General features: G+C 64.0%; 57 protein-coding genes and 1 tRNA gene (2 of these 58 only partly in view). 34 read left to right on the top strand and 24 right to left on the bottom strand.

Annotated elements, in window-relative coordinates; all coding sequences use genetic code 11:
• A protein-coding gene (trmB, locus tag NO877_RS12750; protein ID WP_256396733.1) for an HTH-type sugar sensing transcriptional regulator TrmB crosses the window boundary here: on the top strand, positions 1 to 994 show its 3' portion. 56 nt of this gene lie to the left of the window's left edge; the window shows 994 of its 1,050 coding nt (coding positions 57–1,050); its start codon lies beyond the left edge, outside the window; its stop codon occupies positions 992 to 994.
• Positions 995 to 1,097: 103 nt separating this feature from the next.
• On the top strand, positions 1,098 to 2,351 hold the full coding sequence (locus tag NO877_RS12745; protein ID WP_256396732.1) for a PAS domain-containing response regulator: 1,254 nt from the start codon (positions 1,098 to 1,100) through the stop codon (positions 2,349 to 2,351).
• Positions 2,352 to 2,397: 46 nt separating this feature from the next.
• Here the strand turns inward: NO877_RS12745 and pyrF are convergent, their stop codons facing one another.
• Positions 2,398 to 3,213 (bottom strand): orotidine-5'-phosphate decarboxylase, encoded by an 816-nt coding sequence (gene pyrF, locus NO877_RS12740; protein WP_256396731.1) that lies wholly within the window; start codon positions 3,211 to 3,213, stop codon positions 2,398 to 2,400.
• A 160-nt stretch (positions 3,214 to 3,373) separates the two neighbouring features.
• Between pyrF and NO877_RS12735 the strand changes: the two genes are divergently transcribed.
• Positions 3,374 to 3,718, top strand: a complete 345-nt coding sequence (locus NO877_RS12735; protein ID WP_256396730.1) for a DUF5658 family protein — start codon at positions 3,374 to 3,376, stop codon at positions 3,716 to 3,718.
• Here NO877_RS12735 and NO877_RS12730 read toward each other — a convergent pair whose 3' ends face one another.
• The gene (locus NO877_RS12730; RefSeq protein WP_256396729.1) at positions 3,719 to 4,120 is read right to left on the bottom strand and encodes a universal stress protein; all 402 of its coding nucleotides are present in this window, start codon (positions 4,118 to 4,120) and stop codon (positions 3,719 to 3,721) included.
• A 101-nt stretch (positions 4,121 to 4,221) separates the two neighbouring features.
• Here NO877_RS12730 and NO877_RS12725 point away from each other — a divergent pair, with 101 nt between their 5' ends.
• Both NO877_RS12725 and NO877_RS12720 read left to right on the top strand, forming a co-directional pair.
• Complete coding sequence (locus NO877_RS12725) at positions 4,222 to 4,581, top strand: CHY zinc finger protein (RefSeq protein WP_256396728.1); 360 nt, start codon at positions 4,222 to 4,224, stop codon at positions 4,579 to 4,581.
• Between the two features lie 79 nt (positions 4,582 to 4,660).
• Positions 4,661 to 5,206 (top strand): NUDIX hydrolase, encoded by a 546-nt coding sequence (locus NO877_RS12720; protein ID WP_256396727.1) that lies wholly within the window; start codon positions 4,661 to 4,663, stop codon positions 5,204 to 5,206.
• Positions 5,207 to 5,282: 76 nt separating this feature from the next.
• Here NO877_RS12720 and NO877_RS12715 read toward each other — a convergent pair whose 3' ends face one another.
• Positions 5,283 to 5,978 (bottom strand): type IV pilin domain-containing protein, encoded by a 696-nt coding sequence (locus NO877_RS12715; RefSeq protein ID WP_256396726.1) that lies wholly within the window; start codon positions 5,976 to 5,978, stop codon positions 5,283 to 5,285.
• 166 nt (positions 5,979 to 6,144) lie between these two features.
• On the opposite strand from NO877_RS12715, the gene tgtA reads away from it, so the two are divergent.
• Positions 6,145 to 7,632 carry a tRNA guanosine(15) transglycosylase TgtA gene (gene tgtA / locus NO877_RS12710; protein WP_256396725.1) on the top strand — a complete coding sequence of 496 codons (1,488 nt, stop codon included), beginning with the start codon at positions 6,145 to 6,147 and terminating at the stop codon, positions 7,630 to 7,632.
• A 21-nt stretch (positions 7,633 to 7,653) separates the two neighbouring features.
• Positions 7,654 to 8,700, top strand: a complete 1,047-nt coding sequence (locus NO877_RS12705) for a potassium channel family protein (RefSeq protein ID WP_256396724.1) — start codon at positions 7,654 to 7,656, stop codon at positions 8,698 to 8,700.
• A 21-nt stretch (positions 8,701 to 8,721) separates the two neighbouring features.
• On the opposite strand, the gene NO877_RS12700 is transcribed toward NO877_RS12705, so the two are convergent.
• Positions 8,722 to 9,885, bottom strand: coding sequence for an FAD-dependent monooxygenase (locus NO877_RS12700; protein WP_256396723.1), 1,164 nt, complete (start codon positions 9,883 to 9,885; stop codon positions 8,722 to 8,724).
• Positions 9,886 to 9,971: 86 nt separating this feature from the next.
• Here NO877_RS12700 and NO877_RS12695 point away from each other — a divergent pair, with 86 nt between their 5' ends.
• Together NO877_RS12695 and NO877_RS12690 are read left to right on the top strand one after the other, a co-directional pair.
• Positions 9,972 to 10,622 carry a helix-turn-helix domain-containing protein gene (locus NO877_RS12695; protein WP_256396722.1) on the top strand — a complete coding sequence of 217 codons (651 nt, stop codon included), beginning with the start codon at positions 9,972 to 9,974 and terminating at the stop codon, positions 10,620 to 10,622.
• A gap of 284 nt (positions 10,623 to 10,906) precedes the next feature.
• Positions 10,907 to 11,761: an alpha/beta fold hydrolase gene (locus tag NO877_RS12690; protein WP_256396721.1), complete on the top strand. Its 855-nt coding sequence runs from the start codon at positions 10,907 to 10,909 to the stop codon at positions 11,759 to 11,761.
• A gap of 65 nt (positions 11,762 to 11,826) precedes the next feature.
• Here NO877_RS12690 and NO877_RS12685 read toward each other — a convergent pair whose 3' ends face one another.
• On the bottom strand, positions 11,827 to 12,288 hold the full coding sequence (locus NO877_RS12685) for a pyridoxamine 5'-phosphate oxidase family protein (protein ID WP_256396720.1): 462 nt from the start codon (positions 12,286 to 12,288) through the stop codon (positions 11,827 to 11,829).
• Between the two features lie 91 nt (positions 12,289 to 12,379).
• Between NO877_RS12685 and arcS the strand changes: the two genes are divergently transcribed.
• The 11 genes from arcS (at position 12,380) to tpiA (ending at position 23,835) form a co-directional block, all read left to right on the top strand.
• Positions 12,380 to 14,137: an archaeosine synthase subunit alpha gene (gene arcS / locus NO877_RS12680; RefSeq protein ID WP_256396719.1), complete on the top strand. Its 1,758-nt coding sequence runs from the start codon at positions 12,380 to 12,382 to the stop codon at positions 14,135 to 14,137.
• Between the two features lie 76 nt (positions 14,138 to 14,213).
• The gene (locus NO877_RS12675) at positions 14,214 to 14,648 is read left to right on the top strand and encodes a thiol-disulfide oxidoreductase DCC family protein (protein ID WP_256396718.1); all 435 of its coding nucleotides are present in this window, start codon (positions 14,214 to 14,216) and stop codon (positions 14,646 to 14,648) included.
• A 76-nt stretch (positions 14,649 to 14,724) separates the two neighbouring features.
• On the top strand, positions 14,725 to 16,791 hold the full coding sequence (locus tag NO877_RS12670) for a bacterio-opsin activator domain-containing protein (protein WP_256396717.1): 2,067 nt from the start codon (positions 14,725 to 14,727) through the stop codon (positions 16,789 to 16,791).
• A 515-nt stretch (positions 16,792 to 17,306) separates the two neighbouring features.
• Entirely contained in the window at positions 17,307 to 18,383 is a 1,077-nt protein-coding gene (locus NO877_RS12665) for an archaeosine biosynthesis radical SAM protein RaSEA (RefSeq protein ID WP_256396716.1), read from the top strand.
• 54 nt (positions 18,384 to 18,437) lie between these two features.
• Entirely contained in the window at positions 18,438 to 19,175 is a 738-nt protein-coding gene (locus NO877_RS12660; protein WP_256396715.1) for a fumarylacetoacetate hydrolase family protein, read from the top strand.
• Between the two features lie 99 nt (positions 19,176 to 19,274).
• A complete protein-coding gene (locus tag NO877_RS12655) occupies positions 19,275 to 20,219 on the top strand; it encodes a mechanosensitive ion channel family protein (RefSeq protein ID WP_256396714.1) in 945 nt (314 codons plus the stop codon).
• Positions 20,220 to 20,298: 79 nt separating this feature from the next.
• A complete protein-coding gene (gene hisC / locus NO877_RS12650) occupies positions 20,299 to 21,387 on the top strand; it encodes a histidinol-phosphate transaminase (RefSeq protein WP_256396713.1) in 1,089 nt (362 codons plus the stop codon).
• A 20-nt stretch (positions 21,388 to 21,407) separates the two neighbouring features.
• Positions 21,408 to 21,926 (top strand): adenylate kinase family protein, encoded by a 519-nt coding sequence (locus tag NO877_RS12645; RefSeq protein WP_256396936.1) that lies wholly within the window; start codon positions 21,408 to 21,410, stop codon positions 21,924 to 21,926.
• Complete coding sequence (locus NO877_RS12640; protein WP_256396712.1) at positions 21,923 to 22,528, top strand: CDP-alcohol phosphatidyltransferase family protein; 606 nt, start codon at positions 21,923 to 21,925, stop codon at positions 22,526 to 22,528. Before NO877_RS12645 ends, NO877_RS12640 begins: the two co-directional genes overlap by 4 nt.
• A gap of 59 nt (positions 22,529 to 22,587) precedes the next feature.
• The gene (locus NO877_RS12635; RefSeq protein ID WP_256396711.1) at positions 22,588 to 23,118 is read left to right on the top strand and encodes a multiprotein bridging factor aMBF1; all 531 of its coding nucleotides are present in this window, start codon (positions 22,588 to 22,590) and stop codon (positions 23,116 to 23,118) included.
• A gap of 72 nt (positions 23,119 to 23,190) precedes the next feature.
• A complete protein-coding gene (gene tpiA / locus NO877_RS12630) occupies positions 23,191 to 23,835 on the top strand; it encodes a triose-phosphate isomerase (RefSeq protein ID WP_256396710.1) in 645 nt (214 codons plus the stop codon).
• 44 nt (positions 23,836 to 23,879) lie between these two features.
• Here the strand turns inward: tpiA and NO877_RS12625 are convergent, their stop codons facing one another.
• Entirely contained in the window at positions 23,880 to 25,997 is a 2,118-nt protein-coding gene (locus tag NO877_RS12625) for a helicase HerA domain-containing protein (RefSeq protein WP_256396709.1), read from the bottom strand.
• Positions 25,998 to 26,128: 131 nt separating this feature from the next.
• Here NO877_RS12625 and NO877_RS12620 point away from each other — a divergent pair, with 131 nt between their 5' ends.
• The 4 genes from NO877_RS12620 to NO877_RS12605 all read left to right on the top strand — a co-directional run bounded on the left by NO877_RS12620 (position 26,129) and on the right by NO877_RS12605 (position 28,386).
• Complete coding sequence (locus tag NO877_RS12620) at positions 26,129 to 26,605, top strand: DUF5658 family protein (protein ID WP_256396708.1); 477 nt, start codon at positions 26,129 to 26,131, stop codon at positions 26,603 to 26,605.
• 87 nt (positions 26,606 to 26,692) lie between these two features.
• Positions 26,693 to 27,430 carry a Yip1 family protein gene (locus NO877_RS12615; RefSeq protein WP_256396707.1) on the top strand — a complete coding sequence of 246 codons (738 nt, stop codon included), beginning with the start codon at positions 26,693 to 26,695 and terminating at the stop codon, positions 27,428 to 27,430.
• Positions 27,431 to 27,543: 113 nt separating this feature from the next.
• A complete protein-coding gene (gene cutA, locus NO877_RS12610) occupies positions 27,544 to 27,846 on the top strand; it encodes a divalent-cation tolerance protein CutA (RefSeq protein WP_256396706.1) in 303 nt (100 codons plus the stop codon).
• A 69-nt stretch (positions 27,847 to 27,915) separates the two neighbouring features.
• Positions 27,916 to 28,386 (top strand): DUF302 domain-containing protein, encoded by a 471-nt coding sequence (locus NO877_RS12605; RefSeq protein ID WP_256396705.1) that lies wholly within the window; start codon positions 27,916 to 27,918, stop codon positions 28,384 to 28,386.
• Positions 28,387 to 28,429: 43 nt separating this feature from the next.
• Here the strand turns inward: NO877_RS12605 and NO877_RS12600 are convergent, their stop codons facing one another.
• A complete protein-coding gene (locus NO877_RS12600) occupies positions 28,430 to 29,335 on the bottom strand; it encodes an ABC transporter permease (RefSeq protein ID WP_256396704.1) in 906 nt (301 codons plus the stop codon).
• 1 nt (position 29,336) lies between these two features.
• Positions 29,337 to 30,137 (bottom strand): ABC transporter ATP-binding protein, encoded by an 801-nt coding sequence (locus NO877_RS12595; RefSeq protein ID WP_256396703.1) that lies wholly within the window; start codon positions 30,135 to 30,137, stop codon positions 29,337 to 29,339.
• A 105-nt stretch (positions 30,138 to 30,242) separates the two neighbouring features.
• On the opposite strand from NO877_RS12595, the gene NO877_RS12590 reads away from it, so the two are divergent.
• Positions 30,243 to 30,599 carry an ArsR/SmtB family transcription factor gene (locus NO877_RS12590; RefSeq protein ID WP_256396702.1) on the top strand — a complete coding sequence of 119 codons (357 nt, stop codon included), beginning with the start codon at positions 30,243 to 30,245 and terminating at the stop codon, positions 30,597 to 30,599.
• Positions 30,596 to 31,276 (top strand): DUF7521 family protein, encoded by a 681-nt coding sequence (locus tag NO877_RS12585; protein WP_256396701.1) that lies wholly within the window; start codon positions 30,596 to 30,598, stop codon positions 31,274 to 31,276. The genes NO877_RS12590 and NO877_RS12585 overlap by 4 nt, the downstream gene beginning before the upstream one ends.
• Before the next feature lie 11 nt (positions 31,277 to 31,287).
• Here NO877_RS12585 and malQ read toward each other — a convergent pair whose 3' ends face one another.
• Together malQ and NO877_RS12575 are read right to left on the bottom strand one after the other, a co-directional pair.
• Positions 31,288 to 32,775 carry a 4-alpha-glucanotransferase gene (gene malQ, locus NO877_RS12580; protein WP_256396700.1) on the bottom strand — a complete coding sequence of 496 codons (1,488 nt, stop codon included), beginning with the start codon at positions 32,773 to 32,775 and terminating at the stop codon, positions 31,288 to 31,290.
• Between the two features lie 85 nt (positions 32,776 to 32,860).
• Positions 32,861 to 33,463: an FAD-dependent oxidoreductase gene (locus tag NO877_RS12575; RefSeq protein WP_256396699.1), complete on the bottom strand. Its 603-nt coding sequence runs from the start codon at positions 33,461 to 33,463 to the stop codon at positions 32,861 to 32,863.
• Positions 33,464 to 33,868: 405 nt separating this feature from the next.
• Between NO877_RS12575 and NO877_RS12570 the strand changes: the two genes are divergently transcribed.
• Positions 33,869 to 34,666: a helix-turn-helix transcriptional regulator gene (locus NO877_RS12570; protein WP_256396698.1), complete on the top strand. Its 798-nt coding sequence runs from the start codon at positions 33,869 to 33,871 to the stop codon at positions 34,664 to 34,666.
• 98 nt (positions 34,667 to 34,764) lie between these two features.
• Complete coding sequence (locus NO877_RS12565) at positions 34,765 to 35,055, top strand: PRC-barrel domain-containing protein (RefSeq protein WP_256396697.1); 291 nt, start codon at positions 34,765 to 34,767, stop codon at positions 35,053 to 35,055.
• Here NO877_RS12565 and NO877_RS12560 read toward each other — a convergent pair.
• From NO877_RS12560 to NO877_RS12545, 4 genes are all read right to left on the bottom strand, one after another.
• The gene (locus NO877_RS12560; protein WP_256396696.1) at positions 35,052 to 36,506 is read right to left on the bottom strand and encodes a DHH family phosphoesterase; all 1,455 of its coding nucleotides are present in this window, start codon (positions 36,504 to 36,506) and stop codon (positions 35,052 to 35,054) included. The genes NO877_RS12565 and NO877_RS12560 overlap by 4 nt on opposite strands.
• 91 nt (positions 36,507 to 36,597) lie before the next feature.
• Entirely contained in the window at positions 36,598 to 37,350 is a 753-nt protein-coding gene (queC, locus tag NO877_RS12555; protein ID WP_256396695.1) for a 7-cyano-7-deazaguanine synthase QueC, read from the bottom strand.
• A gap of 6 nt (positions 37,351 to 37,356) precedes the next feature.
• Positions 37,357 to 38,169, bottom strand: coding sequence for a 7-carboxy-7-deazaguanine synthase QueE (locus NO877_RS12550; RefSeq protein ID WP_256396694.1), 813 nt, complete (start codon positions 38,167 to 38,169; stop codon positions 37,357 to 37,359).
• Between the two features lies 1 nt (position 38,170).
• Positions 38,171 to 38,623, bottom strand: coding sequence for a 6-pyruvoyl trahydropterin synthase family protein (locus tag NO877_RS12545; RefSeq protein ID WP_256396693.1), 453 nt, complete (start codon positions 38,621 to 38,623; stop codon positions 38,171 to 38,173).
• Between the two features lie 89 nt (positions 38,624 to 38,712).
• On the opposite strand from NO877_RS12545, the gene NO877_RS12540 reads away from it, so the two are divergent.
• Complete coding sequence (locus tag NO877_RS12540) at positions 38,713 to 39,057, top strand: 2Fe-2S iron-sulfur cluster-binding protein (RefSeq protein WP_256396692.1); 345 nt, start codon at positions 38,713 to 38,715, stop codon at positions 39,055 to 39,057.
• Between the two features lie 118 nt (positions 39,058 to 39,175).
• Here NO877_RS12540 and NO877_RS12535 read toward each other — a convergent pair.
• A tRNA-Tyr gene (locus NO877_RS12535) sits at positions 39,176 to 39,249 on the bottom strand.
• A gap of 116 nt (positions 39,250 to 39,365) precedes the next feature.
• On the opposite strand from NO877_RS12535, the gene NO877_RS12530 reads away from it, so the two are divergent.
• From NO877_RS12530 to thsB, 4 genes are all read left to right on the top strand, one after another.
• Positions 39,366 to 40,145 carry a hypothetical protein gene (locus tag NO877_RS12530; protein WP_256396691.1) on the top strand — a complete coding sequence of 260 codons (780 nt, stop codon included), beginning with the start codon at positions 39,366 to 39,368 and terminating at the stop codon, positions 40,143 to 40,145.
• Positions 40,146 to 40,187: 42 nt separating this feature from the next.
• Positions 40,188 to 41,252, top strand: coding sequence for a pyridoxal-phosphate-dependent aminotransferase family protein (locus NO877_RS12525; protein WP_256396690.1), 1,065 nt, complete (start codon positions 40,188 to 40,190; stop codon positions 41,250 to 41,252).
• A 182-nt stretch (positions 41,253 to 41,434) separates the two neighbouring features.
• Positions 41,435 to 42,706: a formamidase gene (gene fmdA, locus NO877_RS12520; protein ID WP_256396689.1), complete on the top strand. Its 1,272-nt coding sequence runs from the start codon at positions 41,435 to 41,437 to the stop codon at positions 42,704 to 42,706.
• Positions 42,707 to 42,784: 78 nt separating this feature from the next.
• Positions 42,785 to 44,449 (top strand): thermosome subunit beta, encoded by a 1,665-nt coding sequence (gene thsB, locus NO877_RS12515; RefSeq protein WP_256396688.1) that lies wholly within the window; start codon positions 42,785 to 42,787, stop codon positions 44,447 to 44,449.
• Positions 44,450 to 44,458: 9 nt separating this feature from the next.
• Here thsB and NO877_RS12510 read toward each other — a convergent pair whose 3' ends face one another.
• The 8 genes from NO877_RS12510 to NO877_RS12475 form a co-directional block, all read right to left on the bottom strand.
• The gene (locus NO877_RS12510) at positions 44,459 to 46,288 is read right to left on the bottom strand and encodes a DEAD/DEAH box helicase (protein ID WP_256396687.1); all 1,830 of its coding nucleotides are present in this window, start codon (positions 46,286 to 46,288) and stop codon (positions 44,459 to 44,461) included.
• A 66-nt stretch (positions 46,289 to 46,354) separates the two neighbouring features.
• On the bottom strand, positions 46,355 to 46,993 hold the full coding sequence (locus NO877_RS12505) for a hypothetical protein (RefSeq protein ID WP_256396686.1): 639 nt from the start codon (positions 46,991 to 46,993) through the stop codon (positions 46,355 to 46,357).
• 146 nt (positions 46,994 to 47,139) lie between these two features.
• Complete coding sequence (locus NO877_RS12500) at positions 47,140 to 48,093, bottom strand: DUF7958 family protein (protein ID WP_256396685.1); 954 nt, start codon at positions 48,091 to 48,093, stop codon at positions 47,140 to 47,142.
• Between the two features lie 2 nt (positions 48,094 to 48,095).
• Positions 48,096 to 49,415, bottom strand: a complete 1,320-nt coding sequence (locus tag NO877_RS12495) for an eCIS core domain-containing protein (protein WP_256396684.1) — start codon at positions 49,413 to 49,415, stop codon at positions 48,096 to 48,098.
• Positions 49,416 to 49,813: 398 nt separating this feature from the next.
• Complete coding sequence (locus tag NO877_RS12490) at positions 49,814 to 50,092, bottom strand: ubiquitin-like small modifier protein 1 (protein ID WP_256396683.1); 279 nt, start codon at positions 50,090 to 50,092, stop codon at positions 49,814 to 49,816.
• A gap of 44 nt (positions 50,093 to 50,136) precedes the next feature.
• Entirely contained in the window at positions 50,137 to 51,429 is a 1,293-nt protein-coding gene (locus NO877_RS12485; protein ID WP_256396682.1) for a DUF8167 domain-containing protein, read from the bottom strand.
• A complete protein-coding gene (locus NO877_RS12480; protein WP_256396681.1) occupies positions 51,426 to 52,661 on the bottom strand; it encodes a potassium channel family protein in 1,236 nt (411 codons plus the stop codon). Before NO877_RS12480 ends, NO877_RS12485 begins: the two co-directional genes overlap by 4 nt.
• A 109-nt stretch (positions 52,662 to 52,770) precedes the next feature.
• A complete protein-coding gene (locus NO877_RS12475) occupies positions 52,771 to 53,085 on the bottom strand; it encodes a hypothetical protein (RefSeq protein ID WP_256396680.1) in 315 nt (104 codons plus the stop codon).
• Positions 53,086 to 53,282: 197 nt separating this feature from the next.
• Here NO877_RS12475 and NO877_RS12470 point away from each other — a divergent pair, with 197 nt between their 5' ends.
• On the top strand, positions 53,283 to 54,443 hold the full coding sequence (locus tag NO877_RS12470) for an NAD-binding protein (RefSeq protein ID WP_256396679.1): 1,161 nt from the start codon (positions 53,283 to 53,285) through the stop codon (positions 54,441 to 54,443).
• Here the strand turns inward: NO877_RS12470 and NO877_RS12465 are convergent.
• Positions 54,440 to 55,378, bottom strand: the 3' portion of a protein-coding gene (locus NO877_RS12465; protein ID WP_256396678.1) for a methyl-accepting chemotaxis protein. 396 nt of this gene lie beyond the right edge of the window; 939 of the gene's 1,335 nt are visible here — the last part of the coding sequence; its start codon lies off the right edge, out of view; it ends in the stop codon at positions 54,440 to 54,442. The genes NO877_RS12470 and NO877_RS12465 overlap by 4 nt on opposite strands.

Raw genomic sequence — 55,378 nt, 5'->3', positions numbered from 1 at the left:
CGAATACGAGATTGACGCCTATCTGACCGTCCTGGAGCACGGCCAGCTGACCGCCAGCGAGATCGCCGACCGGACCGACATTCCGCAGCCGCGGGTGTACGACACCGTTCGGAGCCTCTCGGACCGGGGGCTCGTCGAGCTTCGAGAGTCGAGACCGATGCAGATCGTCGCCATCGACCCCGAGGACGCCTTCGGCGAGGTCCAGTCGTCGTTCACCGAGATGGTCGACGAACTCGTTGCCCGCTACACCGCCCCAACCCGCGAGACAGAGGCGGTGTCGCTGGTCAAATCCCGCTCGACGATCATCCGGCATCTCGCCGAGTGTATCGACTCCGCGGAGTACGAGCTCGCGTTGTCGCTGACACCGGAGCTGCTGACGGAGTTCGCCGACGATCTGGCGGCCCAGATCGCAAACGGGGTCAGCATCGATCTGCTGTTGACCCCGGCGAGTGCGGCCCCCGATCCCGACACGTTCGACTACCTGTCGGTGGCGACGACGGTGCGGGCCCGCCGCGGCATCACGACGCCCGTGTTGGCGGTCGCCGACGGCGAACACTCGGTGTATGCGACCCAGGATGCGATCCGCGACGACAAGGACCGCTACGGCGTGATCTTCAACCGCTCGGCGCTCGGCTTCCTGGTGTCCGGTTTCTTCGGGACCGTCCTGTGGACGACTGCCGAGACCGTCGCCGTCGACGGCTCGGAGCGGCCGTTCCCCCGCCGGTATGCCTCGATCCGGCGGGCCGTCAAGGACATCCGCGATCTGGGTGGCGAGTTCTATGCGACCGTCGAGGGCCGGGATACCGAAACCGGCGAGGAACGTGTCGTCTCGGGGAAAGTCGCCGATGTCGCCATCCAGGACTCCGAAGAGGTCGCCGCGCTGACCATCGAAACCGACGCGGGGCGGGTCGAGGTCGGCGGGCTCGTTGCCGCCCTCGAAGATATCGAGGGCCAAGAGATCCATATCGGCCGCGAAGCACCGCCCGAAATCTGAGGCCGACGACATGCTGGGAGCCCGGTGGGCCGACAGATACTCTTCCAAAGCTGACAGTCAAGTTACCAGAACAATTACTTGCGGCTAGGTTGTTGTATGAGCAATGGCGGACTCGATCCAGATCCTCCACGTCGACGACGAGTCGTCGTTTCTGGATCTCACCGCGGAGTTCCTCTCCCAGGAGGACGACCGCTTCGAGATCATCACCGAGACGAGCCCGGCCGACGGGCTCGACCGACTCGATACCCAGACCTTCGACTGTATCGTCAGCGACTACCAGATGCCATCGACAACCGGCATCGAGTTCCTCGAAACGGTTCGTGAGTCAGATCCCTCGCTGCCGTTTATTCTGTTTACCGGTGAGGGCTCCGAGGCGGTCGCCAGCGATGCGATCTCCGCGGGGGCGACCGATTACCTCCAGAAACAGACCGGCACCGAACAGTATCGACTGCTCGCCAACCGGATCATCAACGCCGTCGAGAGCTACCAGACCCAACGGGAGCTCGAACAGTACAAACTCCTCGTCGAGACGGTCGGCGATCCGATGTATATCCTCGATACGGACGGCTCGATCGTGCTGGCTAACGAGGCGTTGGCCGAGATGCTCGGCTGTGACCGCGAGACGGCGATCGGGATGCACGCGGGCGAGTTTTTAGTAGACGGTGCCTACCAACGGGGCAGCGAGCGACTGGCGGAGATCCGCGCCGATCCCGACACTGACTGGTCGACCCACGAAGTGACCGTTACCACGATGGATGGCCGGGAGATCCCGACCGAGATCAATATCGCCCCCGTTACAGCCGCCGACGGCAGCTACGAGGCCAGCGTCGGCGTCGTCCGGGATATCTCCGCCAGGAAACAGCGGGAGCGGCGTCTCGAAGCCCTCCATACGACCACTCGGGAGCTGATCGATGCGACGGCCTTCGAGACGGCCGTCGACGTCGCCATTCGGGCGGCCGAAGACGTCCTGGAGATGGACGTCGCAGGGCTGTATGCGCCGGAGACCGCCGCGGCCGACCGACTCGTCCCCGTCGCGACGACGACCGGCATCGAGGAGGTGTTCGGCGAGGTGCCTGCGATCGAACGGGACGAAGGGCTGGTCTGGCGGGTCTACACCACGGGTGACCCGATTTTCGCCGCCGACGTGCGGGAGTATCCCGACGCCTACAACGAGGAGACACCGATTCGGAGCGAACTCCTGGTCCCGGTCGGCGACCACGGCGTGTTCGTCGCTGGCGCAACCACGACCGACGGCTTCGATACGACCGACGAGGAGTTGGCCCACATCCTGGTGACGACGCTAACGCGTGTCCTGGATGATCTCGACCGGGAGACGACCGCGATCGACACCGACTGACTGCAAAACGGTCGCTTACACCCGCTGATGTGTTGGTAGGCAGCGGCTACTCGGCGTTTCGATACTGATTCAGCCGCCCTTTCAGCCGCTTTGCCGACTGGCCTGCGGCGGCTGCGAACGCCTCGCCCTGCTCCTCGCCCGCATAAATGATTCCACGGGAGGAGTTAACGAGGCCGACGCCGTCGGCGTCCAACCCGTAGTCGACCGCCGCCTCAGCGTCGCCGCCCTGTGCGCCGACCCCCGGCACCAGGAACGGCAGGGAGGGAACTGCCTCACGGAGTGCTTCGAGTTCGTCGGGGCCGGTCGCGCCGACGACCAGGCCGACGTTGTCGTGTTCGTTCCACAGGTCAGCGAGTGCGGCCACTCGTTTATAAATCGGTTCGCCCGAGGTGAGTTCGAGATCCTGGAGGTCCTCCCGGCCGGGGTTGGACGTTCGACAGAGGACGAACACGCCCTTGTCGGCGCGATCCAAGAACGGCTGCAGGGAGTCCCGGCCCATATAGGGGTTGACGGTGATCGCGTCGACAACCTCGAGGATCTCGGCGTACTGCCGGGTCGTGTTGCCGATGTCGGCTCGTTTGGCATCCAGCAAGACGGGCACGTCCTTGCCATGGGCGTAGGCGATCGTCTCCCGGAGGGAGCGCCAGCCGTCGGCCGACTCGTAGAAGGCGGCGTTCGGCTTGTAGCAGGCGGCGTGTTCGTGGGTCGCATCGATGATCCGCCGGTTGAACGCCCACTGTGGGAGGTCGTTATCCTGGAGGTGGTCGGGAATTCGGTCGGGGTCAGTGTCCAGTCCGATCGAGACGACGCTGTCGACGGTGGCGATCCGGTCGGCGAGCCGGTCGAAAAACGCGGTAGCCATTAGCTACTGGCAGTCGTGGCACTCTTAAATCACCTTCTGTGTGCCCCGGCCACTCGTCTGGGCTCGTAGCCGGAGGCTACCAGCCGCCGCAGACTGCCGTTCGGCGGCTCCCACACGTTGTTCGGTGACTAACGAAACCGGTCTCTGCAGGACGTGCCGTATGTACCGTTCCCGCGGCGGCTCGGCGGGCCGTTTGCAACGTCTCCAGCCGACGTTGTGGTTGTTGGCGGTCGCCTGCTTCGGCGTCGGCGATCTGGTAACGACGGCGGTCGGGCTCCGTCTCAGTGGCGTCGTCGAGGCCGGGCCACTCGTCGGCCCGCTGATCGACCGCTACGGTGTGGCAAGCCTGTTCGTGCTCAAACTCCTCACGATCGGGCTGAGTTACGGGATCTGGCGAGTCCTGCCCACCGCGAACCGGGTCGGCATCCCGCTGGGGTTGGCCGTCCTCGGGGTGGCAGTCACCGGCTGGAACACCGTGATCGTCTCGACAGCACTGCTTGGCTGACTACTCCAGCTCGCGGGGGATGACGGCCATCGGGCGGCTCGAATGGAGCAACACCTGTTCGGTGACGCTCCCGATGGCGACCTTGCTCGTGGCGGTCGGCTTTCTGACGCCGATGACGATCTCGTCGGCGTCGACGCGTTCGGTAAACGACAGAATGTCTTCGGCGGGGACGTTTCCCCGCACGAACTGGTGTGTTTCGACAGTCGTTGCCGCGCCGAGCCGCGAGTAGATCGCGTTGAGCGCGTCCTCGCCGTCCCGGAGTTCCTCGTCGCTCACCGACTCTTCATCGAGATGTGAGTTGATCGCGTGGACGGTGTCCTCGCTTCCGACCCGGTCGAACAGGTAGTCACAGAGTGCCGCACTCGTGTGCACCGAGTTCGTTGCGGCCACGAATGTCGTCATGCCAGAGTGAATGACGGCAGTGTTGATAAACCCATTCGACGGCCTTCCCAGGGGTCGGCCGTCCGCTATGCTCTTTTGTTGGCGGCGCGAACTACTGCCGGATGACGGGCGACTGCCGAGGACGCCGACTGACGCCACAGGATCACCTCGTCGTCGGTGTCGCTGTCGACGACGAAACCCGGTGTGCCCACTACCGCAGCGACCGGGATATCGTCGCTATCCGATTTCCCTGTTGTGAGACCTACTACCCCTGTTTTCGATGCCACGAACCCTGTGCCGATCACGACGCCAAGCGGTGGCCCCGCGGTCGGTTCGATGAACCAGCAGTCTGCTGTGGGGTCTGTGGAATCGAACTCAGCGTCCGGGCGTATCTCGACTGCGACCACCAGTGCCCGAACTGTGAGGCCATGTTCAATCCCGGGTGTCGGAACCACGCCGACCGGTATTTTGCCGTCGACTGACCGCCAACACTTCCCCCTTCGTGGTCGGCCAACCGTGTCGACCGGTGATATTTAGCCGTCGCCGCCGGACAGATCACATATGACGGACGATCCGCTGGCGTGGCAGACGATGGCATCCGAGATCGACTACAGCTGCCCGGGCTTCGAGATCCGGCGCGATGCGGTCAAACTGCCCGACGGCACAGTCACCGACTACCACTACGTCGACGAACCTCCGGCCGTCGTTATCCTCCCCCTAACGCCGGGCGGCGACGTAGTCGTCATCGAGGAGTGGCGGCAGGCCGTCGACGGCGTCAACCGCGGCCTCCCAGCGGGGTCGGTCGAGGGTGAGGAGGACCTCTTTGAGGCCGCCCGGCGGGAGCTCCGCGAGGAGACCGGCTACGAGGCGAGGAGCCTCGAACACCTGTTGACGACCGAACCCTCCAACGGGATCGCCAACTCCGTCCACCACCACTTCGTCGCCCACGACTGCACACCCACCGCCGAACAGGAACTCGACGACAACGAGAGCATTCGCGTCGACGTGACCGACTACGACGAGTATCTCGCCGCAGTCGTCGACGACGAACTGGACGACGGGCGGGCGGCGCTCACAGTGACCCACTACGAACTGACCCATCGCTGAGAGCAGTGCCGGGAACGACGAGACGGGTTCTCGCAGCGTCTACCGTCGGGTTATTTAAATACGGCAACAGTGTTCGTCACAAGCTGTCGTCTTCGATGAGCCGACCGTCGGTGACGTTCCCCTCGACCTGTGTCTCGTCGTGTGCAGAGACGTAGCCGGTTGCGGTCACGTCACCCGTGACCTCTGAGTCCGCTTCGAGAACGACCCAATACGAGCCGTCGACCGTTCCGATTTCGGCGTCAGGTTCGGCGAATACGACCCAAACGTTCTCGATGGCGTCGACCGAGACACCGGATTCGACGATTACACACAACCCACTCTCGATCTCGGTTGTATCTGACGAGACCCGTACACAACTCTCGTAGTCACCTCTGTCAGGTGTCTCCGATTCGGATTCGTTTCGCTCGATCGTCGTGGTGTCGACGGTCGTCAGCCGTGTGGAGGTATCCTCGGTGGCCCAGACGACAGTCACCTCGGAGCTGTTTCCATCCGGCGTGACCTCGATTGCATCTCCTGACCGGATCGTCTCCGGAACCCGTTGAGGAGTTCCACCCCGAATTTCGACCCGGCTTCCCTCAATGGAGTCTCCGCCAGCATGCCTGAGGATGACGGTCTCGTCGACCTCGCTTTCGAAGGCCACGGCCGGTGGAGAGTCGCCTATCTGGGACCCCATGTCTAGTGTTACGGCCGCAATCGACGACGATACGATCACCACAAGCGCGGCTGCCAAAACGACTCCAATAACTGGAGTCACTGCTCGTGAGGAGGGCATGGGTTTAATCACCAATATTGTAAATTCACTACAACTAATAGGTAATTCATATTTTAGCATATATAAGTTATTTAAATAACATATTTTCAATGATTTATTTTGTATCGAGGCCGTTGACCGGAGCCGAACGCAATCCTTACCGACGCGCCACCGGTAGCTGGAGCATATGCGCGACCACTTCGAGATCCGGGACGCCGACGGGGCCGGACGGATCGGCCGCTTGGAGGTCCCACGGGCGGGCCAATCGATTGAAACCCCGGCCCTACTGCCCGTTATCAACCCCAATACCCTAACGATCGAGCCCGCCGAGCTCGAATCCGAGTTCGACGTCGACATCCTCATCACGAACTCCTATATCATCCGGCAGACCGATCGGCTCCGCCAGCAGGCCCTCGACGAGGGGCTTCACGAGCTGCTGGATTTCGACGGGGCGATCATGACTGACTCGGGCTCGTTCCAGCTCGCCGAGTACGGCGATATCGAGGTGACGACCGAGGAGATCCTGGAGTTCCAATATGAGATCGGCTCCGACATCGGGACGCCGGTCGACATCCCAACACCACCGGATGTGAGCCGCCAGCAGGCCGAGTCGGATCTCGACATTACCGCCGAGGCACTGGCCGACGCCGAAGCCCTCGACTGTGGCGAAATGCTGATCAACGCCCCGGTGCAGGGCTCTACCTTCCCCGATCTCCGCGAGCGGGCGGGTCGACAGGCCGCCGAGACGGACCTCGACGTGTTCCCCATTGGAGCCGTGGTGCCGATGATGAACAACTACCGCTACGACGACCTCGTCGCGGCCGTCGCCGCCTCCAAACGCGGGCTCAGTGCCGACTGCCCGGTCCATCTGTTCGGCGCGGGCCACCCAATGATGCTCGCCCTTGCCGTGGCGTTGGGCTGTGACCTGTTCGACTCCGCCGCGTATGCACTGTATGCCCGCGCGGGACGATACCTCACTGTCTCCGGCACCGAACAGCTGGAGGATCTCGACTACTTCCCCTGTTCCTGTCCGATCTGTGCCGACCATACACCCGCGGAGATCCGAGCAGTTGACGATGACGACCGCCGCGAGCGCCTGCTCGCCGAGCACAACCTCCATGTCACCTTCGAGGAGCTTCGCCGGATCAAGCAGGCCATCCGGAGCGGCAACCTTCTCGAACTCGTCGACCGCCGGGCCCGCGGCCACCCCGCGATGTACAACGGCTATCGGGCGCTCCTGGATCACGCCGACCAGCTCGAACGCGACGACCCCGTCTCGAAGGGCACGTTCTTTTATACCTCGCCGGAGAGCGCTCGCCGACCCGAGGTCCTGCGGCACCACCAGCGGCTCGATCGACTGTCGACGCCCGCCCAGCTCCTGTTGACCGAGGCTGGCGCACCCGATTCCGACGAGTACGACGCCGCCTGGCGTGTCGTCGCCCCGTTCGGGCCGTTCCCCCGCGAACTCTCCGACAGCTATCCGTTCACGGCGGCGGTCCCCGACCGACCCGACCGAGGCGGACAGCTCGCGGCGGCCGACGGCGTCCGGGCGCTCGTCGAGGCGAACCCGGAGACAGAGTTCACCCTCGCCATCGATGAGTGGCATGCCGACGCCGTCGACCAGATTCCCGAACGTGTCACCGTCGAATCGCTGTCTGCTATTCAGGGGCAATGACCTAATCGGAATCGGCAACGAATGCTTTCCGACTGGACGGTGAGTTTCGGCGTGATGCGAACCGTCTATGTGGCCATCGGCATCGTCGTGCTCGGTATCACCGTCGTCGATCTCCTCTGGACGACCCTCTGGGTCGAAGGGGGTGCTGGCCCACTGACCGCCTGGCTGATGGCTGGCACGTGGGCCGGGATGCGAACTACTGTCGGCCACTATCCACGGGTACGAAGTCTCTCGGGGCCGGTGATCCTCATATTGACGCTTTCGGTGTGGATCGTGTTGCTCTGGGCTGGCTGGACGCTCGTTTTTGCCGGTAGCGCCTCCTCGCTCATCGACACTGTCGGTAGAGGGCCGGTTTCGTGGATCGACCGGATGTACTTCGTCGGCTATACCCTGTTTACGCTGGGTATCGGCGACATCGTTCCGCGTGACGGCCGCTGGCAGCTCGCCACGACAATGACGACGGCCAGCGGGATGCTGTTCGTGACGCTGAGCGTCTCCTATGTCCTTTCTGTGCTGGATGCGGTGACACAGAAACGGGCGTTTGCGAACGGCATCACGGGACTCGGGCCGCAAGGTTCGTCGATCGTTCGCCAAGGGTGGACTGGCGAGGCGTTCGCGGGGCTCGAACTCCCGCTTTCGGCCAGTACAGCACAGCTCAACAGGCTCGTTGCGAACCACAGGGCCTACCCACTGCTTCACTACTTCCACACCACCGAGGCCGAACACGCGCCCGTCGTGGCGATCGCTATCCTCGATGACGTGTTGACACTCCTCCGGTTCGGTGTCGCCGACCACGATCGCCCCAGCGAGCCGATCACAACGAACGCACGAGCCAGCGTCGACAACTACCTCGAACTCCTCCGCAGTGCGTTCATCCAACCTGCCGACAGGACCCCACCGCCACCGAACCTCGACTCGCTCCGCGAGGCCGGGATTCCGACGGTCTCCGAGGAAGCATTCGACGGATCACTCGCCGAGATGGCCGACCGTCGGCGCGCGCTGCTCGGACTCGTCGAAGACGATCTGCGACAGTGGCCCGCCTCCGAGGCGGATCGTACTGAGGCCTGACTGTCCTCGGGTAGCCACTCACTACCGATCGGAAGCCGGTTGATATCGGCTCGGCATCGCCTGCTGTCGACGCAGCCGCCGACTCAGTTTGCCGGGGAGAAGCCGTATTCCGAGGTTTCGGAGCCGCCAGCCGACCGCGGAATCGACCGCCGCGAGCCGACCCAACCGCCGGGAGGCTGCGACGAACCCTTCGGCGCGTGACTTCCGACACTGCTCGTACTGTTTGAAGGCAGCCGCTGGTGTCTCGTGTGCATCGAGCACGGCTGCGAGGACGGCCGCATCCTCGATCCCCTGGGCTGCCCCCTGTCCAACGAACGGTAGCATCGCATGGGCTGCATCGCCAGCGAGCGTCACGGCCCCGGTCGACCACCGGCCGAGCGGGGCCATATCCGCAAGCGGTGTGACGATGATCCCGTCGGCTGCTGTCGAGGCGAGCAACTGCGGGACCGGCTCCGGATACGCATCGAACCGTTGTCTGAGAGCCGATTTCCGGTCGACGGCCGTGCCGTCGGGAGCCACGGGCCCGGTCGCCGTGGCATACCAGTAGACCCGGCCGTCGCCCAGCGGCGAGCAGCCGACGAAACTCCCCTCGCCCCACACCTCGAACCCCGGGTCAGTCCCGCCGGGCAGGTCGGCCGCAGGCGCGAGGCCGCGGTAGGCGATGCAGTCCGCCGGTCGAGGCTCGGCTGTGGGGCAGATCTCCGCCCGGACAGCCGACCCGATTCCGTCGGCCCCGATCACACAGTCCGGCGACACGGTCGACCCGTCACTGAACGCCACCGTTGGCGTTTCGGGCTCAGTTACCGAAACACATTCCATCCCCGTTTGAACGGTCGTCTCCAGTTCGTCGAGCAGCAGCTCCTGGAGCTTCGCGCGGTGGATCGCGACGAACCCGTGGCCGAATCGGTCGCGTTCGAACGCCAGATCGAAGCCGAAGAGTCGCGAGCCGCCCGGAGACAGAAACGGTACCGCGTCGATTTCGGCACCACTGGCTTCGATTCGGGCTGCGAGACTGATCGAATCGAGCACCGACAGCGCGTTCGTCTGCAGCAGGATGCCCGCACCGACTGGGCGGTAGGTGTCGGTCGACTCGTAGACTGTCGGCTCGAACCCCCGGTTTTCGAGGGCGATCGCAGTCGTCAGTCCGCAGATTCCCCCACCGATAATTGCGACCTCCGTGCTCATTGTAGTCGGCAGATACCACTGCGTACCGAAGCCGATACTGCATCACACGCTAGGTCATTTATATTATAGCCGGTAACTACCACGCGATGAAGTCGCTCCGGCTGACGGTGCAGTTCGACCACTCGACCGTCCATCCGCTCCACCGGTTGGTTGCCCGCCACGACGCCTTCGAACAGTATCACCTCGTTCACTGGAACCACTCGGCGGACGGCGAGACCGTCTTCGTCTTCCACGTCGTCGGCGATCCGGCGGCGTATGGAGCGAAACTGGAGACGCTGGCCAGCGTTGTAGACTTCGAGGTGGCGGCCATCGACGACCGGGCGTTCTACGTCTACGTCCGTGATCGTGCACCGTTGCCGTGGAAAGCGCTGCTCAATAGCTACACGGAGCGAAATCTACTCGTCCTTCCGCCGGTCGAATATCGGATGGACTGCTCGCTTCGGTTCACTGTTGTGGGCGAGTCGGCCGAGCTACAGGCCGCGATCGAGAGCGTTCCGACCGGGATCGAGATAACTGTCGACCGGATCGGCGAGTACGCTGGAAGTGACGCCACTGTCACGGTACTCACTGATCGCCAGCGTGAGCTGCTGCGTGCAGCCCGTCGGCTGGGCTACTACGACGTGCCCCGCGAGGTCGGGGTTCGGGCGGTCGCCGAGGAGGTGGGCTGTGCGCCCGGCACGGCGGCCGAGCACCTACAGAAGGCCGAAGCGCGGCTGATACACCGGCTCGATCTCTGAGCCCACCAGTCAGTCGGCGACTGCGGGCTCGTCGATGATCTGCGCGCCCCAGGGATCGACGTCGGTGCGTCTTCGGCCACGAACTCGCCGTGTGTTCGGCCGTTCGCTGGGTCGTGTCCGTTCCAATGTAACACTGAGGAACCACCAGTAGTCGGTGGCTACTCAACCGAGAGCACCCGATCCACTGGCTGTTTTGTGGCCTCACTCGAGAGACCAGAACCCAACGGAGTAGTCGACAACTACTCCGCAAAAACGGCTACCCGAACCACGGGCCGATACCGTGTATGGAGTACGACACATGGTCGACTGAACAGGAGTCGGCTACCGTCGCTGTCGACGGACACGATCTCGATGTGGCCTACTACGACGCAGGCGAGGGCGAGCCAGTCGTCTTCTGCCACGGTATTCCGACCTCCTCGTTTCTGTGGCGTGAGGTGGCGACCGCGCTGACCGGCGAGTATCGGGTGATCGTCCCCGATATGATTGGCTATGGAAACTCCGCCCAACACGATGGTTTCGATCGGTCGATCCGCGCTCAGGAGGCGATGATTAGCGGCCTGCTCGATCAACTCGACGTAGGTCCGGTAACGTTCGTCGGCCACGACCTCGGCGGCGGCGTCGGCCTTCGGTATGCGGTCCACGAGCCGGAGGCCGTCGACAGCCTCGTGTTGTCGAACGCTGTCTGTTACGACTCGTGGCCGATCGAGACGATCGTCGACCTCGGACTCCCATCGACCGTCGAGTCGATGAGCGTCGACGATCTCCAGGAGATGCTCGACGAGATGTTCCGCGAGGGTGTCGTCGGCGAGGCCGACGACGCGTTCATCGAGGGGATGAAAGCCCCGTGGAACTCCGAGGAGGGACTCATCTCGCTGTCGCGGAACGCGATCGGGACCAACACCAGCCATACGACCGAGGTCGACCCCAGCGAGATCGAGGCCACCACACTGTTGCTCTGGGGTGCCGACGACGAGTTCCAGCCGATCTCGTATGCCGAACGGCTCGAATCCGACATACCGGATGCCGAACTCGTCGGCCTCGATCCTGCCAATCACTGGGTCGTCGAGGACCAAACCGACGCCTACCGAAGAGAGCTCAGGCTGTTTCTCGACAACCAAACAGAAGGTATCAGTAACTAACTGTAGGCTGTGGCTACTGTCTTTCAAATAGACCGAAGGAGTCGACCGTCCCGAATAGCCGGCTGCTATCGGGGGTCCTCCGGGACCGAGCTGGCCATTCGCTCACTGAAATCCCACGTGTAGACGCGACTCGGCTCGATCCGAATCCGGACTTCCTCGCGATCCGGCGAGAGCAGTCGGTCGGCGAGCGGCGAGTCGGTGCCACCGAGATAGCGGTCGAGCAGCTCTTTTAAAAGGCTCTTGTCGGAATCCGGCTCGATGCTCGCCGTCCCGTTCCCTCTGACTCCTTTATAAGGTGGCTGGTTGGTCGAGATCTCGAAGGCCACCCGGTCGTCGCCCGCGAGGTAGTCGACGACATCGGCCTCGGCACTGGTTGCACACCACAGCGCCCCGTCGCGGTAGCGGTACCATAGCGAGAGCATCCACAGGGCATCGGCCCGCGTGTGACAGGACAACCGGAGGGGGATCGTCTCGCTGTGTAGGAACGCCTCGGTTCGCTCGCGGTCCCACGCACCAGTCGGCTCCATACCGAGAGTTCGGGCGGCGGCTCGAAAAGCCTCAGGGTTGAGGCGGCCGACAGAAAGCAAGATAGTTGACCCTCGCCTGCCCAGAGTGGGTATGACTGAGTATTTCGAGGTTCTCGACCGGGACGGGGCGGCCCGGCTCGGCGAACTGCGGCTTTCGACGCCGGTTCGGACTCCGGCACTGCTCGACGACGTACTGGCCGACAGCGGGAGCCAGTGGACCGCCGACCAGCCGCTGCCCGAGGGCGACGACGACCGGCTGACGATCCTCCCGCACCGCTCGCTGCCCGCCGGGACGCGCGAGGAGGTCCGCGATGCGTTTGCGACCGAGGCCACCGACGTCGACTTCCCGTCCGCTGCAGTCGTCTCCTCCGAATCTCCCCACGAGCTCGGCGCCGATGCCTACATTCTGAGCGACGCCGCGGGCTTCGTCGGCCACGGCGAAGGCCTTAAAAACGCGATCGTTCGCGCGAAGGACGCGCTTCCGGCCGACACCGCGTTCGTCCTTTCGGGGGTTGCCACGCCGGTCAACGTTGCCACGCTGGTGTATGCGGGCGTCGATGGGGTCGACGCCAAACTGGCGAAAGTAAAGGGCAGCCAGGGAATGTATCTCACGAATGACGGCGAGGCGTTCCTGGAGGACCTCGATGAACTCCCCTGTGCCTGTCCGGCCTGCCAACAGCCGCGCGAGGAGTTCGGCCAGGCCGACTGTATCGACCACAACGTCAACGCCCTGCGCGCCGAACTCCGGCGTGTCAGAGAACGGATTCGGGCCGGTCGGCTCCGCGATTACATCGAGGGCCAAGCCCGCCACGACAACTGGCTGACCGCCGCCTTCCGGGAGTTCGACAGCCAGTACAGCTATCTCGAAACCCGGACCCCAGTAGTCAGAAACAACGAACTCGCCGCAGCCACCAGCGATTCGCTCCGTCGAGTGGAGATCCAGCGCTTTGCCGATCGCGTGACCAGCCGCTACACGAATCGGTTCGACAACCCACTGGTGCTCGTGCCCTGCTCGGCCCGGAAACCCTACAGCGACTCCCAGAGCCACGGCCAGTTCCACGACGTGATCGCCTACCGGGGCCACACCGTCTCGATGACCTCGCCCATCGGCGTCGTTCCGCAGGAACTCGAACTGACCTACCCGGCCCAACACTACGATTCGGTCGTCACGGGCCGCTGGTCTGAAGACGAAAAGGAGTTCGTCGCGGCCGTCCTCCGGCGCTATCTCGACCGCAATGACTACTCGCGGGTGATCGCCCACGTCCCCGAGCATGGCTACCGCGATATCGTCGAGCGCGTCGACACTGACTCGCCGCTGGAGTTCGAGTACACGGTCGACGGCCATCCCACCGCGACCGATTCGCTGGGGAACCTCGCGGCGGCCCTCGATGGTGAACTCAAATACGGCAAACGCGAACGCGAACACAACACGGTCAAAGCCATCGCCGACTACCAGTTCGGTCCCGATGCGGGCGACCAACTGTTCGGCGATATCGAAATCCGGACGACGGGCCGGTATCCCAAACTCCAGGTCCGCGACAACGACGGCGAGCAGCTGGCGACGATGGTCCCGCAGTACGGGATGTTGGCGATGACGCTGACGGGGGCCGATCGCTGGGTCGACAGCGATGCGCCCACGAAGGTCGTCGAGATCGACGGCTTCGTCCCCCACGGCAGTGTGCTCGCGCCAGGTGTCGTCGACGCCAGCGAGTCGATCCGGCCGGGCGACGAGGTCGTGATTCGGGGACCGAAGGCCTTCGGTATCGGTCGTGCCGAGATGAGCGGCTTCGAGATGGTCGAGTCGACGCGTGGGGTCGCCAGCCAGGTCCGACACGTCAGAGAGCGGTAGTCGACCGAACAGGCCTTTATAATCTCAGTCCCAACGTAACCCACAGACAGCCTACCGCATATGACAGGAGCCACCGATGACGACTGCTGAAAAATCACCGATCGACAAGAGCGACGACCATCCGATCCTGCTGTTCGATGGGGTCTGTAACCTCTGTAACGGCGCGATCCAGTTCATCATCCCGCGCGATCCCGAGGGGACGATCAGGTTCGCGCCGCTACAGTCCGATCTCGGCGAAAGGGTCCAGGAGTCCGCGGGACTGTCGACCGACGATCTCGAAACGGTCGTCCTCGTCGACGACGGCATGGCCTACACCAAATCCGACGCGGCGATCCGCGTCGGCGAACACCTCGGCGGCGTCTACCGGCTACTGTCGTTGGGTCGACTGCTTCCCCGTGGCCTCCGTGACCGGATCTACGACTTCGTCGCCGAGAATCGATACGACTGGTTCGGCAAGAAGGACCAGTGTATGATCCCCGACGACGACGTTAGCGACCGGTTCGTCGAATAAGCGACGCGTAACTTCCTGTCAACTCTGATTATAAATAATACAGAACATTAAGTAGCACCGGCCTTAAATAGGGGTCATGTCTCGGTCGATCCGGGTGCTCTACGTCGACGACGATCCCCAATCTCTTGATGTGATTACCAATCGATGTGAAGCGGTCTCGGAGCTCCGGTTCGAAACCGAATCGCGGCCACGGCAGGTCCCAGAGCAGCTCCACGACGATCTCGACTGTCTGATAACCGACTACCGGATGCCGACGATGGACGGGATAGAACTGCTGACGGAGGTGTCACAGCAGCGGCCGGAGCTGCCAATCCTGTTGCTGACGGGCCACGGTGGCGGCGAGATCGCCAGCGAGGCCCTCCAAAAGGGTGCCACCGAGTATATGGAGAAATCGACGGCGATCGAGCAGCCGGATCTGCTGGCCAACCGGGTGCGGAACGCCGTCGAACAGATGCGCCGGGAGAAGACCAACGAGGCGCTGGCGACCGACGCCAACCGGTTTATTCGAGCGACCTCACCCACCGCAGTCTACGAAGCGGCGATCGATCTCACCTGTGAGACGCTGGGCTTCGAGGACGCCGCGGTTATCGAAGCCCGGTCGGACGGCCGCTCGGTCGTCGCCCACAGTGGGCTCGACGGGAGCCTCCGAACCGAGCTGCCGACCGCCGACCCGATGGCGACCGCACTTGCAACCGACGAGCCGGTCGTCGTCGAGCCGGGGACGGTCCCCGGCCTCGACACCGTTAGCTGTTGGATCTCGCTGGGGAACCACGGCGTGTTGGTCGGCCGAACCGCCGGGACCGACGCGATGGTCGACTACCTGCGGGACGGTATCCTGATCGTCGCGACCAACGCCGAAAGCGCGCTGACCCGGCTCGAACAGGCCGCCCTGCTCGACGAGCGGAAACGCGAACTCGAACGCCAGCGCACGGAGTTGGCCTCGCTGCGACAGACAAACGAGGTAATCCGGTCGGTCAACCGGGCGATCACGAGCGTGAGCTCCCAGCGGGAGATCGAGCGGCTGGTCTGCGAGCGGCTCGTCGGCGAGGATCGCTACGCCTACACCTGGATCGGCGAGTACGATCTCGAAACCGACCGGCTCACCCCGCGGGCGAAAGCCGGACTCGGGGCCAACGTCACCGTCGACTCGCCGATCTCGTTGGCCGACCGCTACAGCGCCGAGACGCTCGAAACAGTCATCGATCGCCGACAGGTGGCCGTCGAAACACCCGACAAGACCGACTCCGAGACGAGCCTCAGATACGTGACCGATCCCGAGACGGAGGCCGACGGCGGGACGTCGGTGCTGGTGCCGATCACGCACAACGAGATCCTCTACGACGTGTTGATCGTGTATGCCGCCGACAGCGCCGCTGTCGGCCACCGGGAACAGGACGTGCTGGCCGAACTCGGCGAAACCATCGGCTATGCGCTGCGGACGGCCGAACAGCGCCGCGCGCTCGTCGGCGATGCCGACACCGAGGTCGTCTTCGAGATCGACTGCCAGCGGGACCATCTCGTCGAGCTCTCGACGGCCGCCGACTGTACGCTCTCTATCGAGAGCCTGAGCACGCGGTCGGACGGACGGCTCCGGCAGTTCGTCTTCGTCGAGGAGGCCGACCCGACCGATTTCATCCAGGAGGCCGAGCGGATGGGGATCGACGAACCGACCGTCCTGGTCGAACGGGAGGACTGCTTCGTGGCCACGCTGACGACCGACGGTAGCCCGGTGATCGACTGTATCGCCGACCAGGGTGTCTCGCTCACGGAGTTCCGCGCCGCCGAGGGACGTGGCACGGTCTCGATGACCGTCCCGGATACGACCGACGTGCGGACGCTGGCCGAACTGTTCGAGTCGACGTTCACCGCGGCGGAGCTGCGGGCCAAACGCCAGCTCGATTCGACCGCCGACACCCCACAGGGGTTCCGTGAACAGCTCGAAGAAACCCTCACCGACCGCCAACACGAGACGCTCCAGGCGGCCTACCACGCGGGCTTTTTCTCGTGGCCGCGGGACAACACCGGCGAGGCGATCGCCGACCGGCTCGGCATCGCCGGACCGACGTTCCTCCAGCATCTTCGGGCCGGAGAACGGAAGCTGCTCGAAGCCCTGTTCGAACAGGAACAGCCGGTGTATTCGTGAGCACGTTCTCGAACAGCCGGTCGACTCCTACCCCTGTGATCGATATTGGACAGTAACCTATTCACATAGGTATCTTTACGCTCTATATCCTATAATGATAGGTATAAGTGTTATTTATACACCGGTATTCTAAGGGAATGTGTCACAGCCGACGGTGAGCACCCGGCCGCAGACGAACCGTCTGCGGTCATGCTCCCGCCGGTCGGTCGACACAGCTAGTCCCACACCACAGCGGTGACAGTTTGCTACGACTGTCACTATCCCACCACGGTGACAGCCCCACCACGTCTGTCACCCTTCGACTGTGGTGACAGCCCCACCACGACTGTCGCCACACTCCCCCCGCTGTCGCAGACGGCCCTCCACGCAGACATTGCGGATACGTGCCGCTGACGTTGCTACACTGACAGTGCTCCGCTCAGGGACGTTGCTGTCGACCAGTAAAAACGGGTATTTGCTGTCGCAGGTCGGTCGACTGCGATGCGGTTTTACCACTCCCGCGAGTAGCACCGCCAATGAGCAAGCCGAGCCCCGAAGTCTACGAGGACGGGCGCGGGATGGACGCACACAATTCGGTGATGCGCGAGATCCGCGGCCTCAAGGAGAAACACTACGACCCACACGAGCCGACCCGCGTCTGGGTCGACGAGGACAATACGCCGGGCGGCGTCTACGAGTCGCTGACGATCATCCTCAACACCGGCGGCTGCCGGTGGGCCCGCGCTGGCGGCTGTACGATGTGCGGCTACGTCGCCGAGAGCGTCGAGGGCGGCACCGTCGAACACGAGGCACTGATGGACCAGATCCAGGCCTGTCTCGATCACGAAGAGAACAACACCGACGAGCCCGCCGACCTCATCAAGATCTATACCTCCGGTTCGTTCCTCGACGAGCGCGAAGTCCCGGCCGAAACCCGGCGGGCTATCGCCGACACCTTCGGCGACCGCGAACGGATCGTCCTGGAATCCCTCCCGGATTTCGTCGACCACGACAAACTCACCGATTTCACCGACCACGGCCTGGACGTCGACGTGGCAGTCGGTCTCGAAACAGCGACCGACCGCATCCGTAAGGACTGTGTCAACAAGTACTTCGAATTTTCGGATTTCGAGGACGCCTGCGCCACTGCTGAGGAGGCGGGTGCTGGTGTCAAAGCCTACCTGCTGATGAAGCCGCCGTTCCTCTCGGAGCGCGAAGCACGGGACGACATGGTCGAATCGATCCGCCGCTGTGCCGACGTCGAGGGCTGTCACACGGTGTCGATGAATCCCTGTAACGTCCAGCAGTACACGATGGTCAACGAGCTCTTTCGGGAAGGAGGGTACCGCCCGCCGTGGCTCTGGTCGGTTGCGGACGTCCTGGAGCGAACAGCAGACGTTGAAGCCATCGTCGTCTCGGATCCGGTCGGCCACGGCTCGGACCGCGGGGCCCACAACTGCGGGGAGTGCGACGACCGAGTACAGAAGGCGATCAAGGACTTCGATCTGCGACAGGACGAGAGCGTCTTCGGCCAGGTCGAGTGTGACTGCGAGCGAACCTGGGAGCTCGTCATCGAGGAAGAGACGAGCTACGCGATGCCGCTGGCTCGGTAGCCGATCCGCCAAACGCTGGCAAACGCTTTTATCCGCTGGACGGAACGTCGGTGTATGAAGTACGTCCGCTTCCGTGACCCGGCTGGCTCGGTTCGACGTGGCAGGCTCGATGACGGTACAGTACAGTTCGGTGATGAGAGCTACGAACAGGACGCCGTCGACGTGCTCCCGCCCTGCGAACCCACCAAAATCGTCTGTGTCGGGCTCAACTACGCCGACCACGCCGCCGAACGCGACAGCGAACTGCCGGATCGACCGCTGCTGTTTTTGAAGACCCCGAACACCGTCTCGGCACACGGCGATACGGTAACGCTCCCAGCAGGCAAGGAGCGCGTCGACTGGGAGGCCGAACTCGCGGTCGTCATCGGCGAGCAGTGCCGGAACGTCGACGCCGAGGATGCGATGGACGTCGTCGAGGGGTATACCTGCCTCAACGACATCTCGAACCGGGACGACCAAGACACCGAGCAGAACTGGGTCCGCGGCAAGGCCTTCGACAACGCCGCCCCGATGGGCCCGGTCGTGGCGACGCCCGACGAGGTGCCGGAGGACGCGAGTATCGAACTCCGGGTAAACGGCGAGACCAAGCAGGACTCCTCGATCGACCAGTTCATTTTCTCGGTGCCGGAGCTGATCGCCGAGATCACGACCCACCTCACCCTCGAAGCGGGGGACGTGATCTCGACGGGGACGCCTGCGGGCGTCGGCCCGCTGTCGGACGGCGACCATGTCGCCGTCACAATCGAGGGGATCGGCACGCTGGAACACGACGTTCGGGCATCCAGCCGGTAGGATCGACCGGTAGGTGACGACTACGCGGCCGGTAGTCGACGACTATTGATCGGTAGCTGGACAGTAACCCTGTCCCGCTCCGGGCAAATCGGTCGACGTATGTTCCGGTTCCTGCAGAACTCGCTGGGGCAGTTGCTACCCGAAGCCCTGCAGACGGGTGGCCCGGTAGTCGTCGCACTACTGATCCTCATCGTCAGTTGGTACGGCGGCAAAGCCCTCGCACGAGCGACCCGTCCAGGACTCGTCGCTCATCTCCAGCGCGTCAGCGTCGCCGAGACGATCCTCGGCGTGTTGCGGGCGGTCGTGATGGTGTTCGCCTTATTTACGGTAGCCAACGTCTTCGGCTACGAACCCGAAAACATCCTGCTGTCGGTCACCGTGCTGACCGCGGCGATCGCCTACATACTCGCGCCGCTGCTCGGGAGCCTCATAAACGGTCTGTTCGTGCTGGTCAATCGCCCCTACGAGGTCGGCGATATGATCGAACTCGAAGACACCGACCAGTTGGGGTACGTCAGGGAGATCACCCTCCGGTACACCAAGGTCCACACCCTCGAAAACACGACGCTTGTGATCCCCAACGATTCCATTCATCGGCGGGACGTGATCAACTACAGCGAGGACGACGAACGATCGTGGCTCTCGGTCGAGCTGACGGTCACCTACGAGAGCGATCTGGAGGCGGCCTGTGACCGCCTGGAGGCCGCGGGTCGGAGCGTCGACGAACTGGTCGACGGCGGGCCCGCGATACGGATGGGCGGCCAGAAGTATCCCGCCGCTCCGACCGCCTTCGTCACCGCCTTTGGTGACCACGGGGTCGCTATCGAACTCCGGTTTTGGGTCTTCGAACCCTATCACCCGACACGGGTGCAGTCGAAGGTGTTCCGCCGCATCCAGGAGGAACTCGCGGGAACCGAGATCTCGCTTGCCTATCCGCGGACCCACCACGTCTTCGACGAGACGAGCGGCCGGGCCGCCGTCTCCCTCACTGACGAGGAGCCGTGGGCCGGGCAGTCCGGGCGATCCGAACATCGATCCCGCTAACATCGAGACCGAACGGCACAGCCACGCGCCACAGGGACGTGTAATCACGCTTAAGGGCTGGCGTCTGCTTCTCACGACCATGCAACCACGGGATCTCTCCGCGACCAGCCCGTACGTGCCGGGCCGGGGGATCGAGGAGGTCGCCCGCGACCTCGGGCTCGACCCCGACGAGCTGATCAAACTCTCCTCGAACGAGAACCCCCACGGCTCCAGTCCGAAGGCCGTCGACGCGGTCACTGACCGAGCCAAGGAGGGCCTGCACGTCTACCCGAAGGCCGCCCACACCGATCTCACCGAAAAGTTGGCCGACAAATGGGACGTGGCCAGCGAGCAGATCTGGGTCTCGCCGGGGGCCGACGGCGCGATCGACTACCTCTCGCGAGCCATGCTCGACCCCGGCCAGTCGGTGCTCGTCCCCGAACCGGGCTTTTCCTACTACTCGATGAGTGCCCGTCACCACCACGGCGAGGTCTCGACCTACGAGCTCTCGAAGGACGACGGCTTCAGCCAGACCGCGGATCTCGTCCTGGAGGCCTACGACGGCGAGCGGATCGTCCATCTCACCTCGCCGCACAATCCAACCGGCAGCGAGTGGACCCGCGCAGAGATCACGACGCTCCTGGAGGCCGTCGACGACCACACCCTCGTCGTGGTCGACGAGGCCTACGGCGAGTACTCCGAGCGGCCGAGCAGCATCGAGCTGGTCGATGACTACGACAACGTGGCAGTGCTCCGAACCTTTTCGAAGGCCTACGGGCTCGCTGGCCTGCGGATCGGCTACGGAGTTGTGCCGCAAGCGTGGGCCGACGCCTACGCGCGCGTCAACACCCCCTTCGCAGCCAACGAACTCGCCTGTCGGGCCGCACTGGCCGCACTGGACGATGACGACCACGTCGACCAGTCGGTCGAGACCGCCCGCTGGGCACGCGACTATCTGGCCGAAAACCTCGATGCCCCGACCTTCGAGAGCGCCGGGAACTTCGTCCTGGCCGATGTGGGCGATGCGAGCGGCGTCGCCGAGCGCAGCCAGGCCGAGGGCGTCATCATCCGCGACTGCAGTAGCTTCGGGCTGCCGGGCTGTGTGCGGATTTCCTGTGGCACCCGTGAGCAGACGAAGACGGCCGTCGAGACGCTCAACGGAATCTTGGCCGAGGTGGCGCCGACGTGACCGACGACAGCGCGGACCCACTGCGGATCGCCGTGACTGGCACGCCCGGCACCGGGAAGACGACGGCCACCGAGGCGCTGGCCGACCGCGGCGTCGACACCCCCATTATCCACCTCAACGACGAGATCAAGAGCCACGACCTGTGGACCGAACGCGACGTCGACCGCGACTCGCTGGTGACCGATATCGAGGCCGTCCGGTCGCATCTCGGCGAGTGGGACGGCGTCCTCGAATCCCATCTCGCCCACCACTTCGCAGCCGACCGCGTCGTCGTCCTTCGGTGTGGGCCAGCCGAGCTCGAATCCCGGCTCGAAGCACGCGGCGACCCGCCGGAAAAGGCACGGGAGAACGCCGAAAGCGAGGCGCTGGATGTCGTGCTCTCGGAAGCCGTCGAGGAACACGGCCCCGAGGCTGTCTATGAGATCGACACTACCGACCGCAACCCGGAGGCGGTCGCCGACGATATTGCTGCGGTAATTGCGGGCGAGCGTGAGCCGAGTGCGGGCGAGGTCGACTTCACGGAGTATCTGCTGCCATGACGCTCGACAAGTTCCGCCCGCTGGCCAACCGGGTGCTCGCGCCCTTTGTCAGTGCCGCTGACAGCCTCGGCCTCTCGCCCAACAGCGTCAGCGTGCTCTCGCTGGGCGTCGCGGGAGCCGCCGCGGCTGCCTTCGTCGCCGGAACGCCACAGTGGTACGCCGTCGGTGGCCTCTTGGTCCTGCTTAATGGGTGGCTGGATCTGGTCGACGGCGCACTCGCCCGCAGGCAGAACGCTGCCTCCGACGGCGGGGATCTCCTGGATCACGTCATCGACCGCTACGCCGACCTGATCATCATCGGCGGACTGGCCGCGGGCGTCGACAGCTTCGCCCTCGGGTTCGTGGCCGTCACTGGTGTCCTCATGACCTCGTATTTGGGGACCCAGATTCAGGCAGTGGGTCTCGGGCGGGCCTACGGTGGGCTTGTCGGCCGGGCCGACCGGCTTGTGTTGATCACGATCGCCGGGCTCGTCGCCGCGGTCGTTACCGGGCCGCTGGTCGCGGGGTACGGCGTGATCGAACTGCTGTTGGTCTTCTTCGCGGTTGTCGGGCATCTGACCGCCCTCCAGCGGTTCTGGGGCGCGTGGTCGGATCTCGACTGAGGGCGGCGAGTCTGGTCGGCGGCGTATGGTTTATACCGGGGCGAACGCTACCCGTGAGTATGCCCCAATGTGAGATGTGTGGTGCCGACGAGACGTCGCTCACCACCACGAAAGTCGAGGGTGCGGAACTGGAGCTCTGCGAGAACTGCCAGGGGTTCGGAACGACCGTCGAAACCCAGGAGTCCTCGTCGAGTACCAGCAAGTACTCCACGTCGTCGAGCAGTGGCACCTCGGGCTCCTCGGGCGGCGCGACCGGGGGATCGACGGGATCGGGCGGCTCGACGCGGCGCAAGAAGGACATGTTCGACGACATGGACGAACTCGCCGCCGACTACGACGACCGCATTCGGGAGGCACGCGAGTCCGAGGGCCTCACACAGGAGGAACTCGCCGACGACCTCAACGAGAAGGCGAGCCTGATCCGCAAACTCGAACGCGGCGACATCCTCCCGAGCGACGAGGTCCAGACCAAACTCGAAAAGAAACTCGAAATATCGCTCATCGAGGGCACAGACGTCGACGACACCGAGTGGTCCAGCGGCTCCGGCCAGTCGATGACCCTCGGCGACGTGGTCGAACGGAAAGACTAATCCCCGAATCGGGGGCCCAATCGATTGCCTCGAAACTGAAGCTATTTGTCGGGGGCGACTCGTTGTATGGGTATGTTCATCTTAGTGAACCTCAAGGCGTATCCGTGTGATCCAATTGCCGTCGCCGAAGCTGCCCACGAGGTAGCCGAGGAATCGGGCGTCCGCATCGCTGTCTCGCCGCAGGCCTCCCAGATCAGCGCTGTCGCCGAGACCGGCGTCGAAACGTGGGCCCAGCACGTCTCGCCCAACCAGTACGGTAGCTTCACTGGGAGTACGCTCGCCGAGGCCGCCGCCGAGGCCGGTGCGGTCGGCACGCTGATCAACCACTCGGAGAACCGCCTCAAGCTCGCCGATATCGATTCCTCCGTGCAGGCTGCCGAGCGGGCCGGGCTCGAAACCTGTGTCTGTGGGAACAACCCGCGACAGATCGCGGCCGTTGCCGCCCTCGGCCCCGACTCGGTGGCCGTCGAGCCGCCGGAGCTCATCGGCGGCGACGACTCGGTTGCGACCGCCGATCCCGACATCGTCGAAGACGCCGTTGCGGCCGCCGAAGGCGTCGACGAGTCCGTCGAGGTCTACTGTGGTGCGGGCATCTCGACCGGCGAAGACGTAATTGCCGCCGAGGAACTCGGCGCGGAGGGCATCCTGCTGGCCAGCGGCGTCGCCAAAGCCGACGACCCGAAAGAGGCCCTCGAAGACCTCGTCTCCGGGCTCTAAATCGGTCGCCACCAGCGAGGTACAGCCACTCAGCTCCCGATATTTTAAAAGCCGAACACACCTTCGGAGTCGCTGGGCTCCTCGGGGGTCTCGCTGTCGCCATCCCGCGGGTCGGCGACCGACTCGCGGAACGCGGCCTCGATCGATTGGACCATCGAGGCGACCGCTTCGTCATCGAGCTGGTAGGCGTAGGCTTCGCGGATCAGTTCCGGGACGGCGTAGGCGTAGCGCCCGCGGCCGACGTGGCGGATCAGCTGGGCCTGCCGAAGCGGTCGGTTGCGGCTGTAGGCGAGCTGTTGGTCGTCGTCGCCGCCAGCGGCGTCGTGGGCGGTTCGGGGATCGCTCTCGCCCGCCTCGCGGTAGTGTCTGAGCATTCCGACCGAGTGGTCGGGCAGCTCCTCGATCCGCTCGCGGAGTTCGTCGACAACCGCATCCCGTGTCCCGAGTTCGACCGCCTCGGCGAACTGCATGGCCTCCTCGGCGATCTCCTGGCGGGTGACGGTGCCGAACTCCGCCTCCTCTTTGGGTGTCGTTCGCTCGGCCTCGCTCGGGCCACTGACCTGACTCGGATCGACCGGCCCGGGGTCGATCGGCGCGCCACCGGCCGAGCCGTTGAACGCCGCCTCGTCGTCCAGCGCTTCGAAGCTCGCCTCGTCGTCCGGTGTCCCCTCGGGTGGCTCACCCGCCGACGCATCGTCGCTGTCGGCGAACGGCGAGACGCCATCCGGCCCGTCGAACACCCCCGAGCGCAGCGCTTCGACCGGATCGGTCGGGATCTTCTCGCCGTCGGCCGTTTCGGCCCTGTCGTCGGTCGGCGCCGACCCGTCATCGGTTGTCGTCGTGTCGGTTGTATCGGTGCCGAGAGCCGCCATCGGGTCGTCGGCCACCGGTTCGTCGGTCGGTGCGGCTGACTCGCTCGGCGTGGCCGGAGTCTCGCCTGAGTCAGCCTCCTCGCGGTCGGGTTCGGCCTCGGCGATCAGCGGATCGAATCCTGGAGCAGTCCCGTCGGCTGACGAGTCGTCGGTCGATCCGCCGGGCTGGTAGTCGTCGATATCGGCCTGCTCGGCTGGGCGGTTGAGGTTTCGCCCCTGGCCGCCGCGGTGGGGGGCCTCCGACCGCTGGAGCAGCGCCTGGGCGAACTGGTCGGCCATCCGGCTCAGGTCGCGGGCCTCTTCGAGTTCCTGCTCTAACTGTTGGATTCTGGCGTCCTTCTTCTCCAACTCCTGTTTGAGGTCCGCGATCTCGCTCTCGCGGCGCTCTTTTTCGTCCGATATCTCGGTGAGTTCGGAGACCAGATCGCCGCTGACGGATTTGAGTTCCGGCCGTTCGAAGTCTTCGAGCCCTGGCGTCGCCCCGGCGTCGAACGTTCGCTTGCGGTGGAACTGCACCCGCTGGATGTCGCTGGCCCAGTCAGCGACTAAGAAGCCCTCGCCGTCGCCCATCTCCTCGATGGCGTCGGCGTACTCCGAGCCGAGGATGCGGCCGACGACCTTGGTGTCGTTCCGCCAGGTCAGCCGGTGCCAGACGAGCCAGTCGCACTGCGTGATGAAGTCCTTTTTGACATCCGCCGGGCGCTGGCTGATGCCGACGATTCCAAGGCCGTGTTTCCGGCCCCGCTTGCCGATCTTGATCAGCATTTTCCCGGCTTCGCCCATCCCGCTCTGTTCGGGGATGTACTCGTGGCACTCCTCGATCACGACGAGGAACGGTTTTTTGAGCTTCTTTTCCTTGGCGAAGAGGTGGCGTGTCGTCTCTAAGACCAACTCGTCGGCATCGTCGTCGTCGAGATAGCCCGAGACATCCAGGATGATCGGGATGTTCTCTTCGAGCGCAAGCGAGGCGATCTTCTCGGCGTGGTCGGCGGTCACCTGGATGTCGCACTCGTCGTCCGCGCCGACGTGGAGGACTTCGTACTCTTCCTTTAAGCCGTAATACTCGCCGTCGCTATCGACAACGAGGACGGGGAAGTTGTTGTCCAGGAGGTTTTCAAGCATCACCGAGACCGTATTCGATTTGCCGCTGCCGCTTTTGCCGGTCACGAAGCCGCGGCCCGTCAGGATGTCGACAACCGGGAGGTCCACCGGAGTTCCGGCGGCGGTGTCGGGGGCCCCGCCCGGGCCCGAACTGACGTCCGCGACAGTAATCGTCTCTTCGTCACTCATTCAGTTACCTCAATAGATCGGCTACGGCCACATAGTTCCTACCCTCGACTAGTCGGTACGTTGGCCGCTTGTGCTGAACAGTCGAGCCAACGGCCAATACGAGTTACCCGGCGGTGATCGAACCCGATACCGTGGCTGATCGAGCGAGCGTCGACACGGGTTTCGGCCGCTGGCAGTCGACAGGCGTATCGGGCGATTGGATACGGCTCGTGGCGCTTGCGGGACTCTGTCTCGACGCGCTGACGACGTGGATCGTCCTCGGGGCCCCCGGCTACCGCGAGCTCAATCCACTTATAAATGGACTCTGGGACGGCCACCCGCTGTTAGTCGTAGGCTACTTCGGTGGGTTCGGACTCGCCGTCGTGGCGTCGACCTGTCGCCACGGTCGGTTGTCGACGGCGGTGTCGACCTACGTGGTCGTCGTGATGGGCGTCTTCGGTGGGCTCAACAACCTCTCGCTGTTCGCTTTTGGTTCGCCCGCCCCGATCGACCTCGTGACCGCCGCGGTCGGTCTCTCTGGAGGCGCTGTCATCCAGTCGGTCATCCCGGCGTGTGGCCTGCTCACGGCTGCTGGGGTTGTCCGCCTCCGCCACGGCCCACTGCCGTAACCCCGGTCGCTGACAGGATGTGGCCCCGACCGTCGCGTCGACACCGGATCAAAACCTGTTTATTTGATCTGTCATGAACACAGTACAATGGCCCCCAGCGTCGACGCGCTCCGCCAGTTCGTTGTCTCGCCACGAGCGTTCTTCGCCGAGCGCCCACCGGCCGACACCATCGGCGTCTCGGTGGTGTTGGTCGTGCTGTTTAGCGGCTGTCTGGTCGGCGGGATGCTCATGCTCGGCTCGATTCTCGCCGGGACGGTCGACGCGACAGTCACGATGGATAACCCCGCACACACGCCGAGTTCCTTCTGTGACCAGCCACGCGACGATCCGGACTCGCCGCTCTACGACGGCTGTGACGAACCCGAGACCGTCGAGCGGGATGCGGGGCCGCTGCTGCAAGAAGCGGTCACTGAATACACGTGGATCGGGATCGTCGTCCCGCCGGTGCTGTGGGGAGCCGCTGGAGCCGTGCTGTACGGTGCTGGCCGGGCTGCCGGAGGGACACCATCGTTCGGCGGGGCGCTGTCGCTGGCCGGCTGGGCGACGATCCCCGAGTTCTTCCGGCTGGCTGTCGGCCTCGTGGCCATTCGGCTCGCGCTCGTGGATCTGACCGTCACCGACGTCGACCAGCTAGAGGCGGCGATGCTGTCGGCGTTCGCGCCGATCGAACCGATCCTGTTGGTGGCCTCGCTGCTGACAGCCGCCTGGCAGTGGCAGATCCTCAGCGGCGGCCTCGCCGAGGAGGCCGACATCCCGTGGCGGGCCGCCGCGGCCGGTGTGGCCGTTCCGCTGGGGCTGTTCGTCCTTTTCAATACTGTCGTCTGACCGCTACCAGCGCCCGATTACTCCACGGACTGCGTTTTTGGCGTGAGAACAGTGATACTGACGGCAGCCTCGGCGGCGGTAGCTTTGTCTCGCTCGACGCCGACCTCCAACCGATGCCCACAGTCTACGTTACGGCCCCGGAATCCGTGGCCGCCGAACTCGCCGAAACGCTCGTCGACGAACGGCTCGCTGCCTGTGTGAACGCTGTCGGCTGCCAGTCGACCTACCGCTGGGAGGGCGAAGTCATCACCGACGACGAGACGATCCTGCTTATAAAGACGACCGACGAGGGGTACGATCGGCTCGCAGAGCGAATCGAGGAGCTGCATCCGTACGACGTGCCCTGTCTCGAGCGGTTCGATGAGGCCGAGATGGCCGACAGCTTCGGCGCGTGGATCGCTGAATCGATCGACTGACGACGACGAAAGGCAGTCTACCCTCACGCGACCGGGAGAACTAACTCTGAGACGTTCGTTGTCCCGCTGATGACGGACGTTTCGACCGGAACGGACGAACAGCACGCTGCGAACCGACACCTATGCACCGATGGTGGGTCGGTAGATGGACTCGTCACAGTAGCGAGCGACGCGAGCGTCGACGAGTCGGTCGACCGGGTGAAAGCTGCCATCGATGACATCGAGGGACTGAGCCTGATGGCCGAGTTCGACCACGCGGCCAACGCCGCCTCGGTCGACCGCGAGCTGCTGTCGACGACCGTGCTCGTTTTCGGGAATCCCGACATCGGGACACCGCTCATGCAGGGAAACCAAACGGTGGCGATCGATATGCCGCAGAAACTGCTTGTGGCGGAACACAACGACGGGACAGTCACCGTGAGCTACAACGATCCCGACTATCTCGCGGAGCGACACGGGATTGCGCCGGATCACGATACGCTTGAGACCATCGCGGGGGCACTATCCTCGCTGGCTGCGGTCGCCGCCGGAGAGGAGTAAGGGGGGGGGTCAAACCCGATCGAGCGGCGTGTTCATCAATCAGTCACAGGTCGGCGCGCCGAAACCGAGCCAGACCGGCGACGACCGGCACGACAAGCCAGCCGACGAGAACCACGACCGAGACCGGATCGGTGAGATAAACCGGAACCGTTTGACCGATCCGCTCGGCGACCCCTGCGCTGGGATTTGTACCAAGGAGGCCGATGGAGACGCGTAGCGAAGAGACACCCGCCGCGCCCAGCATGTTTGATGCGATGGCGTAGGCTTCGATCGGATTGCTCCGGTCGAGAAACAGGAGCCAGCCGGGAACCTCGGCTCCTGGAAGCGAGCCCGAAACGAGATAATACACCCCGGCGACGAGCGGCTCCCAGAGGAACGTCACGCCGAGAAACGCCCCGAAGGTCGCGGCCAGCGACCGTTTGGCCGTCGAGACGGCCGACGAGACACCGATCGAGAGGCCGAGAAACGCGCCCCCGAGCAGGACCGTCGCGATCGCCACCCCGACGAGCGGGCCGACCGGAACCGATCCCACAGTGAGGCGGCTTACGAGGAGGGCCCAGCCGAACGTGACGGCAAGCCCGGCCACCAGCACGCTGGCTCCGCCGAGGAGCTTTCCGAGGACTACCTCGGTCCGCGAGGGCGGCATCCCGAGGAGGAGCCTGAGACTCCCCGACTCCCGCTCACCGGAGACGGCCGCAGAACCGATGAGGATCGCCGCGACCGGGACCAGCAGCTGTAACGGTAGTCCGAGCAGGCCGACCGGCGACAGCGACGGATCGGCGAGACGCTCGGCTGCCCAGAAGACGAGGGCAGTCGTCCCGAGCAACGCGGCGAGCAGCACCTGAAGCGTCCGCGACCGAACTCCGTGGACGAACTCCTTGCGTGCGATCGCAGCCACCCGGTCGAGCCCGGTCGTCCCGGTCGGCGTATCGGCCGTGGTGGTCGACATCTCACTGCTCACCGCCGGGGACCGCAGCCTGCTGTCGACTGGCGTCCGTTCCGGTCGTATACAGTTCGAACAGCGCTTCGAGCGTCAGTTCGTCGGGGAGTTCCGCGCCGGAGGCCTCCACACCGGGCATCTCCGCGCTGACGGCCTCGCGCAGCCCGTTTATCGTGTCGACGGCGATCAGTCGACCGGTGTCGAGAATACCGACCCGATCACACACCGCTTCGACATGGTCCAGGACGTGACTGGAGAAAAACACGGTCGTCCCCCGGTCGGCTTCCGCGCGGACCAGCCGTTTCAGCAGCGAGACGCCGTGCGGATCGAGGCCGCTGGTCGGTTCGTCGAGAACGAGCAGGTCGGGGTCGCCGACCGTCGCCATCCCGAGGGCGAGCCGCTGGCTCATCCCGGTCGAATACGTGCCCGCCGGTCGCTCGGCGTCGGCGGGGGCCAGTCCGATGCGGTCCAGGACTGTCTCGACATCGACGCTGCAGCCGTTGAGCCGACCGGCAAGCCGGAGGTGTTCCCGACCGGTGAGGCGATCGTACAGCGAATAGCCCTCGGGGAGGACGCCAACGCGTTCGTGGACCGCCCGCGGTTCGCGCTGGGCGTCGTAGCCGAGGACCGTTGCGGTCCCCCCGGTGGGACGAATAAAATCGAGCAGGATGTTGATCGTGGTCGACTTCCCCGCGCCGTTGGGGCCGAGGAAGCCGAAGACCTCCCCGAGCTCGATGGTTAGATCAACGCCGTCGACCGCGAGGTGGTCGCCGTACCGTTTGGTGAGATCGGTGAGCTGGATCGCAGCCATACAGGACGGGCTGTCCGATCGGTAGTAAGCCCCGAGCCACGGCTTCTGACTCGGAAGCTCTTTGTGGGTGTCTATGTCGTATCCCAACCGAGAGGGACTCGAGAGATGGATGAGGCGACCGACGGGCTCTCGGCGGCGACGCTCGGCGAGCTGCTCGAAGACGAGTATGCCCGCTCGATCCTCGCCGAGACGAGCGTCGAGCCGCTGTCGGCCACCGAGCTGGCCGAGCGCTGTGATGCCTCGTCTCCAACGATCTACCGGCGAATCAACCGCCTCCAGGAACTCGATATGCTCGACGAAGAACAGACACTGAACCCCGACGGCCACCACTACCGGCGGTTTTCGGCCCGGCTCGAACGGGTGACGATCGAACTCAGCGACGGCGGCTACGAGGTGTCGGTCGACCGAACGACCGACGACGCCGTCGACCGCTTTACCGAACTGTACGAGGGACTCAGATGACCGCACCGGAACTCAGCGTCGAGGGCGGGTCGGTTGTTGCGGTCGCCGTCGGCTTCCTGTTGGCCCTCGGCACCATCGCGCTGAGCTCCTGGATCGTTCTCGTTGCCTACCGCGGCTACCGGAAGTCCAGCGAGCGGTCGATCCTGTTTCTCGCGGTCGGGATCGGGCTGACGGCGACGGTGCCGACGGTCGCTCGGATCGTGGTGCCGACCGTGGGAGCGTCGGCGCTCCTGTCGACGGCGGTCGCGGTGGCAGTCCAGTTTTCCGGCCTGATCTGGATTCTGTACGCCGTCTACGGCCGACCCGAAGACGGCGGCTACCGCGCGGTGGCCACAGCAGCGGTCGGCTCGCTGTTCGTGTTGCTCGCGCCGTTGGCAGCCGTCGAAAGGGGTATCGGCGAGTCAGCGGCAATGACCGGTGTCAGTGCGGTGACGGCGGTGGTTGGCGGCTTTGTCGCCATCCAGGCCTACCGCGGCTACCGTCGGTACGACCGTCGACCGATGTTGCTGCTGGCGGTCGGAGTCGGGCTGTTGACCGTCGGCTCCTTCGGGACGCTCACCGCGGTTGACCTGCTCGGTTCGACCTCGGATGCAGTGGCGTTGGGCTCGGTGTGGAGCATCGAGCTCCTGGGACTGCTGTCGATCCTCCGCTCGCTGACGACCGACCGGTCGGGGTGAGCGGGACGTGGCTACCGGATCTGGATAGCGGTCATCGTCCCGAGTTTTGTGGCGATCCCCTCGTCGAGCCCCTCGCTGGTGACGCGCCACGTCCAGTTGCCCTCGAGCGTGCCGGGGGTGTTGAACCGTGCGTGGCTGTCGAGGCCGAGCAGGTCCTGGAGCGTTGTAAACGCGAGGATGGCATCGGATTGCCAGACGGCCTCGATGATCGACCAGTTGATCTCGCTGCCGTCGACGCCCAGATTGTAGTGGAGACACTCCCGTTGACGGTCCGACATGGCGTTGTAGTAGCCCGCGAAGGTGTCGGTGTCGTGGGTCGAGGTATAGGCCACGGCGTTCTTCGGGTAGTTCATCGGCTGGTGTTCGTTGCCGCCCTGACACCAGTCGGCGTACTGCGGCACGCGCATGCCGGGGAACTCGAAGCGATCCATCAGTGCCTGGAGTTCGGCGTCGGGGAAGCCGAGATCCTCCGCGATAAAGGGGAGGTCGCCGAGCTGGTCGCGGATGGATTCGAAGAAGTCCGCACCGGGGCCCTCGCGCCACTCGCCGTCGGCCGGGGAGTCCGACTCGAAGGGGATCGCCCAGTATTCGAGGAAGCCCTGGAAGTGGTCCAGCCGAGTCACGTCGACCTGATCGAACAGCCGCTCCAGCCGCCGACCCCACCAGTCGTAGTCGTTGTCGGCCAGCCGCTTCCAGTCATAGAGGGGATTGCCCCACCGCTGGCCGTCGTCGCCTGGGTTCGGCGGCACGCCAGCCACGGCGGTCGGTCGGTTCTGGTCGTCGAGCTGGAACGCCTCGGGGCTCGACCAGACGTCGGCGCTGTCGAGGCCGACGTAGATCGGCACGTCGCCGACGAGTTCGATCCCCGCCTCCTCGGCGTCATTTTTAAAGGCTTGCCACTGGGTGTCGAACCAGTACTGGAGGAGTGTGCGGTACTCGACCTCCTCGCTGAGTTCGTCTCTGGCTTCGGCGAGCGCATCGGGATCGCGGGTTCGGATCGGCTCGGGCCAGTCGACCCACGCGACGCCCTCGTGTTTCTTTTTTAAGGCGCGGAACAGCGCGTAGTCGTCGACCCACGGCTCGTCGTCGCGGAATTCGTCGAGGGCCGCGCGGTCCTCGTCGGTTGCGGTCTCGCGGAACCGCTGATGGGCGGTGCGGAGTTTGTCGCGTTTGTACTCGCCGACCGCGTCGTAGTCGACCGAATGCTCGTCGAAGTCTGGGACGGGCTGGAGGTCCTCGTCGGTCAGCCAGCCGTCGTCGACCAGCCGGTCGAGGCTGATCAGCAGCGGGTTGCCTGCAAAGGCCGAAAACGACTGGTACGGCGAGTTGCCGTGGGCCGAGGAGGTCGGCCCCAGCGGGCAGAACTGCCAGTAGGCCTGCTCGGCCTCCTGGAGGAACGACAGGAACTCGCGTGCGCCCGCGCCGAGGTCGCCGATGCCGTGGGGGCCCGGCAGTGAGGTGAGGTGTAGGAAGACACCGCTTGCTCTATCGAATCGCATACTGACCCTCTCGGTATCCGGGCTGTCAAACGTTGCGGTATTCCGCCTGAGAAACCGGTTGCGGGGTGTCGACCGAGCCTGTGGCTCAGGCTTCGTCGCTCATCCCGCCGAAAACGGCGTCCGCGTCGGCCGGAACGTCGAAATCGTGGTAGTGTTCGCCCTTCACGTCCGAGAGGATGTTGAGCGCCGCCGCCGCGCCGTCGCCCGAAGAGATAACGGCCTGCCACTCCTCGGCTCGTACCATCGCGCCCGTCGCGTAGACGTTCTCGATGCTGGTCTGCATCGAGAGGTCGACCTCAACGGTGTCGTCGTCATCGAACGCACAGCCGAGGTCCTCGGCGATCCCGCGGTTGGCCCCGGTTGCGAGGACGACGTAGTCGGAGTCGTAGCTGCCGTCGGCAGTCTCGACGACGAACCCGTCGTCGGTCTCGGCGATCGACTCGACGGCCTCGTCCTGATGGCGGTCGACGCCGAAGCTGTCGACCTGGTTTCTGGCCGTCTCCATGAACGCCGAGCCGTCCTGTGAGCCGACGCCGAGATAGTTGAACAGGTGGGCTTTGTGCATCCACGTCCCGTCGGTGTCGAACACGCGCGTCTCCAGACCGTTTTTCTGGGTAAAAAGCGCCGCACTGAGTCCGGCGGGACCGCCACCGACGATACTGACCGTTGTCTCGGATTGTTCGCTCATCGTGCAACGGTTCGATAGCCGTCACAATAAGCCCCGGTGGTACATCTCGTCCGTGTTGACAGCAATCGTCGTTACTCAGCAGTTAAGAACTGAAACGTTCCCCGGCCACAAACGGTAGCCGGGCGAACGCGAAACCGAACCGACCCGGGCAAAGTCGGTCGGTTGAAGCCTGATGATCCGGGCAAGGGTCATCAAGCGGATCGATCGGTCGTCCGGGCAAGGCGACCAATCAGTTGCCGGTTTGTCAGAGGCACCCCGGCGTCTATACAAGCGGTGGGTTTCATCTTTACCTCATTGCTTGACTGGGAGCGTCACCAACTGACCAATGTTTATATATGTGGCGGTTATTTATATGATGTATGTCGGACGAAGGCGGAACTATCACTGGTGGTGACTGATGGCACAATGGGCAGGATCGATGCGGACGAGCTGATTCGGCTGCTTACCCGACGGGAGCAGCTCCTGCGCGGCGTCGGCACGGCCGGGGTCGGCAAACGGGAACTCGTCGATCGGCTGTCGGTCTCCCGGTCGACCGTCGACCGCGGGGTTCGGGAGCTCGAATCCGCCGGGCTGTTGGCCCGGTCGGCCGACGGCTACCGGCGCACCCTGTTCGGCGAGCTACTGCTGTCGGAGTACGATAGCTTCGCCACGACCGCCGAGACGCTCTGTGGCGGCCAGTCGCTGTTGGCCGATCTCCCGCCGGGATTCGATCTCGATCCCGTCCTGTTGGAGGATGCGAGCGTCGTCACCGCCAGCCAGTATGCGCCCCACCAGCCCGTCTCGGCGCTCTGTTCGGTACTCGCCGAGGCCCGCTGGGTACAGACCGTCTTCCCGGCGGTGTTTCCACAGGTTCTCGACGAGTGGCTCTCGCTGTGCGACGAGGAGATGATCCGCGCGGATATCGTGCTGACCGAGCCGGTCATCGCCGAGCTGGTCGGTACCCACACCGACACGCTCCGGCAGTTCCTGGAGGACTCGTGTCTCTCGCTCCACCAGGTCGACGACGGGCCGAGCTACGGGCTGGTAATCGCCGAAACGGAGTCGGCGGCCACGGCGGGGGTGGTCGTGATGGACGACCGCGGCGGCGCACGGGCGTTTATCGAAACCGACGCCGAGGCGGCGGTCTCGTGGGTGAGAGAACGGATCAACGACCAACTGCTGCAGTCGACGCCGCTGTCCGAACAGCCGCCGATCGAGTCCTGAGTCGAGACTGGTACGTACCGCCCACACCACTGCCGAACTGTCAGACAAGCGGCGGTCGACCACGAAAACTTATTATCAACACACCCAACCGTAGCCGCATGGACGGGACCCCACAGGAGATCACGACCCTCGTCGGACGCGAAGTCTACTCGAACAACGGCGTCTTCGTCGGTGAAGTCGAAGACGTCCAGCTCAACCTCGACCAGGAAGCCGTCACCGGATTGGCGGTCGGCCAACTCAACAGCGAACTGTTTTCCGAGACCGTCTCGCCCGGCGAGGGCGTGATCATCCCCTATCGGTGGGTCCGCGCGGTCGGCGACGTGATCCTCATCAACGACGTGATCGAGCGACTCAAACAGCCCGAAGACGTCGAAGAGGCAGTCGTTTAGGACCCGTTCGTACTCTCGCCGCTCTCGACGCCCATCGCCTCGAAGAGTTTTCTGCGAACCGCCTCCTCGGTCAACCCCAGCAGCGTATCCCGGTTGTCCTCGCTGGTCTCGATTCCGGTGAAGATCCCGAGTTCGACCTCGACGCTGCCCTGTTTGGAGTGACCGACGACCTCGCCGATATCGTCGAACCCGTTTTTCAGCACGCTGCCGATGTTGATCCGGATATCTTTGGAGCGGGCGGCAACGATGATCTCGTTGTCGACGATCCCGAACACGGCGCTGGTCGTGATCCCCTCCAGATCGAGCAGGTACTGGGCGGCCTGCTCCAAGGCATCCCGATCCCGGATGAAGCCCGCGGTCGAAAACAGGTGGCTCCCCTGGACCTCGCGGTTCTGGATGGCTTCGGCCAAGACGTCGAGCGTCTCGGGCGACATCGAGGGCGATTCGACCTGTTCGAGCGTATCGTGGTTGGCGAACGGGTGGAGGTAGGCTGCCGCAGTGAGGTCGGCAGGGGTGGTGTCTCGCTTGAAGTCCAGGGTTTCGGCCCGAATCCCATACAGGAGGGCAGTGGCGACCGTCTCGCTCGGCGAGAGGTCGAACTCCTGGAGATATTTCGTGAGAATCGTCGACGTCGAGGAGACGTTCGTACGAATGTCGACGAACTCGGCGTCGAGCTCCTCGTCGGGCTCGTAGTGGTCGATGAGGATGTCGATGTCCATCCCCACCGACCCCTCGTCGGATTTCATGTTGTCGACGAGGGCGAACCGTTCGTACTCGCCCATATCGAGGGCCTCCTCGCGGGCCAGCAGTTCGATCCCGAGCAGATTGACGAACGCGCGGTTCTCCTGGTGGCCGATGTCGCCGTCGTAGAGGATGTCCGCATCGACGCCGAACTCCTCGGCGATCGCCTGGAGCGCCGTGGCGCTGGCGATCGAATCGGGGTCGGGGTTGTCCTGTGTGAGGATGGCGAGTCGGCCCGAGGTCGTATCGAGGATGTCGGCGAGCTGTCGGGCTTTGTACTGGAGTTCGCCGGATTCGAGGCTTCGCAGGGCGGATTCGGCGATCACCGTCGAGGGGTTGACGACGACATCCGACCCGAGGTTCCGGAGTTCCTCCTCGGTGACGGGGTCGGAGGCCCGAACGACAACGTACTGGTTACTGCCGCGGTCGCGGATCGCCGAGACGGCGGCCTTGCTGGCCTCGACGTCCGAGGCGAGCACGAGGATGATATCCCGGTCGGCGACGACATCGGCGACGTCGGGGTCGCTGATGTCCTGGACCTGGGCGTTGAGATCCTGATCGCGCAGGGCCTCGACGCGGCTCTCGTCCTTGTCCAGGATGAGGACGTCGTTGCCCTCCTCGTCCAACTCTTCGGCGACCGCGTGGCCGACGCTGCCACAGCCGAGAATCGCATAGGTAGATCGTGACGAACCGATAGCGCCAGCACTCATTGATACGCCGGAATCGGAGAGGGGACCACTTAACAGCATCCGTTTCCACACAAAAGTTAATCCGAGAGACACCTTTCCCGCTGTCGGCCAGTCAGTCGGTGTATTCGGGTCGCTCGGCGTACGGGATCGGATCGCGGACGCCGAGCCGCTGGAAGGCCTGCAGCCGGAACGCACAGGCATCACAGGTGCCGCAGGCCGGTTCTTCGTCGCGGTAACAGCTCCAGGTGTGTTCGAACGGCACCTCGAGTTCGACGCCGCGCTCGGCGATTTCGGTCTTGGTCGATTCGACAAAGGGGACCTCGATCGAAATGTCGGTCTCGGGTTTGGTTCCCACGTCGACCATCGTCTCGAAGGCCTCGAAGAACTCGGGTCGACAGTCGGGGTACCCCGAGAAATCCTCGCTGTGGGCCCCGACAAAGACGGCCTCACAGTCGTTGGCTTCGGCAAATGAGACGGCCATCGACAGCAGATTCGCGTTGCGGAATGGGACGTAGGTGTCGGGGATCTCCTCGCTGTCGAGATCCGCGTCGTCGACCGCGATTTCGTCGTCGGTCAGCGCCGAGCCGCCGATCTCCTGGAGGTGATCGGTCTCGATATGGAGGAACTCGGCCGCGCCGACGATCTCGGCCAACTCGCGGGAGCAGTCGTACTCCTTCGTCTCGGTGCGCTGGCCGTAGGAGGTATGTAGGAAGTACAGTTCGTAGCCACGCTCGCGGGCCTCGTAGGCAGTCGTCGCGCTGTCCATTCCGCCGGAGACGAGGACGACGGCGCGGTTGGTCGGCTGGTCGCCGGTCGGTGCGTCGGTGGTGTCGGTCGTCGATGGATTCTGTGTGGATTCGGGCATGATTGATCAGGTTTCGGGGGCGTCGTTCCAGAGGTCGACGTGGAGCCGCGGCGTGTAGCGGTAGCCCGACTCGATGGCCACCTCGGCGACCTCGCGGCGGGTGTCGGCCAGTTGCTCGCGGGTCTGTCCCTCCGGCATCAACAGCACGTCGGTATCCGCGACTTCGGTCTCGGTTTCGGCGCGAAGCTCGCCAACCAAATCCTCGATTTCCGGGAGGTCGTCCCGTCCCGTGAGGACGAACTTGAGTTGGAAGCCGAACCGCTCTATGAGCGCGGTCAGCGCCTCGTGGTCGATCCGGTTGGCCTCGTGGCGCTGCTGCCAGTCGTCGACGCCTGTGTCAGCCGTTTCAGCAGCGTCGCCGCCCGCCGGTGGTCGCTCCGGTGTCGGCGTCGAGGAGGCGAGTTTCGGGCTGATACTGGCGAGATCGATCGGGGTTCCAGGAGGCGGCGCAATCGTCCCGTTCGTTTCGACGGTGATATGGTAGCCGCGGTCGGCGAGGCGATTTATAAGCGTGACCGCCTCCTCGTGGATCAGCGGCTCGCCGCCGGTGAGCACGACGTGGTCGGCGTCGAACTCCGAAACGCGGTCGACGATCTCGTCGAGGTCCATCCAGGCGTGGGTTGGCTCCCACGAGGTGTGGTAGGAGTCGCAGAACCAACACCGGAGGTTGCAGCCGCTGGTTCGAATGAAGATGCTCGGCACACCCGCGAGGACGCCCTCGCCCTGCAAGGACTCAAATAGCTCGTTTATCGGCAGGGCGGGCCCGTCGCTGTCTGGTGGCGAGTCCTGGTCGACGCTGGGTTCGGAGCTGACTGGCATCTTACTGGCAACTGCTGAGTTCGGCCGTTTCGCTCACGTCGACCGAGACCTCGGTGACGGTGTCGGGGAGTTCCGCGCGGAGTTCGGCTTCCAGGACGACCGCCATCACCTCCGCCGTGGGTGGGGCCTCCAGGACGACCACCGCATCGCCGTCGCCAGCGTCCTCGAAGGCTTCGATGAGTGGGTCGCCCGCCTCCAGGAGGAAGCGGTGATCCCAGCGGTCGATAATATCGGTCACGTCGCCCTTGTCGGCGACCCACCCCTCTTCGGTGAGTTCGCCGGAGACCGACACCGAAATCTCGTAGTTGTGGCCGTGTGGGCGGCTACACTTGCCGTCGTGGTGGAGAATGCGATGGCCGGAGCTGATCCGGATCGGCCGATCGCGGCCGACGTGGATCGTCCGCTCGCCTGCCCGTGAGACGAGTGAGTGTTCCTGAGAGGCTCGTTGAGGCATACCGTGGGCTTACCGAGTCGAGTATATAAATCCCGCTGGCTGGCGGTCGAGGGCCAAAGCGTCAACCCTCGCGACGGTGAACGGTCAGTATGGGCGAGACCGACGGGTCCGAGACGGTTCGGGTGATCGTTGTCGACGGCGAAACCGAAACCGAACTCGTCGTCGAGCGGGGGCGTGTGCTTCGGGAGGTGCTCCTGGAGGCAGGATTTTCGCCGTACAGCAGACTGACCGACCGAGCCAACTGCGGCGGCCGCGGGCTGTGTGCGACGTGTGGGGTTCGGCTGGTCGAAGCTGTCGAGCCAGAGCACTGGCATGATCGGCTTGCCGAGCGGTTCGGGTATCCACGGTTGTCGTGTCAGATCGCGGCTGAGCGGGATCTACGAGTTTCGCTTATAAACGATAAGATCGTGTGGGGGCGTCGGCGGTCAGAGTGAACTATATTTAAAATACTCCGCCCTCCCCGAATTGAACTCACTCACTTCGCTACGCTCGTTCGCTGCTCAATTCGGGTCGGGAGAGACTTTTGACTGCTCACGTTGTTCGCAGCAAAAGTCCGCCCTCCCCGAATTGAACGGGGGACAAGTCGATCTACAGTCGACTGCTCTACCAGGCTGAGCTAAGGGCGGGCTACCTCATTCTATACCCGCAACCATGTTTAAGAATTCTCATTTCCGCGCCCACCGGCACGCCCTCCCACAGTCTGAGCCGTCGACCTTTAGCCCCCACCGGTCCCACAGCCGCCATGGGCGAGGATCGAGAGCCACGACAGGCGACCTTCGGCAGCGACGGCGAACTCGACACCGACCGCGACCCCGAGGCCGACACGGACAACGACTTCGGCGACCCCAAGGCGGCAAACGAGACCGACGGCGGCTACAACCGCTATGCCGTCTCCAGCCTCCTTCAAAAGGCCGTCCGCCGCTCCGACGAGGAGGTCGCCGCCTGGGCCGCCTGGGAACTCGCCCGCTCGGGGTACGCCTGGAACCTCTGGGACCGCCTGAACCTCTATGTCGTTGAGGACCTCCAAGCAGGCCACGAGGTCGCGCTCACCATCCAGCGCTACGAGGAGCTGGCGACCGAACGATGGGATGAAGCGGGCTGGAAGGGGCGACTCTGTGCGATCCATGCCGCCCTCGCCGCCGCCCGCGCACCTTCCACCCGTGAAGCCTCTAACGCCGACGAGTACTTCCGCAAAGTCGCCGACGTGCGAGCCGAGGCAAAGGAGAACAACGAGGATCCCACGGTCAACTTCCCGGCGGGCGACCTCGAACCCGGCGAACAATACGACGCGATTTTCGACGGCCACACCGGCGAGGGCTCGCGGCTGGGCCGCGGCAAACGCTTCTTCAAAACTCGTGGCGCACGCGTCGGGCCAGAGGGCGAGGACGACCAGAGCGCACGGTGGCAACGCCTGAGCATGGTGCTCGACGAGATCGACTTCAGTGAGGAGGAGATCAGCCACGCCATCGAGGCAGTCGACGCCGACGATCGGTGGACCGAACCTGACGACCTGCCGGAGTAACAGACCGCAACCGGCTAATGGGTCGACCGCCCACTACGCTCCATGCTATTCACACCGGGGCCGACCGCGGTCCCACCCGAAGTACGGGAGGCGATGGCGCAGCCGCAGCCGAACTCCGCAGTCCAATCGGAGTTCACCGATCTCTACAACCAACTCTGTAAGAATTTACAAACCGTCTACGACACGAACCACGACGTGATCGTCCCCGGCGGTGAGGGAATTCTCGGGCTCGAAGCCGCGATCGCCTCCCTGGTCGCGCCGGGCGACCGCGTGCTCTGTGTTTCGAACGGCCTCTATGGCGACGGGTTCGCCGACTTCGTCGACTCCTACGACGGCGAGCCAAAACTCGTCTCCGCGCCCTACGATGAGGGCTACGACCTCGATGCCATCGAAACCGCGCTCGCCGACGCTGCCGCCGCAGACGACCAGTTCCTCGCGGCGACGATGGTCCACTGTGAGACCCCTACCGGAACGCTCAACGATCTCGAACCAGTGTTGGATCTGCTCGACGAGTACGACGTGCTGAGCGTCGTCGACGCCGTCTCCTCGCTCGGTGGCACACCAGTCCCGACCGACCGGATCGACGTCTGTCTCGGGGCCTCCCAGAAGGTCTTTAGCGCGCCGCCGGGGCTGACAACGGTCGCGATCAGCGACCGGGCGTGGGAGGCGATGGAATCCCGCGAACCGACCAGCTTATATACCAATTTGCTCCCGTGGCGCGACGTGTCGGATGGGTTCCCGTATACGCATATGGATGCGAACGTCGCCGCTCTCGACACCGCCGTCTCGCGGCTGGTCGACGAAGGCAACGACGCCGTTTATAACCGCCACGAGCGGGCCGCCGAGCGCTGCCGCGAGCGTGGGGCCGAACTCGGTTTGGATCTCTATCCCGACCAAGCCCGTAGCTCGCCGACTGTCACCGCCTTCCACATCCCTGGCGAGGCCGAACGAATCCAACGGCGCGTCGAAGCCGAGCACGATATCGTCCTCGCAACGAGTCTCGGCGATCTCGCCGACGATATCCTGCGCGTTGGGCATATGGGCTATAACGCAGAAGTCGACAAGGTCGACCGGGTAATGAACGCCATCGAAGCAGCTCTCGACTGAAAGTCACTTCGACGGGTCTGCCTCTGGTGATTGGGTGAGGAAGAATCCGATACCACGTTTATACTGTGGATTCGTTCCTTGTTTTGCCAGCTATTCGTCCTAATTTCGTCTAGATATTATTTTAAATCGCAAAATGTGTTTATAAGACAGTATCCAGAACAGTTGTGTGTGAGTTGGTAGTAATGCCCGAGATAGCATTCGAAGTCGACGTCGACAGCCCGCCGAGCGAACAGCCCGACGCCAAGCCGTTCAACCGCTGGCATCCGGACATACCGGCCGTCGCGGAAGCCGATCCTGGAGAGACGATGCGACTGGAGGCCCTCGACTGGACCGGCGGACAAATCAGCGACGACGACAACGCCAACGACGTCAGGGACGTCGACCTCAGTCAGGTCCACTATCTGGCTGGGCCGGTCCACGTCAACGGCGCGGAGCCGGGCGACCTCCTCAAAGTCGAGTTCCTGGATATGGGTCCGCTCAACGACCGCTCGGAGTTCGGCTTTACCGGCACGTTCTCCCAACAGAACGGCGGTGGCTTCCTCACTGACCACTTCCCGCACGCCGCCAAATCGATCTGGGATCTCGAAGGCTACACCGTCTCTTCCCGACACATTCCGGACGTTCGATACGAGGGCAAGATCCATCCTGGACTCGCTGGCTGTGCGCCGAGCCAGGAACTACTGGAGGAGTGGAACAGCCGCGAGCAGGAACTGATCGATAAACACGCTGAGGACCCCGAATCGATCCCGAACCACCCCACCGGCGAGGCCGAGCCGGGGGTCGCAAACCCGCCGACTGCCGAGGGGGCGATGATGGGCGAGATGGACCCCGACGAAGCCGAGAAGGCTGCCGAAGAGGCCGCCCGAACCGTCCCGCCGCGCGAACACGGCGGCAACCACGACATCAAGGACCTCTCGATCGGTTCGACGGTCTACTTCCCCGTCTACGTCGAGGGCGGCAAGTTCGCCCTCGGCGACTTCCACGCCTCCCAGGGCGACGGCGAGATCACCTTCTGTGGGGCGATCGAGATGGCGGGCTACGCCGACGTGAAGTTCGACGTGGTGAAAAACGGGATGGAGAAACACGGCGTCGACCATCCGATCTTCGAACCCGGCCACCGCGGGCCGACTTTCGAGGACTACGTCACCTTCTGTGGCTACTCCGTCACCGAGGACGGCGAACAGAAGTACATCGACTCGCATACTGCCTACCGGCGGGCTTCCCTGCAGGCAATCGACTACCTCAAGCAGTTCGGCTACACCGGCGAGCAGGCCTACCACATCCTCGGCACCGTCCCCGTTGAGGGCCGACAGAGCGGCGTCGTCGACATCCCGAACGCGTGTTCGACGCTCGCACTCCCGAAGGGGGCCTTCGAGTTCGACATCTCACCCAGCGGCCTCGACGACAACAGCGCCGACCGTGGCAACGTCGTCGTGACCGACGACCCACTGTAAGCGCCGACTGTCGAGAATCGAACACCCCGCAAAACCACTCCTTCCCAACCCTACTCACGACCCAGTTATGTTTGATACATGTCATCAATAAACGACTCCGTATCGCACACACAATCCGACGAGTCGGGCCAATCACCGCTCAAAGCCGGGATTGCGCTGGCCGAAACCGTTCACTCGACGCTCGGGCCGAACGGGATGGACAAGATGCTGATCGACGACCGTGGCCGGGTTGTCGTGACGAACGACGGCGCGAGGGTTCTCGATCGACTGGATATCACCGAGCCGATCGGTCGGGTGTTGAAACACACCGTCCAGCGCCACCAGCAGTGGGTCGGTGACGGCTCGACGACAACACTCCTGCTCATTGGTGAACTCCTGTCGGCGGCCCGGTCGCTCCAGGAGGATGGCCTCCATCCGACGACGATCGTCGACGGCTACTATCAGGCCACGATGTGCGCTCGCGAGCAACTCTTGGAGTACGCCCACAGCATCGATCCCGCTGACGACGACGTCCTTCAGGCCGTCGCAACCACGGCCGTCACTGGCCGGTGGGACGACCAGTCGACCGATCGGTTTGGCTCTCTGGCGCTGTCGGCGCTCCGGGCAGTCGACTTCGAGCCAACCCGACTCGCGATCAGTGCCTATCCCGGTGGTGAGCTCCGGGATTCCCGCGTCATCGATGGCCTGCTCGTCGACCTCGATAGCTCCTCGACGACGATCGATCTGCTCGATGCCCGTGAGTTCCGGACCGTTTCCGCGCCCCGGATCGCCCTCATCGGCTCCGAACTCGCTGTCGATGCCCCCACAGGCGTCGAGACGCTCTCGATTTCCGACGCCGACCAGGCGGCCGCATTCCGGAGTCACGACCAGCAGGTGCGAGACGGGATCGTCGACCGGCTCCAAGAAGTCGGCGCGACGGTCGTCTGCTGTCAGAAGTCGATCGATCAGGGGATTCGGGCGACACTGGCGGCTGCGGGAATTCTCACGGTCGAACGTACCCGCCAAGACGAGTTCGATACCATCGCACAGTCGACGGGCGCGACCGCGGTACAGTCGGTCGAGGAATTGACACCGGAGGCCCTCGGTCGGGCCGAGTCGGTCCAACAGCGGACATTCGGCACGACCGACACGCTACTGCTAAGAGGCTGTTCGGGACAGTCACAGGCAACGCTCCTGTTGCGTGGTGGAACGCCGCACGTGTCCGACGAGATGGAGCGAATTCTCCAGACGGCTACGGCTGTCGTCACGCAGGCAGCTCACGATGGTTCAGTGGTTCCAGGAGGTGCTGCGAGTGCGATGGCGATCTCACAAGAACTCTCGCAGTTTGCCGAGACGGTCTCGGGCCGCGAGCAGCTCGCCGTCCGTGCCTTTGGCGAGGCCGTCGCCCAGATCCCGCGTGTGCTGGCGACGAACGCTGGGGCGAATCCGATCGACACGCTGGCCGCCCTGCGGACGAAACACGATGCGGGAGCCACAACGGTGGGAATCGATCCTTCGGGCTCGACTCGGGAGATGGTCGGGGCGGGCGTCGTCGAGCCACGAACGGTCTTCGATCGGTGTCTGGTGACCGCCCTGGAAGCAGCCGCAACGCTCCTCCGGATCGATTCGGTGCGTGTATCCGAGGAGTCGCCGCCAGCGGCCACCCACGACAGCCACACAGGACACAGTCATGATAGTCATCCAGGACACGACCATGGCAATGGCAGTCACGCTGGTGGCTATCCCTGGGCACTCAGCCACTGACGGTAGTGGCTACTCGCTGACGTTCGTTTCCCGAATCCGGACGCCCTTCCCAGCCAGATGGCGCATCTGCTGTTGGGCGAAATCCTCCTCTCGCGTCCCGCGAGTCGCCAGCACGTACAGCACTGCGCTCCCGACCGGGCGCATGGTTCGACCGGCCCGCTGGGTGCCCTGCCTGCGCGATCCCCCTAATCCGGAGGCCACAATCGCCAACTCCGCATTGGGCAGGTCGATCCCCTCGTCGGCGATCCGCGAGACCACCAAGGTCTGTAACTCGCCGTTTCGGAACGCCTCGAACTGGCGCTGGCGCTCGTAGTGGCGCGTCTCCCCGCTTATAAATGGAATATCCAGCGCCTCGGCGATTTCGTCGCCTTGATCGAGGTAGTCGACGAAGATCAGCGTCTTCGAGTTGGGATGCGTTTCGCAGAGATACCGGATTTCGGCGATCTTGGCGGGGTTCATCGCGGCCAACTGATACCGCTCCCGACCGTCGGCACTCGTATACTCGTTTCTGTCCATCTCGTCGCGCCACGGCACGTACCGAATTTCGACCTCCGGCTCGGCGACGAACCCAGCATCAAAGAGGGCAGCCCAATCCGTGCCGATGGGTGGGCCGATCAGCGTGAATATCTCGGATTCTTTGTCGTCTTCTCGGACTGGCGTTGCGCTGAGTCCCAAGCGGTGCGAGGTCTGGAGGTCAGCACTCCGGCGGAACACTTTGCTGGGAATATGCTGGACCTCGTCGTAGACGATCAGCCCCCACTTCCTGGAGTCGAACAGCTGTCGGTGGCGATCCATTCCGGCAGTCTGGTAGGTGGCGATCGTCACCGGCCGGATATTCTTTTGGCCGCCGTGATACTCGCCGATCTGTGCATCCGTGAGCGTCGACTCGCTGGTCAGCGCCTCGCGCCACTGGGCGGCGAGCTCGCGACTCGGCACCAGGATCAGGGTCTCGCCACCCACCGCGGCGATGGTGGCGATGGCGGCGATCGTCTTGCCGCTGCCCGGCGGGCCCACATATACCCCGGCCTGCTGGTCGAGAAAGGTGTCGACCCACGACCGTTGGTATTCCCGGAGTGAAGCCGTCAGATCGATCTCGATGGGGTCGCCGGTTTCGAGCTCGCGCTCGTCGACGACCGGATACCCGGCCTCGTACAGCACACGCTTCACGGAGGCAACCTCCTCGGCGTTGACCCAACTTTCGGTATCCGAAATCGGTGCCCGGAGTTGGTCCTCCGAGAGCTTCTGTCTGGCCACGTTGCCCATGAGTTCCTCAGTTGCGGCCTCCAGGACCGTGTAGCCGTCCTCATGGGTCCGCAGCGTGAACTGGTGGGCGCGGTTCCACTGGGATTCGACCCACTCTTCGAGATGCGGCGATCGCCGGGGTAGCACCGATCGCATAGATCCGAGGAGACCCTCAAGATCGTCGAACGGCGCGGCCCAGATATCCTCCTGCCGGATACGGTAGAGATAGCCACGCGTTCCGGGGTCGGTACCGGTCGAGTCGACCAGATGGGCGAACTGCGAGAGTTGGGCACGGGTGTACTGGGTCGGCTGGTCGACGACGACCTCACGGCGGGTCGGAAACACGATCACCCGCTCGCGCCCGGCGAGATCGCGGATATCGGTTGGATACCACGCGACGGGTTCGCCCTCGACGCGCGCGGGTTCAAGATCGCCAGCGTCAACGAGAGCGTCGAGGCCGCGTCGGGCAGCGGCTTCGTCGAGATCGAGCCGCCGGGCGACCTGCTGGGCCGTGAGGACCGGCCGCTCCTCGGCGTCGACGGCCGTATAAAAATCGTCGAGCGAGAGCGGGGCCTCTTCGGTCGTGTCGTCGGTCATTGTCGACCGGAGGTGGTCGACGGTCAAACCGGTTGTGAACCCGGTCGGTTCACCACCGCCGCCCGCTCAGGACCGGCAGTGTCGGCGGCAGAGTTCGGCCTTCGATCGGAACCGGCCGCCACAGTCGACACACTCCACGGAGCCGTCACCGGCCTCGGTTTTCACGCGGTGGCCGCCGATCTCAAAGGCGCGGGTGACGATTCGCGGGCGGATCAGCTCCGGGATCTGTGAATCGTGGTTGTCGCTGAGATCCGCCCGGAGTTTGATCGTGTGGACGTCGGTGTCGTGCCACCGCTCGGAGTCGATGGCGGTCTCCCAGTCCTCTACTTCGGTCCAACCGGTGACGACGACCGGCGAGGCGGTTTCGGTATCGCTGACGACGACGATATACCGAATTCCTGCTTTGGTAAGCGCAAACCGCCAGCCGTCGGTCGTATTCCAGCGGATCTGGCCGTCGGTGATCGCCTCGCTGACGATCGGAACCGACACATAGCGGCCTTGCTGGTGCAGTCGCTCGCGGAAGTGGTCGGTCTGTGCATACAGAGAGGGGTTCCGAAGCGGCGGATCTTCGGGTGACCGCTTACGAGCGGGCGTTTCGGCACTCGACCGTGTGAGGCCGGTCGATTCGGCGTACGCAGCCGGTTCAGGGAGTGACCCCAGTCCCGATGTCTCGCTGACACCCGGACCGCTCTGTCGGGATGCCACTAACAGGGTATAAGAAGACCGGGGATATAAATTTTTCAGCCAGTACACCCCTATATCATTCCAGTGGACTCCTGTTGGATACATAGATAGACAGATTTAGAGATCGATGGTCGACCCTAGACGAGTCGGCTTAGATGAGTCGGCTTTTATTGAATGGTCATGTCGTGGTTCCCATCCCGCAGATGCAGTTGTGGGTAGAGATCGTACTGGTCGTACCGTCTTGCATACCGAAATTTCCCAAAGCCGAGCACGCGATACGGTTCCGGTGGGAGGAGTCCCATGCCGACAACGCAGTCACGAACTTGACAGCGTAGGTGATAATCCAAATACTGACCGAAGTCATCGATCGGACCGGGGTCGGTGGGCATCAGTTCGAGTCTCGCATCCGGTTCTCGGTCGAGTGGTCGATCTGCCCACTGAACCTCGTGTTCTCCACGGCTGTTTGGGTAGCCGACATGGATTCCCGAGACGGCGCTCAGTTCGAGTTCGATATCGTCGGGATCGGTGAGGTCGGTTAGGTGTTCGCCAAATTCGGCCCAGTTCTGTCTCTCGTTTTCGCCGACGACTGCACCGGTTTGCGTAGTGGTGCCCGTCTCGTAGTCGAGTCCATGCGCCTCAGCAAGCGATCTCGCCTGATCTGTGAGGCCACTGTCGGCAATATCAACACCGAGATACAGTTCCAATTTATAAACGACTGCATCCGGTTTCTGGACCCTGGCTGGCAGGTCGATCGGTCGCCCAACGTCTTTGTGGTGGCTCTGGAGTTGGGTGTACAGCGGGCCGAAAAGTTGTTCGAACCGCTCGTCTGAGAGAGATCGGATGGCCTGCCGGACAGCCTCAATGTAGTCCGGATTGTCGATGTGGTCGACTGTGTCGTAGCCGCGTTCACGGTAGACGTAGTACTTTGCATACCGACGGGCCTGTTCGTTGTGTTCGTTTTCGTCGGATGTTCTGTTTATAGGCTTGTCAGCATATGCATCACATAAGTGTCCATCAATTTCACCATTATAACAGACACCAATTTTGTGTGCTGCCCCGTTATTATCGTTAACCAACACCCCAAACCCGTCATCTGTTTCTTTTTTTATTTCTGCATCCATAATTAGAAGTCAGTTTTATTACTACCTTTGTGCGTAGATCCTTTTTTGAGTTCCCGATACATCTGGGAGATCTCTTGATACATCTGTTCGAGTTGTTCACCCTCTCCACCCGGACGGTTCGAATCGATGAACTCGACGCTTTCCTTCATTACGTCGGAGACGGCAGCCCCAGCCACGGCACCGACGGTTGTTCCAACGCCGGGAATCACGGTACCAGCAGCTGCGCCGAGCAGGGCACCGGTTCCGGCACTCGCAAGCGAGCCAAAGACACCTTTCGTGGCTGCCTTCCCCCACTCTCCATCGGTCGCTGCGCCGGGTTGTGCCGTCGACAGCGTCTCTAGCACCTGCTCTTGACGCTGTTTGATCCGCTCGACTTCTTTGGCTAATGTTTCCGGATTCGGTTGGACACCACCGTTCTGATCGTCCTGCAATCGTTCCGTGATCCCCTTTCGGGCCTGTTCAACACGCTTCTGACCGGGATACCGCTGGAGATGGACTGCTGTGGTAGCCAGCCGCTGAATTCCCAACTCACCATCCTGCATCACCTGCTCGGCCGTTTCTTCGGCTTCACGCTCAAGAGCCGGATCGGAGTCGACCTCCAGTTCCAGATCCGCCTGCGGCAACATCGACACGGCCCCACCAGTCTGCTGGCGAACGTGCGCCAGTTCATGAGCCAACACGTGCTGGCCCTCCGGCGACTCCGGATCGTACTCGCCGGAGTTGAACGCAACGTGATTGCCGACCGTGAACGCACGGGCGTTGATCGATTCACACGCAGCCGCAGCCTGCGGACCGGTGTGAATCCGCACATCGCCGAGCGAATCACCCATCCGATCTTCCATCGCCTCCTGGATCGAGCCGTCGAGCGACCGGCCGGTCGACGCAATCACATCCCGAACCGGCTCAGGCACGCCAGTCTCACCAGCCCCGCCCGTCTCGGCGGCGGCGGCCTGCTCGCTGCGCTGGACCGACCGCTTGTTTTGCCGCTCGATATTCGTCGGTACCTCCGGCGGGCGGTCGGCCTGCCGCTGGCGGAAGGCCTCCATATCCCGCGTTTTGCCCATGATCTCGGTCGGCATCCCCTCCGCGATCCAGTCGTGGACTTCCGCTCCGAAGGTCGACTCGTGTTGCTGTAACCGCTGAAGGGTCTCAGTGTCGGGGATCGTCATCCCATAGCGGTTCTCACCGCGATCGATATCGTCAATCCATCCGACACCAGTCGACTGGCCACCGCCAGCGGTCGACGCCTGCCGGGCGGAGCCTCCGCCTCCGGTGTCAGTCGACGCTTGTCTCTCGGTTCGGCGTGCTGAGCGAAATCCCATTGGCTCGTCTGGGAAGGGATGCCCGCCCGATCCGGTATAAATCCTCGTAGCTTTATTTAAATACTCGCCAAATAACGCTTTCAGACTCGATTAGGGTCACTACTGGTAACAGAGTGAACATCGGTTCTATACCGGCGGCTCCGTATCGTCCTCGGAGAACTTGTGAAAGCATCGAAAACACCGATAATACTTTTTGACGCTCCCGCTCTCCGTTCGAGGGTATCCATTCGTTCGCATTCGTATAACGAGATACACACACCCACAGTTCGGACAGGAGGGCGTTCTAAACATACTTCGAGTAGAATGAGGGTTGAATTAAATTTTTGTGACAGACGAAAGAGTGATTGAAGAACCGTTATAACTCCTGTCCGGGCGCACATATCCCCCACTCCAGCGGATCAACCACCGCTGACGGGCGGAAACAGCGCCAACTCGTCGTCTTCCTCAACTGGCGTCGACAGGCCTTCGGATTCCCGAACGTTCACGCCGTTTCGAAGCAGATTCAGATGGGGTTCGATCTCGCCGTCGTCAGTATAGATACGCGGCTCCAGGACCGGATGGACCTCGATCAGCCCGTCGAGCGCGTCGGCGACGGTCGGCTCGTCCGCGGCGAGGTCGACCGTCACCTCGTCGTCGCTGGCGACCTCCGCGAGATCGGCAAACAGCTTCCAGTGCATACCGCCACTCACGGCCCCGCGAGTATGAGAATTGCGACGGTCGCCTACTCGGAATCGTCGAGGTCGACCGGAGCCCCAGAATCGGGCTCGGCCTGTTCGGTCGGCTCGGCGTCGGCCTCGTCGTCTGACACCGGGGCAGGAGTTGTCGCCCAGCCTTCGAGTTGGCGAAGCACGTCGGGCCGTGCGAGGACGTAGATCGTGTCGCCGCTCTCGAACTGGCGGGCCGACTCGGGGAGGGCAGTCAGTTTCTCACCCGACGGGCGGATCGCCAACACGGCCGCCGCTACCGTGTCGGCCGTCTCGCCGACCAGCATGCTGTTGGCCTCGACTGTTACGGTCCCCATCGTCTCGTCGACGCTCCGCAGCAAGGTCGCGAACTCCCGGTCGGCCTGTGGCTCGGCGGGCATCGTCAGCAGTCGGTAGCGCTCGGTGGGCGACAGCAGGCCCGCGTCGGCCTCGTCGACCGCGAGAGTCACGACATCGCCAGCGACGCCGCGGATCTCCCCGCTGGTGAGCCGCTCGGTGGGCTCGGCGGTCGACCAGACCTGTACCTGATCGCCCGAGGTGGCGTTGTTCGGCGGATCGGCCCGGATCGCCACCGCAACCGTCCCGGGGGCGATCGTCGCCCCGACCCCCGCCGCGCGCGAGCCGACCGCGAGATAGTCGACGCCTCCCTCGGCAGTGAGATCGACGTCGACGTAGCCCACGCCGTAGTCCTCCTTCAACCGGCTGACGAGCCGACTCCGGAGTTCCTCGACGGTCAGCCGCCGGGGGAACACCAGCGTCTTGCTCGCGAGTTCGGCCTTCGTCTCCTCGGTGACCGGATCGTAGCTCTCCATGTCCTCGATCTCCGAGGGGAGCCGCACGGAGGTCACCCGGCCGACCGACCGGACCATCGTCGATACCTCGGCGTCGATCTCGCCGAGGCCGACCAGCGAAAACAGCTGGGAGGCGATGGTGTCGCCGATTCGACGGCCGACCGGGGCCGCCACCGTCGAGACGCCGAGCGCAACGACGTTGAAGAAGACGACGCCGGGCCGAAACAGGTCGACCGACCCTTGGCCGACGACCACGCCGAGGGAGGCCGTATTGATATAGAGGGCGACCACCGCGACGCCCGCGAGGATCGCGATCCCCTCCGGAATGAGCGACTTGAAATACCAGCGGTAGGCGACCGTCAGCCCGCCCGCAGTGAGAACCGAGAGGACGGCGAAGACGACCAGATTGACCGCCGCGGTTGTCGGCTGCTCGAAGGTGACACCCGACTGCAAGAGGGCCAAGGGGTCGACTGGGCTGGCCGAGAGCGTGTCGAGAGAGCCGAGAGGTGGGAGACTCATACGGCCACCTCCGCGAACGCTGCCAGCGCCTCGCGGCTGCCGATCAGATAGAGGCTGTCACCGGCCGACAGCAGTTGGCTCCCGCGGGGAGCGACCTGCCAGCCATCGTGGTTGGCGGCGACGATCAGCACGCCGTAGCGGTCCCGCACGTCGGCCTCGCCGATCGTATGGCCATCGAGCGGCCCGCCGGGTTTGACGGTCTGCTTCCGGAAGCGGATACCCGACCGGCGGAGCAGCGAGACGAGTTCGAACTCCCGGCGTGTCCCCCGCGAGAGAACGATCACCTGTGGCTCACTCGCCGCCAAGAGTGTCTTGGCGGCCGTCCGGTCGACCACAACCGTCACGCGTCCCTCGCCGCCGGTCGTCGTCGAGGCGGTCGGCGGCTTCGGCACGGACGGCTCGGGGTCAATTCCGCCGTCGGTCGCAAGATCGTCAGTCGGTTTCGGGGCGGGATCGGCAGGTTTGTCGCCGGAGCGGGCCGCGATCAGCGTCCCGGTGACCGTGTCGTCGGCGGTGACGATCCGGACCGACTCCCCGCGGGTCATCCCGCTGGGAACCAGCGCCGACAGCGAGACCGCCCGCTTGCCGTCGGGGACGCGTTTCGAGGTGCTCCCGATCGGCGGGGCCGCCGCGACCGACGCGCGGGCGCGCTCGTCGACCGATACCGTCACATCGGCGAGATCCAGCTCGGATTGCAGCCGGTCCGCAAAGCGAGTTTCCAGCTCGTCGACCGGCAGATCGGCCGGGAACGTCCACTGGCCGGTTTTGATCTCCTCCTGGAGGTCGGCGGGCAGCGGCGGGTAGCCCTCGATATCATTGACCTCGCCGGTGACGGTCACCCGGACCTGGTTCCGGCCGCCGACGAGTTCGATCACGTCCGTGTTCAGCGTTCGATCCCGGAGCTGGCGCAGCGAGATCCGTTTGGGCACCGAGCCGCCGAGTTTGTCTCCCTGCGAATGGGCATATAAGGCGAGCATGAGGACGACGATGATCGCCGTCAGGAGGGCGACGGCGTTCTGCGAGGTGCGGATGTTCTCGTCGTTGAGCGCCATGAGCCCGCCGTTGACGCCCGCGATTCCGAGTGCGAGGACGACGACACCGAGGCCGGGGATCGAGACGTTCGTGACGTATTTAAATAGGAAGCCGAGAACGCCAGCGATCAGCGCCGGAATGATCCCGGTGAGGACGCCGAGATAGATGCCCAGCAGGATCTCGAACGGAAGCGCAGTCATTGGCCGCTTCTATCGGTACTCCGGCTTAAAGTGTCGGTTGAGGCCGATTGTCACGTCCCGTGAGACAGCTGGGGGTCGATCGCAGTCTGTCGATCGCAGTCGGCCGATTTCAGTCGGCCCGCTGCCAGCCGTCGGCCGCTTCGAGCGTCGAGACCGCCGACTCGAACTCCGATTGGGTGACGCCGTAAAACTGCTCTCTGCCGACGGGGGTTCGCACCTGGAGGAGGTCCGTGTGGTTCGTGACTCGATAAACGCTGAGCATCCACCCCGCCTCGGTCCGGTGCCACTGGCCTTCGAGCGTCGACTCCTCGTCGTCGATGACGCGGGAGCCCAGCTCCCAGCTCAGCCGCGTCGTATGGGCGATATCGAGCGGTACGGCCGCGGGGAGTCGGCCACACTGGTTCCGTGTGTCATGGACAGCCATACACAACCGACGGAAGTCTATCCTGAAAAATCCAACTGTTCGCCGCTGTCGGCGAGGGTCGGTGCCGTCGTCGCTCGATGCCGCCTGCAGCTGTCGTCGGACTCTACCAACGTAACCGCCACAGTCGATACGTCGACCATGAACGCGTCGACCACGATTCCACGGCTATTAGTAGGCCGCTCACAGAGGGACGAGCGATGAAGTGGACACACGACTGGGTGACCGTCCGGGCGTCGATCCTGCTGACGTTCGCGGTCGCGGTCCTCTCGATCATCGTCGGGCTCGTCCACATCTCGACCGGCGGCGTCGACAGCGCGCTGGCGATGTACGTCCCGGATGGGGTTCGGCGTGCGGTCGGGTTTACGGGGACGCTGACCGGCTTTACGATGCTCGGCAGCGCCTACGCCCTCAAACAGCGGTTCCGGGTCGGCTGGTACGCCACGGCGATCCTCCTGCCGATCACGGCGATCCAGGGCCTGTTGCAGGTCTCGCCGTTTTCGGTGCCGCTGGTCGCCGTTTCGGTCGTCTCGGTGCCCGCGCTCTTTTATAATCGTACACGGTTCGACCGGACGTTCTCGCCGTCGCCGACACAGCTCGCGGCGGGGATCGCCCTGGTCACGGCGCTGTCGTACGGCACCTTCGGCTCCTACGCGCTCCGCGAGGAGTTCGACGGCATCGTCACGCTCACCGACGCCTTTTATTATACCATCGTCACCGCGAGTACCGTCGGTTACGGCGACGTGACGGCTGCACCCTCCTCGGAGCTCGGAAAACTGTTTTCGATCTCCGTCCTGCTTATCAACGTCGCCGCCTTCGCGGTCGCCCTCGGTGTCCTACTGACGCCCGCCATCGAAGCCCAGCTCTCCAAAGCACTCGGAAGAATGACAGACAGCCAGTTCAACCTCCTCGACGAACACGTCGTGATCCTCGGCTACGGGGATCTGACCGAACCGATCATCGAAAACCTCAGCGACAGCGTCCAGTTCGCGGTCATCACGACCGACGAAAGCGTCGCCCGACGGCTCTCTGACCGTGATATCCCCGTTCTTACGGCGGACCCAAGCGACGAAGAGCCGCTCCAGCGGGCCGGAATTGCGGACGCCAGAGCCGCCATCGTCGCCACCGAAAACGACGCCAAAGACGCCCTGGCGATTCTCACCGCCAGACAGCTCAACGACGAGATGCAGATCCTCGCGGCGGCGATGCAGCGGGAGAACGTCGCTAAGCTCCGCCACGCCGGAGCCGACCGCGTGATCAGCCCCAGCGAGATCGGCGGCCGACTGCTGGCGAACTCCGCGATCGGCAAGCGGGACGCCGAAGCGGCCTCCCAGCAACTACTCGGCGAGGAACTCGACTAGTGTAGCTGCTGGACGCTCCGGCTGATCTCCTCGACGTTGTCGGCCTGTTTCTCGTTGGCCGCGGCGATCGATTCGATCTCCTCGGCGACGGTTTCGGTCTCCTCGACGAGTTCGGTCACCATGCTGGCGACCTCCTCGGTCGAGACGGCCTGATCGTCGGTCGCACTTGAGACCTCCTGGATCCCCTGGGAGGACTCCTGGACGGCCTGGGCGATATCCTGGAGGGTGTCCATCGCGTTTTGGACCTTTTCGATCCCCTCGTCGACCTGCTCGGTGGTCTCTTCGAGGCTCTCGACGGTGTCGTCGGCATCGGATTTGATCTCCTCGATCATCTTCTCGATCTCGGTGGCGTGTTCCTGGGACTCCCCGGCCAGCGATTTCACCTCATCGGCGACCACCGCAAAGCCCTCGCCTGCCTCCCCGGCCCGGGCGGCCTCGATCGAGGCGTTGAGTGCGAGGATGTTCGTCTGGTCGGCGATGTCGTTGATGACCTCGACGATCTCGTCGATCTCGTCGATCCGGTCCTGGAGGGTGCCCACGTCGGTCGAGACGTCCTGGGTGGACTCGTCGACGCGCTGCATCACGTCGATGGCTTCGGTGGCGGCGTCCCGTCCCTCGTTGGCGAGCTCCTCGGCGTTCGCACTCGTCGCGGCAACCTCTTCGGCCGTCGAGGCGATCTCCTCGACGGTCGCCGACATATCGGCGATCTCTGTGGCGACCTCGCTCATCGAATCCGCGGAGTTGTGGGCGTGGTCACTGATCTCGTCGGTACTGTCGCTCAGCTCGTCGACCGTCTGTCTGATCGCCTCGACGCCGGATTCGATGTCATCGGCGACGAGCCGCTGCTGTTGGCGCTGCTGTTCGATCTGTTGGAGGTGTTCCCGCTGTGTGAGGGCGCTTTCGATGATCCCGAGCAGCGTCTCCAGGAGATCGTG

Origin of the sequence: Halohasta litorea, assembly GCF_024494645.1 — an archaeon.
Lineage (GTDB): Archaea > Halobacteriota > Halobacteria > Halobacteriales > Haloferacaceae > Halohasta > Halohasta litorea.
The sequence above is the reverse complement of the archived record's forward strand: the minus strand, read 5'-3'. Positions and strand labels throughout refer to the sequence as shown.

Bases quoted from the DNA above. Each gene is read 5' to 3' on its own strand.
- NO877_RS12745 (WP_256396732.1), top strand. From the start codon at position 1,098: ATGGCGGACTCGATCCAGATCCTCCACGTCGACGACGAGTCGTCGTTT.
- pyrF (WP_256396731.1), bottom strand. From the start codon at position 3,213: ATGGCTACCGCGTTTTTCGACCGGCTCGCCGACCGGATCGCCACCGTC.
- NO877_RS12735 (WP_256396730.1), top strand. From the start codon at position 3,374: ATGTACCGTTCCCGCGGCGGCTCGGCGGGCCGTTTGCAACGTCTCCAG.
- NO877_RS12730 (WP_256396729.1), bottom strand. From the start codon at position 4,120: ATGACGACATTCGTGGCCGCAACGAACTCGGTGCACACGAGTGCGGCA.
- NO877_RS12725 (WP_256396728.1), top strand. From the start codon at position 4,222: ATGACGGGCGACTGCCGAGGACGCCGACTGACGCCACAGGATCACCTC.
- NO877_RS12720 (WP_256396727.1), top strand. From the start codon at position 4,661: ATGACGGACGATCCGCTGGCGTGGCAGACGATGGCATCCGAGATCGAC.
- NO877_RS12715 (WP_256396726.1), bottom strand. From the start codon at position 5,978: ATGCCCTCCTCACGAGCAGTGACTCCAGTTATTGGAGTCGTTTTGGCA.
- tgtA (WP_256396725.1), top strand. From the start codon at position 6,145: ATGCGCGACCACTTCGAGATCCGGGACGCCGACGGGGCCGGACGGATC.
- NO877_RS12705 (WP_256396724.1), top strand. From the start codon at position 7,654: ATGCTTTCCGACTGGACGGTGAGTTTCGGCGTGATGCGAACCGTCTAT.
- NO877_RS12700 (WP_256396723.1), bottom strand. From the start codon at position 9,885: ATGAGCACGGAGGTCGCAATTATCGGTGGGGGAATCTGCGGACTGACG.
- NO877_RS12695 (WP_256396722.1), top strand. From the start codon at position 9,972: ATGAAGTCGCTCCGGCTGACGGTGCAGTTCGACCACTCGACCGTCCAT.
- NO877_RS12690 (WP_256396721.1), top strand. From the start codon at position 10,907: ATGGAGTACGACACATGGTCGACTGAACAGGAGTCGGCTACCGTCGCT.
- NO877_RS12685 (WP_256396720.1), bottom strand. From the start codon at position 12,288: ATGGAGCCGACTGGTGCGTGGGACCGCGAGCGAACCGAGGCGTTCCTA.
- arcS (WP_256396719.1), top strand. From the start codon at position 12,380: ATGACTGAGTATTTCGAGGTTCTCGACCGGGACGGGGCGGCCCGGCTC.
- NO877_RS12675 (WP_256396718.1), top strand. From the start codon at position 14,214: ATGACGACTGCTGAAAAATCACCGATCGACAAGAGCGACGACCATCCG.
- NO877_RS12670 (WP_256396717.1), top strand. From the start codon at position 14,725: ATGTCTCGGTCGATCCGGGTGCTCTACGTCGACGACGATCCCCAATCT.
- NO877_RS12665 (WP_256396716.1), top strand. From the start codon at position 17,307: ATGAGCAAGCCGAGCCCCGAAGTCTACGAGGACGGGCGCGGGATGGAC.
- NO877_RS12660 (WP_256396715.1), top strand. From the start codon at position 18,438: ATGAAGTACGTCCGCTTCCGTGACCCGGCTGGCTCGGTTCGACGTGGC.
- NO877_RS12655 (WP_256396714.1), top strand. From the start codon at position 19,275: ATGTTCCGGTTCCTGCAGAACTCGCTGGGGCAGTTGCTACCCGAAGCC.
- hisC (WP_256396713.1), top strand. From the start codon at position 20,299: ATGCAACCACGGGATCTCTCCGCGACCAGCCCGTACGTGCCGGGCCGG.
- NO877_RS12640 (WP_256396712.1), top strand. From the start codon at position 21,923: ATGACGCTCGACAAGTTCCGCCCGCTGGCCAACCGGGTGCTCGCGCCC.
- NO877_RS12635 (WP_256396711.1), top strand. From the start codon at position 22,588: ATGCCCCAATGTGAGATGTGTGGTGCCGACGAGACGTCGCTCACCACC.
- tpiA (WP_256396710.1), top strand. From the start codon at position 23,191: ATGTTCATCTTAGTGAACCTCAAGGCGTATCCGTGTGATCCAATTGCC.
- NO877_RS12625 (WP_256396709.1), bottom strand. From the start codon at position 25,997: ATGAGTGACGAAGAGACGATTACTGTCGCGGACGTCAGTTCGGGCCCG.
- NO877_RS12615 (WP_256396707.1), top strand. From the start codon at position 26,693: ATGGCCCCCAGCGTCGACGCGCTCCGCCAGTTCGTTGTCTCGCCACGA.
- cutA (WP_256396706.1), top strand. From the start codon at position 27,544: ATGCCCACAGTCTACGTTACGGCCCCGGAATCCGTGGCCGCCGAACTC.
- NO877_RS12605 (WP_256396705.1), top strand. From the start codon at position 27,916: ATGACGGACGTTTCGACCGGAACGGACGAACAGCACGCTGCGAACCGA.
- NO877_RS12600 (WP_256396704.1), bottom strand. From the start codon at position 29,335: ATGTCGACCACCACGGCCGATACGCCGACCGGGACGACCGGGCTCGAC.
- NO877_RS12595 (WP_256396703.1), bottom strand. From the start codon at position 30,137: ATGGCTGCGATCCAGCTCACCGATCTCACCAAACGGTACGGCGACCAC.
- NO877_RS12590 (WP_256396702.1), top strand. From the start codon at position 30,243: ATGGATGAGGCGACCGACGGGCTCTCGGCGGCGACGCTCGGCGAGCTG.
- NO877_RS12585 (WP_256396701.1), top strand. From the start codon at position 30,596: ATGACCGCACCGGAACTCAGCGTCGAGGGCGGGTCGGTTGTTGCGGTC.
- malQ (WP_256396700.1), bottom strand. From the start codon at position 32,775: ATGCGATTCGATAGAGCAAGCGGTGTCTTCCTACACCTCACCTCACTG.
- NO877_RS12575 (WP_256396699.1), bottom strand. From the start codon at position 33,463: ATGAGCGAACAATCCGAGACAACGGTCAGTATCGTCGGTGGCGGTCCC.
- NO877_RS12570 (WP_256396698.1), top strand. From the start codon at position 33,869: ATGGGCAGGATCGATGCGGACGAGCTGATTCGGCTGCTTACCCGACGG.
- NO877_RS12565 (WP_256396697.1), top strand. From the start codon at position 34,765: ATGGACGGGACCCCACAGGAGATCACGACCCTCGTCGGACGCGAAGTC.
- NO877_RS12560 (WP_256396696.1), bottom strand. From the start codon at position 36,506: ATGAGTGCTGGCGCTATCGGTTCGTCACGATCTACCTATGCGATTCTC.
- queC (WP_256396695.1), bottom strand. From the start codon at position 37,350: ATGCCCGAATCCACACAGAATCCATCGACGACCGACACCACCGACGCA.
- NO877_RS12550 (WP_256396694.1), bottom strand. From the start codon at position 38,169: ATGCCAGTCAGCTCCGAACCCAGCGTCGACCAGGACTCGCCACCAGAC.
- NO877_RS12545 (WP_256396693.1), bottom strand. From the start codon at position 38,623: ATGCCTCAACGAGCCTCTCAGGAACACTCACTCGTCTCACGGGCAGGC.
- NO877_RS12540 (WP_256396692.1), top strand. From the start codon at position 38,713: ATGGGCGAGACCGACGGGTCCGAGACGGTTCGGGTGATCGTTGTCGAC.
- NO877_RS12530 (WP_256396691.1), top strand. From the start codon at position 39,366: ATGGGCGAGGATCGAGAGCCACGACAGGCGACCTTCGGCAGCGACGGC.
- NO877_RS12525 (WP_256396690.1), top strand. From the start codon at position 40,188: ATGCTATTCACACCGGGGCCGACCGCGGTCCCACCCGAAGTACGGGAG.
- fmdA (WP_256396689.1), top strand. From the start codon at position 41,435: ATGCCCGAGATAGCATTCGAAGTCGACGTCGACAGCCCGCCGAGCGAA.
- thsB (WP_256396688.1), top strand. From the start codon at position 42,785: ATGTCATCAATAAACGACTCCGTATCGCACACACAATCCGACGAGTCG.
- NO877_RS12510 (WP_256396687.1), bottom strand. From the start codon at position 46,288: ATGACCGACGACACGACCGAAGAGGCCCCGCTCTCGCTCGACGATTTT.
- NO877_RS12500 (WP_256396685.1), bottom strand. From the start codon at position 48,093: ATGGATGCAGAAATAAAAAAAGAAACAGATGACGGGTTTGGGGTGTTG.
- NO877_RS12495 (WP_256396684.1), bottom strand. From the start codon at position 49,415: ATGGGATTTCGCTCAGCACGCCGAACCGAGAGACAAGCGTCGACTGAC.
- NO877_RS12490 (WP_256396683.1), bottom strand. From the start codon at position 50,092: ATGCACTGGAAGCTGTTTGCCGATCTCGCGGAGGTCGCCAGCGACGAC.
- NO877_RS12485 (WP_256396682.1), bottom strand. From the start codon at position 51,429: ATGAGTCTCCCACCTCTCGGCTCTCTCGACACGCTCTCGGCCAGCCCA.
- NO877_RS12480 (WP_256396681.1), bottom strand. From the start codon at position 52,661: ATGACTGCGCTTCCGTTCGAGATCCTGCTGGGCATCTATCTCGGCGTC.
- NO877_RS12475 (WP_256396680.1), bottom strand. From the start codon at position 53,085: ATGGCTGTCCATGACACACGGAACCAGTGTGGCCGACTCCCCGCGGCC.
- NO877_RS12470 (WP_256396679.1), top strand. From the start codon at position 53,283: ATGAAGTGGACACACGACTGGGTGACCGTCCGGGCGTCGATCCTGCTG.